The following is a 56,827-nucleotide window of genomic DNA, read 5'->3' as shown; positions in this document are numbered from 1 at the left end:
TCGGGCGCATTTCACCTGTCCCGTCCTTCGGACCTGATCCCCGAATTGCAGGGCCGCTTCCCCATCCGGGTAGAGCTCGATTCGCTGAACACCGCCGACTTCGTCCGCATTCTGTCAGACACCGATGCGTCCCTGACCAAGCAGTACACCGCGTTGATGGCCACCGAAGACGTAGCACTGGATTTTACTGACGAAGGCATCCATCGCCTGGCGGAACTGGCTTTTGACGTCAACGAGCGCACCGAAAACATCGGTGCACGTCGACTTTATACCGTCATGGAAAAACTGTTGGAAGATCTGTCATTCGATGCGACCACCAGCAGCGGCAAAGTCGTCAAAATCGACGCCGCCTATGTCAACAGCAAGCTGGAAGAAGCCGCCAGCAGCCAGGATCTGGCACGCTACGTACTGTAAGCAATTGCAGTCGGCAATACGGCTGAAAACGAAAAGGTGCAGGCACTCATATGAGTCCTGCACCTTTTTTTGCATCAGCCACTGGCTCGCGTACATTGGCCCGATGATCTGCACATCACGCAGGACTCGCGGCAGACTGGAAAATGAACAGGGTGGTTATTGCAGAATACGCCGATAGAGGATTTTACCGGGGTCTGCGGGCACAAGCACACGCGCTCACACCCAAAGCACTTTCGCTCTTCTGTGCCTGCCCTGCGCTGCCTGCACCGCTTTAAACTGCGGCGTCTGTCTGGATACTGCACTGGCGTACAACGAGCCATTGCCACGACCAACGCCCCCGGCAAGGTCTTCAGGCTAGTTGCTGATTTCCTTGATGACGTAGTCCTTGCCGACCCGTTCGGCAGTAAAACTGACCGAATCACCAGGCTTGATATCCTTGAGCAGCGCGGCATCGATCTTGTAGGACAGCGTCATGGCCGGCAACTTCAGATCGCTGATGGCGTCCTGCTTGATGGCAATCTTGCCCTGTTCAGGTTGAATGCGGCGCACTTCTCCGCTGCCCCGCCCCGTTTCCTGGGCGTGAGCGACGCTGGTGACAGCCATGGCTGCGGCCAGCCCCAACATCACAGTTGCAATTGACTTTTTCATGCGCATCTCCGGTGTTTGCATTTCAACCTTCATTTTAGGGCAAAAGACCGTGTCCGACGAAAAGGGTACGTTTCAGTCGTTACATGGCGCTTCAGGCTGCGAGGCACTTAGCCTGCATCGCAATACAGATCCACGACAGGGCAAAATTTCCCAATTGCATAACTGCATAATATACGCCAAACTTGTTGGTTCTGAAACTTGTGCCGTGATTATGATTACGACACAATAAAAATATCTTCGTAAACCCACATGTTCGTCTTATTCAAACATAAAGGACGGCAAATCCTGTACAAAACAGGCTCCGCCAAAGAAGCGCTGGCTTCTCACACGAACAGGCCGCATCCGTTGCTGGCTTACCGTGATGCAGCAGATTCGCCACAATGTCTGAGCCTGCCAGGACTGAGACTACATCCATTCTAAAGCCAATGGCAGAGCTATTTTGCGATCACCGTTAGCGCAAACTGGCGCGTTATCTTCCGATTTATTGGGACTGATGTGCAGCTGATCAATTCTGTGGATTACCACTGAAAAGGGATTCTTTATGATGAAAAAACACCCTCATCCAGGCCAGTTGATTCGAACAGATGTCATCGAACCTTCAGGCCTGGATATCACCGAGGCGGCCGCCCGGCTTGGCGTGTCCCGATTAACGTTATCGCGGCTGCTCAACGGCCATCATGGCGTGAGTCCTGATATGGCGCCGCGTCTGGAAAAAGCCGGCGCAGGCACAGCGCAATTGTGGATGCAGCTGCAGATGAACTACGAACTGCCCAGGTTGCGCGATAAGGATATAGGCAATGTGTCTTCACTCATCAAAAGGAGCTTCTGAGCACCATGAACGACCGACTAACTTCAATCATTACCAAAACCGGCGACGATGGCACCACCGGCCTGGGTGACGGTTCGCGTATCTCCAAAAACAGTATCCGCATTCAGGCTATCGGCGATGTAGACGAACTCAACAGCCAGCTTGGGCTGCTCCTGGCTGAACCGTCCCTGCAGCAAGACATTATCCAATTGCTGCAACAGGTGCAGCACCGACTGTTTGATCTGGGCGCAGAGCTTAGCGTGCCGGGCTATACCGCGCTGGCCGAAGATCACGTCACGATGCTGGAGCAGGCGGTGCAAACGTATCATACGACCCTACCCCCATTGCGCGAATTCATCCTGCCCGGCGGCTGCGTGGCGGCTGCGCAGGCACATGTATGCCGCAGCGTCTGTCGGCGCGCCGAACGCAGCGTGGTCGCCGTCAATGCTGCCGAACCTGTCAGCGACGCGGCCCGACATTATCTGAACCGGCTATCCGATTGCCTGTTCGTGATCGCCCGGGTTCTGAATCAGTGTGCAGGACGAAGCGATATCTTCTGGCAGGCCGCCGATAAAATAAAACCTTAGCCCACAAAGCACCCGTTTTTGGCTGGCCAAAACAAAAGCCCCGCAATCAACATACCAAGGGCATGACTGAAGACGGGGCGTTTGAAATTCTGGTGCCGGTTAAAGGAGTTGAACCCTCGACCTTCTGATTACAAATCAGCTGCTCTACCAACTGAGCTAAACCGGCGAAAGAAAGATTATATGTGAAGCTGGCGGGAAAAGTCCAGTTTTACGACATACAGGGTCAAAAAAGTCACATTCATGTCTTGTTTTAGCTGCAAAAACGCCATCCGGACCGTTGCCTGCACAGTTTGCACGGGCCTGGCCATGGCATGGCGCCAGCACTGGCCACTGCCGACCAGGGCGACCTGGTTACTTGACTACCTTAAGCCAGGGCGCCTTTTCTTTCGGTGTGGGCGACGGTGGAGGATCGTCGTCTGGCGATGACGGATCATGCGCATCGGAACCCATGTCGGTCAAATCGTACTCTTCGACCTCGAACTGCATCCCTTCCTGTGTCTCGCGTGCATAAATCGCTTCGACGCGCGCCACGGGGACGGAAATTTGCCGCGAAGACCCGCCAAATCTTGCCTGAAACTCGATCCAGTCATTGCCCATGATCAGGCGATTGGTTGCCATGGCGCCCACATTCAAAGTAATGCGTTCATCACGGATAAACTCCCTGGGTACCTGGCAGGCCGCATCGACATGGACCACCAGATGAGGGGTGTAGCCGGCATCGGTACACCACTCATGCCAGGCACGCAACAGATATGGTTTGGTAGATGGTTTTTCCATTCACTTTCCTTTTGTCTGCGGCTGTGTTAACTGTCCCGGAATGGATCAGCGACGCATCACCTTTTCTGACGGCGTCAAGGCCTCGATATATGCCGGGCGCGAGAAAATCCGCTCAGCGTATTTCTGGATCGGCGCTGCATTTTTGGGCAACTCGATACCGTAATGGTCCAGACGCCACAGCAGCGGCGCCATGGTCACATCCAGCATGGAGAACTCTTCACCCAGCATGTAGCGATTTTTGATCAGCAATGGCGCTAACTGAGACAGACGGTCGCGGATCATGCGGCGGGCATTTTCCAGCTTCTTCTCGTCGGAACGGGCAGAACGATCTTCCAGCACCCCAACGTGAACAAACAGCTCTTTTTCAAAATTATGCAGGAACAAGCGGGTACGCGCGCGCATGACCGGGTCAGCAGGCATCAGTTGAGGATGCGGAAAACGCTCGTCAATGTACTCATTGATAATATTGGATTCGTACAGAATCAGGTCGCGCTCTACCAGGATGGGCACGCGACCGTAGGGGTTCATGACCGAGATATCCTCGGGCTTGTTGAACAGGTCAATATCACGAACCTCAAAGTCCATGCCTTTTTCGTATAGGACGAAACGGCAGCGTTGAGAAAATGGACACGTGGTTCCAGAATATAGCACCATCATGGTGTGCAGTCTCCCGCAAAAAATAAAAAAAAGAAAAGGTCAGTGCCATCATACAACAAGCACTGACCCGAATCACAGTGGTTCTGACATCGGCAACAAAGGGAGGGTTTTGCACTCCCCCCGACTGCCACCGACAACGCTTACTTAACGTGTTTCCAGTAAGACGCGTTCAGCCTCCAGACAACGATAAAGAACAGTCCGAGGAACAACAGCACCCATACGCCCACCTTCTTGCGCAGCAGTTGTTCCGGCTCGGACATCCAGCCCAGAAATGCGGTCAGGTCAGCAACGTCGTTATCAAACTGCGCCTGTTTGGATGGATCCAGATACTTCAGTGTCGAGTGTGACGATGCACTGCCATGATACTCAGGCAGGGGCTCGTCGCTCACGACAGACTTGAAGCCTTCGGAGTCCACTTTCGTGATGATCTTGCGCCATTCCTGCTTGCCGTCTTTTTCCACAGGATGGATGTCGACAGTTTCCAGTTCGCGCGGCCCTTGCAGGTTCCACATGGCATGCGGCATACCTACGTTCGGGAACAGCAGGTTGTTCCAGCCCAAAGGACGGGACGCATCGCGGTAGAACGTACGCAGGTAGGTGTAGATGTAGTCAGTACCGTCCTGGCCCATATTGGCAGCCTTGGCGCGCGCCATGACCGACAGGTCAGGCGGAGCTGCACCAAACCAGGCTTTGGCGTCAGCCGGGCTCATGGCAACGTGCATGAGTTCACCGACCTTATCGCCGGTAAACAGCAAGTTTTCCTTGATCTGCTCTTCGGTCAGGCCAAGTTCCGTGAGCTTGTTGTAGCGCATGGCATTGGCACTGTGACAATTCAGACAGTAGTTGACGAAAAGCTTCGCGCCATTTTGCAAAGAAGGCAGATGATTGACACGGTTGGGGGCACGATCCCACTCCATGCCGCCTTCGGCGGCCAGGACAGGAGTGGCAAAAGTGACGACCAATAACAATGCGCCTATTAACTTTTTAAACATGTTCATTCCTGTATTTTTCAACTTAGTGGGGATGGAAGGTCACACGATCAGGGACTTTCTTGAACGTGCCCAGCCGGCTCCAGATTGGCATGAACAGGAAGAAAACCAGGTAAATCAGTGTACCCACTTGAGAAATAATATTCAGGACAGGACCTGGCGCCTTCGTACCAATGATGCCCAGGATCACGAAGTTGATCAGGAATACCGCATACACCAGCTTGTGCCAGCCTGGACGGTAGCGGATTGATTTGACCGGGGAATGATCAAGCCAAGGCATGAAACCCAGGATGACCACGGTGCCACCCATAATAACCACACCCCAGAATTTCGCATCGTAGACACGCAGGGCAACCGCAACCAGCACCAGAATAACCGGGAAAATGATTTTCCAGACACCCTTGAGATTTTTGCTAAACAGCAGGCCTACGGCAAAGATCAGCGCCAGGGCAACCAGCACCCAGGTAAATTCATCTGTTGTTGCACGCAGCATGGAGTAGAACGGCGTGAAATACCAGACAGGCGCAATATGCGGCGGTGTCTTGAATGCATCGGCCGGCAGGAAGTTATTGGCTTCCAGGAAGTAACCACCCATGGTTGGCGCAAAGAACATGATTGCGGCAAAAACAATGAGAAAACCGACAACGCCCATCAGATCGTGTACGGAATAGTACGGATGAAAGGGAATGCCGTCCAGCGGACGACCGCTGGCATCTTTCTTCTCTTTGATTTCAATGCCGTCCGGGTTGTTCGAGCCAACTTCATGCAGGGCGATAAGGTGGGCAGCGACCAGACCAATGAGCACCAGCGGAATGGCAATCACGTGGAAAGCAAAGAAGCGGTTGAGTGTGGCATCGGATACGACGAAGTCGCCACGAATCCAGATGGACAGGTCAGGACCGACATAAGGAATAGCGGAGAACAGATTCACAATCACCTGGGCGCCCCAGAATGACATTTGACCCCATGGCAGCAGATAACCGAAGAAGGCTTCCGCCATCAGACAGAGGAAAATGGCCACGCCGAAGATCCAGACCAGTTCGCGCGGTTTACGATAAGAGCCGTAGAACAGGCCACGCAACATGTGCAGATACACGACCACAAAGAACATGGAAGCGCCGGTAGAGTGCATATAGCGGATGATCCAGCCATACGGCACTTCGCGCATGATGTATTCCACCGATGTGAACGCCAGGGCGGCATCGGGTTTGTAGTGCATGACCATGAAAATACCGGTCACGATCTGGATAACCAGAACCAGCAGAGCCAGTGATCCGAAGAAATACCAGAAATTGAAGTTTTTGGGTGCGTAATACTCGGACAGATGGGCTTTCCACAGACTTGTCAGTGGGAAACGCCGATCAACCCAACCCAACAATCCTGTCGTTTCGACAACTTTTTCGCCAGCCATTTTACAGGGCTCCTTTTCTAACTAGGCAAGAGATCAGACGGATCATTGGGATCAGCCTTCCGCTTTTTCTAAACCGACCATAATGGTGTTATCGTCGATAAAGTAATAAGGGGGAATGAGAAGATTGTCAGGCGCGGGCTGATTTTTGAAAACCCGGCCGGCCAGATCAAAATGGGAACCATGGCAAGGGCAAAGAAAGCCGCCTTCCCAGTCGGCACCCATACCCTCGGAACCGCCGATGGCGAAACGGGGTGAAGGAGAACAGCCCAGGTGTGTGCAGATACCAACGCAAATAAACCATTCCGGCTTGCGTGAACGGCCTTCGTTCTTGGCAAAATCGGGGGTGTAGTCAGGACGCTCGGACTTTGGATCGGCAAGGTGCGAATCGTTTTTGGTCAGCCCGTCAATCATGGCCTGCGTACGGCGGATGACCCACACCGGCTTGCCCTGCCATTCGGCGGTGATCATGCCGCCTGGGGCAATGCCGCCCAACGCGATTTCCACTGGCGCACCAGCTGCTTTGGCCCGATCGGACGGGTTCATTGATGCTACAAAGGGAACGGCCGTTGCCACTCCTGCCACACCACCGACCGCACAGGCTGTACCCAGCCAGAAGCGTCTTTGCGGATCAGAGGGAAGCACCGCTGGCGTAGCGGGCCCCTGATTATCATACTGCTGTATAGAATCCTGACTCATTATCCATCCTTGTTGATACACTCAAGGTACTAAAATTTACTATATTTTATGTGTACATAATTTGGCAACCGTTTATTATATACCGGTGCCCGTGCCGGGCGTGGGAAAAAGGACATAATCATGAGTAAAGGTTTTATAAACGAGTTCAAAGAGTTTGCAGTCAAAGGCAACATGATTGATCTGGCGGTTGGTGTGATTATCGGCGCCGCTTTCGGAAAGATCATTGACTCTTTAGTGAAAGACGTCATCATGCCCTTGATCAATTTCATCCTCGGTGGGTCTGTTGATTTTGCCAATAAATTCATTGTCTTATCCGAGCCTGCTGGCTATGCTGGAGCACGCACCTACGAAGCCATGAGCAAAGCCGGCGCCATCTTGCTGGGCTATGGCAATTTTCTCACAATCTTCCTTAATTTCATCTTATTGGCACTGGTTGTCTTCTGCCTGGTCAAAGCCGTTGCCAAAGCGCGCGCCACCTTTGAACGAGAAAAAGAGGCCGAAGCTGCCGCCGATCCGGCCGATGTCGCCCTGCTCAAAGAGATCCGCGATCTGCTGCGTCAGAAACCTACGGTCTGACCTGCTACGCTCATTGTCACCGCAGGCCTCGGCTCCTGAGGCCTGACCCTAACGGCAAGACCTGCAGTAAAAAAACAACATCTGTGATCAATCGCAGATGTTGTTTTTTTATCCGGCAGCATTTCATTCGGATTGCCATGGCAGGCAAAGGGACAAGCTGCACGGCGGCATCTGTCACTGTGACCACGGAGAATATGCGTGTCCCAGCCATCACTGACGCGCTGCGCTACACGGGGTTGGGCAGATCCACGAACTCTACATCCAGGCCGAAGCGCGCTGCTACAGCCTGCCCCAGCGCCTGAACACCATAGCGCTCGGTCGCATGATGGCCGGCGCCAATATAGGCCACGCCCGATTCCATCGCCTGATGATAGACCTGTTCCGACGCCTCTCCGGTCAGATAGACATCCACCCCGCGCGCAATCGCCTCTTCGAACATGCCCTGGGCGCCACCGGTGCACCAGGCAATACGCTGCAACGGCTGCTCACTGTTGCCTATAAGCAACGGATGCCGCTCCAGGGCCGATTCAATTTGCGCACCCAGATCGCCCAGCGTACGCAGACCGGGCGGCAATGTGCCCGACCAGATCAAACCGCCTCTGCCAAATACGACCGGCTGTCCGCTGCCGTCCTCGGCCCGATCGGGAATAAGGCCCAGAATCCTTGCCAATTGCGCATTGTTGCCCCATTCCGGGTGCGCATCCAGCGGCAAATGGTAGCCAATGATGTTCAAGCCATGCCTTATCGCCAATTGCATGCGATGATATTTACTGCCGACCACACAGGGATTCTCGCCTTTCCAGAACCATCCGTGATGAACAAGAACGGCATCGGCGCCTTTGTCTGCAGCAATTTGCAACAGTCTCGCCGAGGCAGTAACGCCCGTAATCACCTTTTTTATTTCGGCCTTACCCTGCACCTGCAGCCCGTTTGGTGCATAATCTTGAAAGAGGGCTGGTTGTAGTTGCTGGTCCAGCCAGCCCAGCAAATCCTGCACGAAAATTTTATTCACGACGTTTTCCTATGTATCGTTTTTGGTTACTGTTATCTCAGGCGATCACCGTCTGCCTGGCGTTGGTATTCACCATTACAACATTGCGCCCGGGCTGGCTGACGCCTGGCGCCAGCGACAGTCCACGCGTTCCGCCCGCCACGGTGCTTACATCAGCCGACGAGAGCCTGAGCTTTACCTCGGCCGTTGCCGCTGCCACGCCTTCCGTTGTGAATATCTATACCACAAAGAACATCGAATCGCCTTTCAAAAACTTGCCGGATGTTCCTGCGCTCAAACCCTTTATCAAGGATAACAAGGATCTGAACACAATGGGGCCCACCAATCTGGGTTCTGGTGTTATCGCCTCGGACAAGGGCTATATTCTGACCAACTATCACGTGATCGAAGCGGCCGATTCCATTGAAGTGGGCCTGGCAGACGGGCGCAAGGCCCCTGCCAAACTGATCGGCACCGACCCCGATACGGATCTGGCTGTGCTCAAGGCCGATCTTCCCGACCTGCCGGTCATCCACTACAACGCCGGCAATACGCCACGGATCGGCGATGTGGTCCTGGCAATCGGCAACCCGTTCGGCGTGGGCCAGACAACCACCATGGGTATTGTATCGGCGCTGGGTCGTACCGGCCTGGGAATCAATACCTATGAAAATTTCATTCAAACCGATGCCGCCATCAATCCGGGCAACTCCGGCGGAGCACTGATCAATACACGCGGCGATCTGATCGGCATAAACACGGCCATCTATACCGAATCGGCTGCCGGTGGCTCGCTGGGCATCGGCTTTGCCACGCCGGCCGATACCGCCATGCGCATCATGTACGAAATCATCAAGACCGGCAGCGTTTCGCGCGGCTGGCTTGGCATAGAGCCACAGGACATCACCACCGATCTGGCCAGGGCGTTCAATCTGAAAAACACCAATGGGGTGATTATTGCCACACTGGCCCCGAATGGTCCGGCCGGACAGGCTGGCCTGCTGGTTGGCGACATCCTGCTGGCGGCCAATGGCGAAGACATTCCCGGCACCGATCATTTGCTGAACAAAATCGCCGAATTTGCGCCCCAATCCAAAGTCACCTTCACCGTTTTGCGCGGCGGCAAAAAGCACGACTTCATCGTAACGCTGGGTAAACGGCCGCAGGTAAGCACCACCAACTGATCGCGACCGATACGGCAGACAGGCGGTCCGGCCGTATCCTTCTGCCGCACACTTCCTGTCACGTCACCTTCATCCTGCCGGCCGCATCAAAACAATACCAACGCGCGAATCGCAGCCGCTGGCCATCATCCATGAGCTCCACCGTGCTCGCTTGCCGCACCCGTGACACCACTGCGTCTGCCGCGCACCAACGCAGCAATGAGGATCGCATTGCACGCAGAAAATTCAATAGTCTGAAATGGATGACAGCGGGATGACTGAATGCTAGGGATGATACGCACAGCGGGTGAACAGCTGCCCGGACAAAGCCGTAGCGTGGAAACGACAGAGACCGCAGGAGGGAAAGCGAAAGTAAGAAAGAAGAATAAGAGAAAGTAGAAACGACCAAGAGAGGCGCGACAGCATCAACAGGAGCGATCTGCGCCACGCCGTTATCGCGCCAGAAAACTGCAATACCCCGCTGTAATACGACGGCTGCCGCAGGTCCTCTGCCTGCACCGCCGCTGCGCACGGCCGGCACCGCCTATGCGGCTTCGACCACGACCGGTGTACCGCTAGGGGCCATCGCGCCCGTACAGGCAGATCGCCCTACTCTTCAGATTCTGATTCCTGCTGATCCAATTTGCTGATTTTGACAAAGCGCGCGGCAAACAGCCCCAGCTCAAACAACAGGCACAAGGGAACCGCCAGCAGAAATTGCGACATGATATCGGGCGGCGTCACCACCGCCGCCACCACAAAGGCCCCGACAACGACATAGCCGCGCATTGCCTTGAGCTTGTCCACTGAAATCATGCCGGTACTGACCAGCACGACAACGACAATAGGCACTTCAAACGTGACGCCAAAAGCCAGGAACATGGTCATCACAAAGCCAAGATACGCCTCGATATCAGGCGCGAAATTGATAGACTCGGGCGAGACCATGGCGATGAAATGAAAGACGGTATGGAAAACAATGTAGTAGCAGAATGCCATCCCGAAAAAGAACAGCATCGTGCTGGAGACAACCAGCGGCATGGCCAACTGTTTCTCATGGCGATACAGGCCCGGCGCGATAAAAGCCCAGGCCTGGTGCAGCACGTAAGGCAGGGCAATCATGAACGCAAGCAGCAGCGTTACTTTAAGCGGAACCAGAAACGGCGTGATCACGCCGGTGGCGATCATCCGGTTGCCGGCCGGCCACGACGCAATCATGGGCTGGGCAATGAAATCGTAGACCGCGCCCGTACCAGGATAGATACACAGAATGGCAAAGAGTCCGATCACGGCCAGTAGCGCCCTGATCAAGCGCGTACGCAATTCGATCAGATGGGAAAAAAAGCTGTCTTCAGGCAGACTTTCCTGCGCGTTGTCGGGAGGAAGAATTGGATTGGCCATCAGGAATGCTTATCGGAACGGGTAACGGCAGAAGCAGGTGCATCGGCTTCTGTGGATTTGACATCGGGCCGATCAGCCGCGGCAGGCAAGGGTGAAGCAGTCTTCTGCGCAGCCTGGGGGGCAGACTTGTCAACAGACGAGGGGCCGACAGCTGCGGTCGCTGTTTTGCCTGCGGCCGTCGCATCGGCGCCAACAGCAGGCTCGACAGGAGGCTCTGCCAGCGGCGCCATCAGGTCTGCAACCCCTGCTGTAGTCGATTGCGGACCGGCCACCGTGGACGCGGCGGCTGGCGCAACCCTTTTCGATGAATCGGCGTCGGCCCCGGTGGCATCAGCCTGTGTATCAGCCGCAAGATTGCCTGCGGCTGTGGTGTCTGATTCGCTTTGTTGTGTTGCCGTGGTGTTCGGACTAACGCTATCGCGTAGCGAATTGCCTGTACGCTCCAGGTCATCCCGCAGGGCATTGACCGGGTTGCGCAAGGCGCTCGCAGTATCTTCGACCGACGATTTGACGTCGCTGACCGCAGACTGCATTTCTTCTTTGATTTTAGCAATTTCCTGGATATCCACTTCCCGCTGAATATCGCTTTTGACATCGCTCACGTAGCGCTGCGCACGACCCACCAGATGGCCCAACGTACGGGCGACCGTAGGCAGGCGTTCGGGGCCGATCACAATGAGCCCCACAACACCGATAACGAACAGCTCTCCGAAACTTAAACCAAACATACTTGCTACTTTTCAAGAAGATCGGCGGGGTATGCCGCAGCTGATGCCGACCGTCGGCACGACGTATTTACTCAGACTTGTCGCGAGCCTGCACGTCGATCGCATCCGGGTTGGAGCGCGCAGCCGTGTCGGGCCGTGCAGGATCCTGCGTGTCGGCTACCTTGCGATTGAGCCCATCGTCTTTGGACGAATCGGCTTCTTCGTTGGCATCCTTGACGCCTTTTTTGAATCCCTTGACTGCACCGCCCAGATCTTCGCCTACGTTGCGCAGCTTTTTGGTACCGAAAATGAGGGCGACAATGACCAGTACGATCAACCAGTGCCAGATACTTAGACTGCCCATGTTTTACTCCTGAAATCAGATTGCGTGAATACGCATACTATACCAATTAATTGGCGAATCAATAGGGAAATATCATGACCGTAATCGCAGTTATGCACTGCGGTCCGGCGCGCTATCGGCGCCTTCATGACTACGCGCTGCCTTTTCCTCAAGCCCGGACAGGCCTTCGCGGCGTGCCAGCTCGGCCAGTACATCTTCAGGTCGAAGCCCATAATGGGTTAGCGCGACCAGACAGTGAAACCACAAATCAGCCGTTTCAGACACAATCCGCTCGGGTACGCCGTCTTTGGCGGCCATCACCAGTTCGGTTGCTTCCTCTCCGATTTTCTTGAGAAAAGCGTCGGGCCCACGCGCCAGCAATTTGGCGGTATATGACGATTGTGAATCACCGCCGGCCTGTGGCCTGCGCGTTTCCAACACATCGGCCAAACGAACCAGAATATCGGTAGTGGGTGCCGGAAGGGTATCTTGCGTCATTTGTACATACTCTGCGGATCCTTGAGCACCGCATCGGTTATCTGCCATTGCCGTGCATCCGCACTGCCGGTGAGTTCGCGAAAAAAACAACTCTCGCGGCCTGTATGGCAGGCCACGCCGCCCTGCTGCTCAACGGTAAGCAGTATGACGTCTCCATCGCAATCGAGACGCAGCGAACACACCCGCTGGGTATTGCCCGACTCTTCGCCCTTGCGCCAGAGCCGCTTGCGCGACCGCGACCAATAGACGGCTCTGCCGGTTTCCGCGGTTTCCTGAAGCGCCTCGCGAGTCATCCAGGCAACCATCAGAATCCGGCCACTTTGCCAGTCCTGCGCGATAGCAGGCACCAGGCCGTCCGCGTCGAATACTACGTCATCTATCCAGTTCATTGAGTGTTCCTGACCTGTATCCCGTGTTCGGCCATATACGCCTTGGCCTGCGCGATACTGTAATCGCCGTAATGGAATATGCTGGCGGCCAGCACCGCGCTGGCGCGGCCTTCGTTAACACCGTCGCAAAGATGTTGCAAATTGCCAACCCCGCCGGAGGCGATGACCGGCACCGCCACAGCATCGGAAATGGTTCGGGTCAGCTGCAGGTCAAACCCCGCTTGCGTGCCGTCCTGATCCATGCTGGTAATCAATAATTCACCGGCACCATAGCGGGCCATGCGTACGGCCCAGGCAACAGCGTCGATGCCCGTGGGCTTGCGCCCGCCATGGGTAAACACTTCCCAGCGCGGCGGCTCACCTGGCGCCGAGACCCGGCGCGCATCCACAGCCACCACAATGCACTGTGAACCGTAATAATCGGCGCAGGCACGCACCAACTCGGGTTCATTCACAGCCGCACTATTAATAGATACCTTGTCGGCGCCGGCATTGAGCAGGCGTTGCACGTCGGGCAGCGCCCGCACTCCACCACCGACCGTGAGCGGAATAAACACTTCCGATGCCACCTGCTCTATCATGGACAAGGTTAGATCCTTGCCATCACTGGTAGCCGTAATGTCCAGGAAAGTGAGTTCGTCGGCCCCCTGTTCATTGTAGCGCCTTGCGATTTCCACCGGGTCACCGGCATCACGCAACTGGACAAAATTCACGCCCTTGACGACGCGCCCGGCCGTTACATCAAGGCACGGTATGACGCGGGTGGTCAGGGTGTGCGCGGCAGCCGTAGAATGTGTCACTCCTGCTCGTCCCCGTTCAGCTCGTCAGCCATTTCCTGTGCCGCTTGAAAATCCAGCGTGCCTTCGTAGATGCTGCGGCCCAGAATAACGCCTTCGACGCCGTCCTGTTCGACCTCGCACAAAGCTTCGATATCTGTCAGGTCCGTGACGCCGCCCGAGGCAATGACCGGAATCCTGACATGCTGGGCCAGACGCACCGTGGCTTCGATATTGACGCCACTCAACATGCCGTCGCGGCCGATATCGGTGTAGATAATGGACTCAACGCCGTAGTCTTCGAACTTGCGGCCAAGATCGAGCACATCGTGCTTGGTCAGTTTGCTCCACCCATCGGTCGCAACCTTGCCATCCCTGGCATCGAGCCCCACAATGATGTTGCCCGGAAAAGCGCTGCAGGCATCCTGCAGAAAGCCAGGATCCTTCACCGCCGCCGTCCCGATAATGACATATTCGATGCCGAAATCCAGATACCGTTCAATGGTATCCAGATCGCGGATGCCACCGCCAATCTGCACCGGGATGTCGTCTCCGACGGCCCGCACGATGGCCCTGATCACATCTTCGTTTTTGGGCTTGCCAGCGACGGCCCCGTTCAGGTCGACCAGATGCAGGCGTCTTGCGCCCTGGTCATACCATTGTTCCGCGACGGTAACCGGGTCTTCGGAAAAAATGGTGGCATCCTGCAAGTCCCCCTGGCGCAGGCGGACACAACGTCCGTCCTTCAAATCAATGGCTGGTATGAGCAGCATAACAATCAGATTATCAAAATAAGAATAAAATTAAAATTATGAACGCATGATGCGGTTTCACAATTCACCCAACTGCCATGACCTTCATGGTCAGATATCCCAGTTTACAAAATTCCGATAAAGACGCAAGCCTAATTGCGCGCTTTTCTCGGGATGAAACTGTACTGCAAAGATATTGTCCCGCGCCACAGCGCAGGTAAAATGGTGTCCGTATACGGTTTCTCCCACCGAAATGGCGGTTTCTGCCGGATCGACATAATAACTGTGGACGAAATAAAAATAGCTATCATCCGGAATGCCTTCCCACAATGCATGCGGTTTTGCCTGCTTTACCCGGCTCCAGCCCATGTGCGGCACTTTGAGCAGGCGTGCCTCGTGCTGCACCAGCGCGGCAGACGTATCAGACTGTTCCTGCAAATTCACGGCAAATTGCGGTCCGGCAAACTTGCGCACAGTGCCGGGAAAAATACCCAAACATGGTACATCGCCTTCTTCACTGTGCTGCATCAGCATCTGCTCACCAACACAGACGCCCAGCAGGGGCTTGCTATCGGCGGCGCGTTGCACTGCCTCCATCAGCCCAGAACGCTGCAAGTTGCGCATGCAATCGGGCATGGCCCCCTGCCCAGGAAAAACAATCCGGTCTGCCTTCTCAAGCGCCGCCACGTCGGAGGCCAGATAGACATCCGCTTCGCTTGCCGCATGACGCAAGGCGCGCTCTACTGAATGCAGGTTTCCCATGCCATAGTCGACAATGGCAATTTTGCTGCTCATGAACGCATTCCCGCCATTACAGCACGCCCTTGGTCGACGGAATCATGCCTTCGCTGCGCGCATCGGGGGTCAGCGCCATGCGCAGCGCCCGTCCGAATGCCTTGAAAACGGTTTCGGCCTGATGATGCGAATTGGTGCCGCGCAAATTGTCGATATGCATTGTGACCAGCGCATGGTTGACAAAGCCCTGGAAAAATTCACGCATCAGATCGACGTCAAAGCGCCCGACGTGCGAGCGAGTAAACGGAATATGATATTCAAGGCCGGGGCGGCCGGAAAAATCAATGACCACGCGCGATAAGGCTTCATCCAGCGGCACATAGGAATGGCCGTAGCGGGTTATTCCCTTTTTGTCGCCCACCGCCCTGGCCACGGCCTGGCCCAGTGTAATGCCGACATCTTCCACAGTGTGGTGATCGTCGATATGCACATCGCCTTCACATTTGATGTCAAGGTCAATGAGGCCATGGCGCGCAATCTGGTCGATCATGTGATCAAGAAAAGGCACGCCGGTATTAATGGACTGTTTGCCTGTGCCATCCAGGTTCAGTGAAACCGCGATACGGGTTTCATTGGTATTTCGGGTAATGTCAGCGGTTCGCATAACTTATCGTCAGGTAGTAGTGTTCAGGCGGTAACGCGCACTCTGCGCGTGCGCAGCAAGGCCTTCGCCATCGGCCAGTTCGGCGGCAATCGCCCCTAGTGTAATCGCTCCTGCCTCGGACACCTGGATAATACTGCTGCGTTTCTGAAAATCATAGACGCCCAGCGGCGAGGAAAAGCGGGCGGTACGTGCAGTGGGCAGCACATGGTTGGGTCCGGCGCAATAGTCGCCCAGCGCTTCGGACGAAAACCGTCCCAGAAAAATCGCACCGGCATGGCGGATTTTCTCGGCAAGCGCAGGCGCATTTGCGGTGGAAATTTCCAGATGCTCGGGTGCAATTTCATTTGCAATAGACACTGCTTCGTCAAGATTCTGCACCAGAATCAATGCGCCGCGGTCAGACAGGCTTTTGGCAAGAATCTGGGCACGCGGCATGGTCGGCAACAGGCGCACGATCGCTTCCTGCACTTTTTCCAGGAAATCGGCATCGGGGCACAGCAAAATAGCTTGGGCCAATTCGTCATGTTCGGCCTGGGAAAACAGATCCATGGCGATCCAGTCTGCCGGCGTGGTGCCGTCACAGATAATCAGGATCTCGCTGGGGCCGGCAACCATATCAATGCCTACGGTACCGAAAACCCGGCGCTTGGCCGCAGCCACATAGGCATTGCCAGGACCGACAATTTTATCCACGGCGGCAATACTATCGGTGCCGTACGCTAGCGCCCCCACCGCCTGGGCGCCACCGATGGCAACCACGCGATCAACCCCGGCCACGGCGGCGGCAGCCAGCACCAGCGGGTTGCGCACGCCATCGGGCGTTGGCGTGACCATAATGATTTCGCCCACCCCAGCTACCTTGGCCGGAATCGCGTTCATCAGCACCGAAGAGGGATAAGCCGCCTTGCCTCCCGGGACGTAAAGACCGACGCGATCCATGGGCGTGATTTTCTGGCCCAGCACCGTACCGTCCTCTTCCTGGTACTGCCAGGATTCGGCTTTCTGCCGGTCATGATACATGCGCACGCGTTGCGCCGCCTGCTCCAGCGCCTTGCGACGTGCCGGCTCCAGCGCGTCCAGCGCAGCCTGGCACTCTGAGGGCGAAATGTCCAGATCTGCCATCTCGTTAACCGGCAAACGGTCGAATTTGGCCGTGTATTGCAGAACGGCAGCGTCGCCGCGCTGCCGGACGTCCTGCAAAATGCCGGCAACGGCCTGTTCGATATGGGCGTCTTCGCTGGCCTCAAAAGCCAGCAGCCGGCGCAGCTTACCCGCGAACCCATCGGCACGGGAGTCCAGTCGATTAATTACAGGTTTCATAGCTTCAGATCATCCCTGCGAGGGCGTTGCGTGTTCAAAGGCATCCAGAATGGGCTGCAAGACCGCGGCACGGGTTTTGAGCGCGGCCTGGTTGACGATCAGCCGGGAAGACACGGGCATGACATCTTCGACGGCGACCAGGCCATTGGCGCGCAGGGTGCCTCCGGTAGAGACAACGTCGACAATGGCGTCGGCCAGCCCGACCAGCGGCGCCAGCTCCATGGAGCCGTACAGCTTAATAATATCAACATACACGCCCTTGCGGGCAAAATGCTCCCGCGCCACGTTAACGTACTTGGTGGCCACGCGCAGGCGCGCGCCCTGGCGCACCGCTGCTTCATAGTCAAACCCATCGCGCACGGCAACGGCCAGACGACAGCGTGCGATATTCAGGTCAATAGGCTGATACAGCCCGCCCGGATGTTCTTTGCTGTATTCGTACAGCACGTCTTTGCCGGCGATGCCGAAGTCTGCCGCACCATATTGCACATAAGTGGGCACATCAGAGGCGCGCACAATCAAAATCCGCAGATCATCGCGGCTGGTAGGCAGTATCAGCTTGCGTGACTGGTCGGGATGCTCAGTCACGACGATGCCTGCCTGCTCCAGCAGCGGCAGCGTTTCTTCGAAGATACGCCCTTTTGACAGGGCCATGGTCAGTTGGGGATTCTGTGTCATGAGTATCAGCTCCGCAGTCGCTGGATGTCGGCGCCCACCGCTTGCAGCTTGTCTTCCATTTTTTCGTAACCACGATCCAGATGGTAGATGCGATCGATGATGGTTTCACCGGTCGCTGCCAGTCCGGCGATGACCAGGCTGGCAGAGGCCCGCAGATCGGTCGCCATGACCTGAGCGCCCATGAGTTGCTGCACGCCGTTGATGACGGCCGTGTGACCGTCCAGTTCAATATCGGCACCCATGCGCATCAGTTCGGGTACATGCATGTAACGGTTTTCGAATATGTTTTCGACAACGAATGCCGTACCGACTGCCACTGTATTGAGTGCCAGCAACTGGGCCTGCATGTCTGTTGGAAAGCCTGGATACTCACGGGTCCGAAAGCCCACGGCTTTGGGCCGTGTCTGCATAGAGGCGCGAATCCAGTCCGCGCCTGTTTGAATCGTCAGGCCGGCGTCGATAAGCTTGTCCAGCGTCGCGCCCATGGTGTCGGGCGCGGCATTGCGCAACATGATGTCGCCACCGGTTGCACCGACGGCGCACAGGAAAGAACCGGCTTCGATACGGTCGGGCACCACCGTGTAGTCTGTGCCGTGCAGGCGCTCAACGCCGTCAATCACGATCCGGTCCGTGCCATGCCCGGAAATGCGCGCGCCCATGGAGATCAGCATTTCAGCCAGGTCCACCACTTCCGGTTCGCGTGCGGCATTTTCCAGCACAGTCTGGCCTTCAGCCAGTGCCGCAGCCATCAGAAACTGTTCGGTACCGCCCACGGTCACCATATCGGTCACAATGGATGCGCCCTTCAGGCGCGTAGCGCTTGCCACGACAAAGCCATGTTCCACGGCAATGTCTGCGCCCAGCGCCGTCAGTCCCTTGATGTGCTGGTCTACCGGGCGCTGGCCAATGGAGCAGCCGCCAGGCAGACTGACCTTGGCCTGCCCAAACCGGGTCAGTAGCGGCCCAAGGACCAGGATAGAAGCACGCATGGTTTTCACCAACTCGTACGAGGCTTCCAGATTGGTGATCTGGTCGGCCTGCAGATGCACAATACCACCGGCTTCCTGGGTGATTTTAACGCCCAGGTCGGCCAGCAGACGCACTGTGGTGCTGATGTCATTGAGCTGCGGCACATTGCGCAGCGTCACGGGCTCTGCTGTGAGCAGCGCGGCGCACAGGATAGGCAAGGCCGCATTCTTGGCGCCAGAGATGGTGATTTCTCCGTCCAGGCGTCGCCCGCCGACAATTCTGAGTTTATCCATGCTTGCGGTACTCTTCGGGGGTCAGGGTTTTCATTGAAAGCGCGTGAATTTCGGCTTTCATTCTTTCGCCCAGCGCTGCGTACACCGCCTGGTGCCGTGCAATGGGGCGTTTTCCTTCAAAAACAGTGCTGACGATCAGCGCTTCGAAGTGCGAGCCATCGCCGCGCACTTCAATGTGCTCACAGGGCAGGTGCGATTCGATGTAGTGCTGAATCTGTTCGGGAGTAGGTAACATAGTTATGTCCGGAGTTTATATCCCTGCGCAAGCAGACGCAGGGCGTAGGCAGAGAGCAACACGAAAAAGGCCGCCACCACGGCCACACTGTGCCATGGTGAGACATCCGATACTGCGAAGAATCCGTAACGGAACCCGTCAATCATATAGAAAACCGGGTTCCAGTGCGATACCGATTGCCAGAATGGGGGCAGCGAGTGGATAGAATAAAATACACCCGATAAAAACGTAGCGGGCATGATCAGAAAATTCTGGAACGCCGCCAGCTGGTCGAATTTTTCCGACCACAGCCCCGCGACAATACCCAGTACAGCCAGAATACAACAGGAAAGCACCGCAAACACCAGCACCCACAGGATGCTGGCCGGCCATATGGGCACGAAGAACGACGCCATGATCCAGATGCCCAGGCCAACGACCAGGCCGCGCAGGACCGCGGCAATCACATAGGCGGAGAAAAACTCATAATGGGACAGTGGCGGCAGCAGCACGAAAACCAGGTTACCGGTAATCCGGCTCTGAATGAGCGAAGACGACGGGTTGGCAAAGGCGTTCTGTAGCATGCTCATCATCATGAGCCCGGGAATCAGGAAGGCCGTATAGGGAACCGAATCGTACATCCGGACCCGGTCCTCCAGCACATGGGCAAAGACCAACAAGTACAGCATCGCCGTCATGACCGGTGCTGCAACCGTCTGGAACGCAACTTTCCAGAAGCGCAGTAGCTCCTTGTAGAGCAGCGTCGGAAAACCCGAACCGAATTTGATGTCTTTCTGCAGGGGGTTCATGATGCAATCTCCTCCTGCAGGCCGTTATGCATGATGTGCACAAACGCTTCTTCAAGATCCCGGCCGCCCACGCGCGCCATCAGCGCCTGCGTGGTATCGAGCGCAACAATGTGCCCGCGCTTCAGGAGCGCAATGCGGTTGCACAAGGCCTCGGCCTCTTCCAGATAGTGCGTGGTAAGCATGATGGTGTGGCCGCTTTTGTTCAGGCGCACGATAAAATCCCACAGGCTGCGGCGCAGATCCACATCAACGCCGGCGGTGGGTTCGTCCAGAATAATCACGGGCGGGCGGTGCACCAGCGCCTGGGCCACCAGTACGCGCCGCTTCATGCCGCCCGATAGTGCGCGCATATTGGCATCAGCCTTGTCGGTCAGGCCCAGGTTATGCAAAATTTCGTCGATCCAGTCGTCATTCCGGTGAATACCGAAATACCCCGATTGCAAACGCAGGGTTTCGCGTACAGTAAAAAACGGATCGTACACCAGTTCCTGCGGCACCACTCCCAGCGAGCGACGGGCCTGTTTGTACTGCGCAGCAACGTCAAAACCGCAGATACTGGCAGTGCCGGCGGTGGGCTGGGACAGGCCGGCCAGCAGGGAAATCAGCGTGGTTTTGCCGGCTCCATTGGGACCCAGCAGGCCGAAAAACTCACCTTCTTCAACGGTGAAGCTCACATTATCGAGCGCACGAAACGGCGCACGCGCAGGGTCTACCCGGGACGGCAAAAAACGCCGCCAGCCCGCGTTGCGGGCACTGTTATAGACTTTGGAAAGATGTTGTACTTGGACGGCGGACATGAATATAAAAAAATGCTTGCTTCACCAATGAAGCAAGCATTTCATTATAGCTCATACGCCCGTAGAATCAGCGATTGAGTGCCTTAATCAGGCCATCAATGCCGCCTTGCGAGATCTGACCGGCAAACTGATTGCGGTAATTCTGGATAAGCCAGATGTTTTCCACGTTCAGGTCATAGATTTTCCAGCCACTGCCGGCCTTTTCCATACGATAATCCACCGAAATAGGCCCCTGGCCGGCCGTAATGGTAGAGCGCACGACCACATCGCTGGCGTTGGCATCACCACGGAACGGCTGCATGGTAATGGTGGTGCTTGGCGTCACATTGCGAAACGCGCCACTATAAGTCCGCAGCAATGTCTGCTTAAATCCGTTAACCAGCGCCGAACGCTGCTGCGCAGTGGCCTGGCGCCACGGTTGGCCCACCGCCAGACGGGTGGTCTTCTCCATATTGATGTGCGGCATCAGGTACTGAGTGACAATGCCATTGATGGCGCCAACATCGCCACCTTTGGCCGCTTCGTTCTGATTCACGGCCTGCAAGGTGTTATTGGCGATCTGCTCGACGAATTGATTCGGATCCTGGGCAGCCACAGCAGCCTGCATGGCACCTGCCGAAAGGAACCCGGCGATCATGGCGGCCTGGGTGGTCCTGAGAATACCTGCGAATTTCATACGTGATCTCCTTTCTGATCTGTGACGTGACAGTCCGGACTGGCCGGTACCTGCCCAATTGACTCATTGTATTTCCGAGGATACATGGGAAGTGTCAGCAAGAGTAAAAGAACCTGCCGAATGAAACAGCCTGAAAGGAATGGGTCGACAATCCCATTTCAGGCTGTTGTATTCATGCGCGCAATTACTTGCCTTCCGGGTCCGTATAGACGGGGACGGATGAGTCTGCATTGGCGGGACCGCCCGCAGGCGATCCTGCAGGTTGTTGCCGACTGGCTGCTGACGGCTGGGAGGCCGGCTTGGGTGCACTTTGGGCCGCGCCCCCTGCCGGAGCGGCTTCCGGATCATCGTACATCGGCAAATTGGGATTAGCAGCAGCGCCAGTTGCACCCGCGCTGCCCGCTTCAGGGTCATCGTATGACGGCAGGTTGCCGCTACCGGCCTTGCTCTGCCCGCCTGGCTGATCCAGCACGACAGGGCCCAGTTTCTGATTGAGCAATGCCTGGCGACGCTGCAAATAGGCATCACGCAGGAAGCTGTATCGATCCAGCGCGACATCGTTCATGAGATCGCTGGCGTTAAGCAGGTTGGCGCGGGAGTTGACAATGCTGACACCCCAGACCGTGTTGCGCACCGGTACATCGTTGATGGCGCCGGGCGAAGCATAGACTGCAGATCCGCCAACGCCGTCGCCCACCGTGCCGGCGGTATCGCGAAACGTTGACGGCCCCAGCAGCGGCAGCACAAAATAAGGGCCCTGGCCTATACCCCAGACTCCAAGGGTGGTGCCAAAATCGTTCTGGATGCGCGGCGCGCCTTTCATGGAAGCAACGTCGATACACCCGCCCAGGCCCATGGTGGAGTTAAACAGCACCCGGCCGAAGGTATTGACCGAATCAAGGCCACGGCCCTGCAAAAAGCTGTTCACCCCCGACCAGATATCGCCGAAGTTGTTGAAAATATTGGTAACGCAGGTGCGCACCGGACTTGGCACAACCGCCTGATAACCCTTGGCCACAGGCGTGAGCAGGTTGCGGTCAACCGCATCATTGAAAGAAAACATGCTGCGGTTGTAACTTTCCAGTGGATCGCCGGGCGTCGGATTTTTGACCGACGCACAACCGGCGAGCACCACCAAGGCGGAACCCAGACCAACCAGGCGTATTTGAGTTTGTTTCATAGGAGACTCGTTATTTTGTGTCGACAGGCCCGATCCAGACGGTAACTTGCCATCCGGACTGCAGCGCCTTGCATTAGCCTAAATATACCAGTATTTGAACAGTTATTGCACAGGCGCCGGTGCAGATGCAGGCGGCGTCAGCGCCGGCGCACTTTGCTGCTGGCCCGCACCGCCACTGCCCGAAGCACTGGATCCTTCCGATTCTGCCTTGGAAAACAGGAACTTGCTGATCAGCTCTTCGAGCACCACAGCGCTCTGCGTATAGATAATTTCACTGTTGTCAGCCAGATTTTTTTCTTCGGCGCCAGGCGTCAAGCCCACATACTGCTCACCGAGCAGCCCCGAGGTCATGATGGACGCCGAACTGTCTTCAGGAAACTGATAGCCGGCTTCAATATCCATACCCACAACCGCCTTGAACACTTTATTGTCAAAGTCGATGCTGCTGACCCGGCCAACCACCACGCCATTGCTTTTGACCGGAGAGCGCACTTTGAGCGCGCCGATATTCTCGAATTTACCGGTCACATGATAGGTTTGCCCGATAGAAAAGGTTCTGAGGTTGCCTGCCTGCAGCATCATGAACACCGCAGCCAGAATACCCAGCAACACGAACAACCCAACCAGAAAATCTGTTTTCTTACTCATTTGAATTTAACCTTTTTCGTGTGCACGTCACAAAACGCGACTAACCACCGAACATCACTGCAGTGAGCAGGAAATCGAGCGCAAGCACCAGTAGCGAACTGACCACCACCGTGCGTGTCGTGGCACGCGCTACGCCTTCCGGCGTGGGCCGCGACATCCAGCCCTCATAGACTGAAACCAGCATGACTGCCAGACCGAATACCACGCTTTTGATGAATCCTGCCAGAATATCGTCCCGAATATCGACAGCGCTTTGCATTTGCGACCAGAATGAACCACCATCCACGCCAATGAGCACCACCGCAACCAGCCAGCCGCCCATAATACCGACAGCCGAAAAAATCAGCGCGAGAATCGGCATGGCGATCACGCCGCCCCAAAAACGCGGAACCACAATGCGTCGCAACGGGTTAATGCCCATCACCTCAATGGCCGCGATCTGCTCGCCAGCCTTCATCAGGCCGATTTCCGCGGTAATGGAAGTACCGGCCCTGCCGGCAAACAACAGCGCGGTCACGACCGGCCCCAGCTCGCGCACCAGGCCCAGGGCCACCATGACGCCCAGCGCCTCTTCGGAACCATAACGGGTGAGCGTGTAATAGCCCTGCAAACCCAGCACAAAGCCAACAAACAGGCCCGATACCGCGATAATGATCAGCGAATAGTTGCCGATAAAATGAATTTGCTCAATGACCAGCCGGGGGCGCTTGAACACCACCCCGCTACGCGCCAGGACGTCAAGAAAAAACCGGAAACAGATTCCCAGCGTCAGAATGGGACGCGTAACGCGCGCGCCCAGCGCAGTAATAAAACTGACGATCATTTGACGCCCTCACGATGACGGCTGAGCCAGCGATCGAAATCGTCAGAGGGCGGATACTCAAACACCACGGGTCCGCTGGAGGCACCCTTGAGAAACTGCCGCGCCAGCGAATTGTCAGACTGGCGCACTTGGTCCGGCGTGCCCGATACCACCAGGCTGCCGTCACCTACCATATAAACCTGGTCGGCAATCAGGAAGGACTCTTCCAGATCATGCGTAATGAGTACGGTGGCGCAGCCGAGCTTGTCGGTCAGGCTGCGGATCAGACGAGCCGTCATGCCAAGCGAGATCGGATCCAGCCCGGCAAAGGGTTCGTCAAACAGAATAATCTCGGGTTCCAGCACAATGGCCCGGGCCAGCGCAACCCGGCGCGCCATGCCGCCCGAAATTTCGGAAACACTCAAATGCGCGGCGCGCTTGAGCCCGACCTGATCCAGTTTGTCCAGCACCTTTTCCAGGATAACGGCTTCGCTGTCCTTGCTCAGTTCGCGCAAGGGAAACGCCACGTTGCCAAATACGCTCAGGTCTGTAAACAAGGCGCCCTGCTGGAACAATACGCCCATGCGACGACGCACGGCGCCCAGTTGCTGGGGCGTCATGCGATTGACATCGTGGTCAAAGACCGTAACGGCCCCTTTCTGGGCGCGAATCTGGCCCGTTGCTGCGCGCAACAAGGTGGTCTTACCGGAACCGGAACCACCAATAAGTGCAACCACTTCGCCTTTGTATACTTCGAGATTCAGATCCCGCAAAATGACGCGTGTATCGTAACCAAGGGTGACATCCGCAAACCGAATAACCGGCGGGGAGGAGTGACGTGACTCTACTGTCATCAAAGAAATTTCTTGAAAAAGAGACCCTATTGTATCTGTTTAACGGGAGTTGGTAAAAACAAAACGCAAAAATGCGCAAGTGCCTGCTCAACATGAAAACAGGCACTTGCGCACGCTCAAGACAAACTACCGGGGAGATTGCGTAATGCAGCGTAACAATTGCTTCACACTGCCCGGCAGGGGAAATTAGCGCGGCAGCAGCGAGGCCCCCATCAGAAATTCATCTACCGCACGCGCGCATTGACGACCTTCGCGTATGGCCCAGACCACCAGCGACTGGCCACGTCGCATATCGCCTGCCGTGAACACTTTGTCCCGGGAGGAGCGATAGTTTTCAACGTTGGCTTTCACATTGCCGCGCTGGTCTTTCTCCACCCCGAACGCGTTCAGTACCGCAGCGACGGGAGAAACAAAGCCCATAGCCAGAAATACCAGATCCGCTTTCAGTTCAAATTCCGACCCTTCGATTTCCTGCATTTTCATCTGGCCAGTTGCCTCGTCCTTGATCCATTCCACACGTGTGCAGACCAGCTTTTTGAGCTTGCCCTTGTCACCCTTGAAGCATTTGGTGGTGATGGCCCAGTCACGCTCACACCCTTCGAGATGCGAAGACGAAGTACGCAGCTTGGCAGGCCAGTAGGGCCAGGTCAGTGCCTTGTTTTCGTGCTCCGGCGGCCGGGGCATCAGCTCAATCTGCGTAACCGATGCCGCACCCTGGCGGTTACTTGTACCCACACAGTCTGAACCGGTATCGCCGCCACCGATCACAATCACGTGCTTGCCTGCAGCCGAGATCTGATTGGCGATACGGTCGCCCGCATTGCGTTTGTTCTGCTGACGCAGAAAATCCATGGCAAAGTGAACACCACTCAGCTCACGTCCCGGCACTGGCAGATCGCGCGGCATCTCGGCGCCGCCAGCCATGATGACGGCGTCAAATTGCTTGTCCAGCTCTGCCGTCGTGATGACATTCAGGCCGTCTTCGGTAGCATCGCCAGCGGCGCCCACATAAGTGGATGCCTGAAACTCAACACCTTCGGCTTCCATTTGGGAAACGCGACGCTCGATCAGGCTCTTGTCCAGCTTGAAGTCGGGAATTCCGTAGCGCATCAACCCGCCAATACGATTGCTTTTTTCAAAAACCGTCACGCTGTGCCCTGCGCGCCCCAGTTGCTGCGCAGCAGCCAGCCCAGCGGGACCGGAGCCGACCACGGCGATTTTTTTGCCGGTTTTTTTCAACGGCGGCTGCGGTACCACCCAGCCTTCATTCCAGCCCTTATCGATAATGGCATGCTCAATGGACTTGATGCCAACCGGATCATTGTTGATATTGAGCGTACAGGCCTCTTCGCAAGGCGCGGGACAGATGCGGCCGGTAAACTCGGGAAAGTTGTTGGTCGAATGCAGAACCTCGAGCGCCTGTTTCCATTGCTGACGGTACACCAGATCATTCCAGTCGGGAATAATATTGTTGACCGGACAGCCGGTGTTGCAGAACGGGATGCCGCAATCCATGCAGCGCGCGCCTTGCACCTGCGCCTGCTTGTCCTCCAGCGACAGGACAAACTCTTTATAGTGTTTCAGGCGCGCACCGGGCGCCTCGTACGATTCGGCAACCCGCTCGAATTCGATAAAACCGGTAATTTTACCCATGATAGATCTTTCCTTAAGCTGCTTTGCGGGCGGTTTGTTCTGACTGCCAGATTTCTGCCAGAGCACGTTTATAGTCGGTCGGCATGACCTTGACAAATTGCTTGCGGGCCTTGTCCCAGTCACCCAGCAGATCGCGCGCACGGAAACTGCCGGTCAGGCGGAAATGATTTTCCACCAGCGTGTGCAGGATCGATTCGTCGGTCTGACGCTCTTGTCCGCGCTGGACACAATGCCAGCCGTCCTGCCGGTTTTCCTTGAGCTGATCGTCGTGTGCCGCGACCTCGCCCAGTTCTACCATTGCCATATTGCAACGCGATTTGAGCTCCCCTTCAGGATCCCACACATAGGCCACGCCGCCGGACATACCGGCAGCAAAGTTGCGGCCTGTTTCGCCCAGCACCACGACCGTACCGCCGGTCATGTATTCGCACCCATGATCTCCGGTGCCTTCCACGACCGTAGCGGCGCCGGAGTTGCGCACCGCAAACCGCTCGCCGACCACGCCATTGAAATAGGCATCACCGGCCAGCGCGCCATAAAGCAAGGTATTGCCTGCAATGATGTGATCCGGCCCGTAACCGCGGAAGTCATTGGGTGAGCGCACGATAATGCGACCGCCCGAGAGCCCCTTGCCCACGTAGTCATTGCCTTCACCAACCAGATCAAAAGTAATGCCGTGCGCCAGGAAGGCGCCAAAACTCTGGCCTGCCGTGCCGTTCAACTGAATGTGAATCGTATCGTCGGGCAGCCCTTCGTGGCCATATTTGCGGGCAACCGCGCCCGACAGCATGGAGCCGACCGTCCGGTTGCGGTTGCGAATCGGCACAATAAATGACACTTTTTCGCCGCGTTCGAGTGCTGCCTTGCTGCGCTCCAGCAGTTGAATATCCAACGCCTTGCCCAGCCCGTGATCCTGCTCTTCAGTGTGCCGCACAGAGGTGTCCACATCAGGCTGATGAAAAACATTGCTAAAGTCCAGCCCACGCGCTTTCCAGTGCTCGATGCCGGCACGCGTATCCAGCAGATCGGCGCGACCGATGAGTTCGTCGAACTTGCGGATGCCCAGTTGCGCCATGATTTCGCGAACCTCTTCGGCAATAAAGAAGAAGAAATTGACCACGTGCTCGGGCTTGCCCTGGAATTTCTTGCGCAGCACCGGATCCTGCGTTGCCACGCCTACCGGGCAGGTATTCAGATGGCATTTGCGCATCATGATACAGCCCTCGACCACCAGCGGCGCCGTTGCAAAGCCGAATTCATCGGCTCCCAGCAACGCACCAATGACCACGTCCCGCCCTGTTTTCATCTGGCCATCCGCCTGCACGCGTACGCGGCTGCGCAGCTTGTTCAGCACCAGCGTTTGCTGGGTTTCCGACAGGCCAAGTTCCCACGAGGTACCGGCGTGCTTAATGGAAGAAATGGGCGACGCTCCTGTGCCGCCGTCATGTCCGGCAATCACAATGTGATCGGACTTGGCTTTGGCCACCCCGGCGGCAACGGTCCCTACACCCACCTCGGAAACCAGTTTGGTGGAAATGGATGCCGTCGGATTGACGTTTTTCAGATCATGGATCAATTGCGCCAGATCTTCGATAGAGTAGATATCGTGATGCGGCGGCGGGGAAATCAGACCGACGCCGGGCACGGAGTAACGCAGCTTGGCAATGTACTCGGACACTTTGTGGCCGGGCAACTGGCCACCCTCGCCAGGCTTGGCGCCTTGCGCCATTTTGATCTGGATCTGATCTGCACTGGACAGATACTCTGCGCTCACGCCGAAACGGCCTGACGCAACCTGCTTGATCTTGGAACGCAATGAATCGCCTTGCTGCAGCGGGACATCGGCTTCAATGCGATCCGCGCCCAGCACCGAGGCCAGCGTATCGCCGTTTTTGATACCGCTGACGCCGTTGCGCAATTCGTTGCGATAGCGCAGTTCGTCTTCACCGCCCTCGCCGGTATTGGATTTGCCGCCAATACGGTTCATGGCCACGGCCAGCACCGAGTGCGCTTCGGTAGAGATCGATCCTAGCGACATGGCGCCGGTGGCAAAGCGCTTGACAATTTCCTTGGCGGGCTCAACCTCTTCCAGCGCAATGGCCTTGGCCGGATCGACGCGAAATTCGAACAGACCGCGGAAGGTCATGTGACGGCGTGACTGATCATTGATCAGCTGGGCGTATTCCTTGTAGGTGCGATAGTTATTGGCGCGGGTGGAATGTTGCAGCTTGGCGATGGAGTCCGGTGTCCACATGTGCTCTTCACCCCGAACACGAAACTCATACTCGCCGCCGGCGTCCAGGGCGTTTTTCAGGACAGGATCTTCGCTATATGCCGCCTGATGCAGACGCAGTGCTTCTTCTGCGACCTGGAAGACATCAATCCCTTCGATTTTGCTGGGCGTGCCGGAGAAATATTTTTCTACCAGCGCCGATTGCAGGCCGACCGCCTCGAAAATCTGCGCGCCTGTGTATGACATATAGGTGGAGATGCCCATTTTGGACATGACCTTGTTCAGGCCTTTGCCCACGGCTTTCACATAATTGTTGACTGCCTTTTCCGGTTCCGGAAAGCCAGCCAGGGTTTCCATGACCAGATTCGGATAAATCGCCTCTGCGCCAAACCCGCCAAGCAGCGCAAAGTGATGCACTTCACGCGCCGAGCCGGTTTCCACGACCAGACCGGTTGCAGTACGCAGGCCCTCGCGAATCAAATGCTGATGCACGGCCGAGGTGGCCAGCAAGGCCGGAATGGCCACCCGCTCGCCATCCATATTGCGATCGGACAGAATCAGAATATTGAGCCCGCTGCGAACCGCATCGGCGGCACTGGCACACAATGCGGCGACACAGGCCTCGATACCTTCGCTGCCCCAGCTTGCCGGATAGGTAATATCCAGCTCGGCACTGCGAAACTTGTTGTCGGTATATTTTTCGATATCGCGCAACACCGACATGCCGGCAAAGTCCAGGATGGGCTGGGACACTTCGATCCGCTGCGGCGGATTAACGTTATTGATATCCAGCAGATTGGGTTTGGGACCGATGAAGGACACCAGCGACATCACCAATTGCTCACGAATCGGATCGATAGGCGGATTGGTCACCTGCGCAAACAGCTGACGGAAATAGTTGTAGAACGACTTGGCTCGGGACGACAGTACAGCCAGTGGCGTGTCGTTACCCATGGAGCCGATGGCCTCTTCGCCGTTTTTGGACATGGGCTCGATAATGAACTTGAGATCTTCCTGATTCCAGCCAAAGGCCTGCTGGCGATCCAGCAGCGCCGCTGGCGAGCTGACCGCTTGCGGGTGATTTTTCTCATGCACAAGAATGTCATCGAGCTTGACGCGCAGGCGCTTGATCCACTGGCCATAGGGACGGTTGTTGGACAATTGCGATTTGATTTCATCATCGCCAATGATGCGACCCTGCTCCAGATCGATCAGCAGCATGCGACCGGGCTGCAGGCGCCATTTTTTGATAATGCGGTTTTCCGGAACGGTCAGCGTGCCGGCCTCGGAAGCCAGAATGACCATATCGTCATCGGTAATCAGATAGCGGGCGGGACGCAAGCCGTTACGGTCCAGTGTGGCGCCGATCTGGCGACCATCGGTAAACGCCACTGCCGCCGGACCATCCCAAGGCTCCATCTTGGCCGCGTTGTACTCGTAGAATGCACGACGGTTCTCGTCCATCGTGGCGTGCTGCTCCCAGGCTTCCGGGATCATCATCATCATGGCATGGGACAGCGAATAGCCGGACGTCACCAGCAGTTCCAGGCAGTTGTCGAACGTAGCCGTATCAGACTGACCCTCATACACAATCGGATAGAGCTTTTTCAGGTCATCGCCAAGCACGGCCGATTCCATCATGCCTTCACGTGCACGCAACCAGTTGAAGTTGCCCTTGACGGTATTGATCTCGCCGTTATGAGCGATCATGCGATAGGGGTGGGCCAGCGGCCAGGCCGGGAACGTATTGGTTGAAAACCGCTGGTGCACTAGCGCCAGCGCAGACACCGCCCGGGTATCGGCCAGGTCGCGATAGTAAATGCCAACCTGGTTGGCCAGCAGAAGCCCTTTGTAGACGACGGTGCGCACCGAGGCCGAAGGTACAAAATACTCCTGGCCATGGGCCAGGCGCATATTTTGAATCGCGTGGCTGGCGGTCTTGCGAATAACGTAAAGCTTGCGCTCCAGGGCATCGGGCACCATCACGTCCGGCCCGCGGCCGATAAAGAGCTGGCGAATAAGCGGCTCACAATCGCGTACGGTGGGCGACATTTCCATGTCATGATCGATGGGTACATCACGCCAGCCCAGCAAGACCTGGCCTTCATCGCGCACGGCGCGTTCCAGTTCTTTCTCACAGGCCAGACGGGAAGCCGTTTCCTTGGGCAGGAACACCATAGCCACACCGTATTCGCCCTCGGCAGGCAGGGTCACGCCCTGTTTGGCCATTTCCTCACGGTAAAGCGTATCGGGAATCTGAATCAGAATCCCGGCACCGTCGCCCATGAGCTTATCGGCGCCCACGGCACCCCGGTGATCCAGATTTTCAAGAATCTTCAGACCCTGCTGAATAATGGCATGGCTTTTACGGCCCTTGATATTGGCCACAAAGCCGACACCACAGGCGTCGTGTTCGTTGGCCGGGTCATACATGCCCTGCGCTTTGGGCATACGATGAGGGCGATGACCAATGGCAGAGGCGTCGACAACCGACACCTGACCATCGAAAGAAGATGAATGAACTGACATAGGAAAACTCCGCAGAGTGCTGCGTAAAAAAATGCGCCGCGATTGGACCGGGATACTGCTTAAACTACTTAAACGCTATCGTGCAGCGCAATAAGGGACAAGAAAGAATACTGCGATTACCCTAGTGTGGCAAGAAAAATAATAAGGGACGGACCCTAATATAACGTGCACTATTTTGGTTCGGTTTTAATTAGGGACAGATCAATGATTATGACGATTTAAGGTACAATAAGTCTTCGATTTCATTGCGCTTTTCCTATCGCGCTCATTTTTTAGCAAGGCCGCATTGCTTGCGCCTTCGTCACCATCAGGCCACCATGTCTTTTTCCACCCTTCCCCTTTCCGATGCCCAGCAGAAAAATCTGGCCGAACTCGGCTTTCAAACGATGACGCCGATCCAGTCTGCCAGCTTGCCGGCCGTCCTGGAGGGCCGGGATGTACTGGCTCAGGCAAAAACGGGAAGCGGCAAGACACTGGCCTTTGCACTGGGCCTGCTGCAACGATTGAACCCTGCCTATTTCGGTTGCCAGGCGCTGGTCCTGTGCCCGACCCGGGAACTGGCCGAACAGGTTGCACAGGAAGTGCGCAAGCTGGCACGCGCGCTGGGCAATATCAAAGTGCTTGCACTATACGGGGGCACGGCCCTGAAGCCGCAGGCAGAATCGCTCCAGCATGGTGCACATATTGTTGTCGGCACGCCCGGCCGGGTGTTGGATCTGGTCGACCGCGACGTCCTTAATTTGTCTGCAGTCAAGGTTTTGGTGCTGGATGAGGCTGATCGCATGATCGATATGGGCTTTTACGAAGACATCAGCGCGATCACCCAGGCCTGCCCGCTCAAGCGACAGAACTTGCTGTTCTCGGCAACCTTTCCGCCCGCCATCCTCAAAGCCAGCGAGGGGTTCCTGATGAATCCGGTGCATGTGCGCACAGACGACAAGCCCGACCATCCCGACACCGACTCCTGGTTCGTGGCTACCGAAGACGCCGACCGGTTTGAAACCACCGCCACACTGCTCAATGCCTATCGTCCCGTCTCTACGCTGGCCTTTTGCAACACCAAGGCCCAATGCGAGGCACTGACCGATTCTCTGCTGGAGCGCGGCATCGAAGCCCGTACATTACACGGCGATATGGACCAGCGAGACCGCGAAGATGTGCTGGTCGACTTTATCGGACAAAGCTGCTCGGTCCTGGTGGCCACCGACGTGGCCGCAAGGGGCCTGGATATTTCCACCCTTGATGCAGTGATCAATGTCGATATGTCGCCCAACGCGGAAACTCATATCCATCGTGTGGGACGCACTGGCCGGGTTGCCGGGCGAGGCGGACTGGCGCTCACTTTGTGCACACCCAAAGAAAAATTTCGCGCCGAACGCATCGAACAGGCGCTGGGCAAGCCACTGGCCTGGCTGGACATGAATACGCTCAAGCGCGCTCGCGGCGCCTTCACGCCCCCGATGCGCACGATCTGCATTCGGGGCGGCAAGAAGGACAAACTGCGGCCAGGCGATCTGCTGGGGGCGCTTACCAAAGACCTGGGCCTGCAAGCCGATCAGGTCGGTAAAATCAGTCTTTTTGATTTTGTGGCCTTCGTGGCCATTGACCGCAGCATTGCTGAAGATACACTGCAGCGCCTGAGCCAGCGCCCTATCAAGGGTCGATCATTCCAGATGCGCTTTCTGAGCTAAACGCGGCTGCGCGGGCTGGGTCGCCCAGTCATCAGGTGCCGCTAATCGTTTGCGCAACTGCCTTTTCCCACCGCTGCATGCACGCCTGCGCCTGGTCCCGGCTCATGGCAGGCTCAAAGGTTTTATCGATACGCCACAGCTGCTCGATCTGCTCAACGTCGGACCAGATGCCGCACTGCAGCCCGGCCAGATAAGCAGCGCCCAGCGCGGTCGTTTCCACCACTTGCGGACGTAACACCGGGATACCCAGCAGATCGGCCTGAAATTGCATCAGCGCATCATTGACACTGGCGCCGCCGTCTACCCGTAACTGCTCCAACCCCGCGCCGTCGCGCGCCATGGCCGACAGCAGTGCGGCGCTCTGATAGGCAATGCTCTCGACTGCAGCACGGGCAATGTGCGCAGCGGTCGTGGCGCGATTGATGCCGACCAGCGTCCCACGGGCGTCTGCGTTCCAGTACGGCGCGCCCAAACCGGTAAAAGCAGGGACGAACATGACGCCACCCGTATCGGGAACCGACTGGGCCAGCGCCTGCACATCCCGGCTTCTTTTAATGATCCCAAGACCGTCACGCAGCCACTGCACGGCCGCGCCCGCCACAAAGACGCTACCCTCCAGCGCGAACTCCGGCTGTTGCTGGCCATATTGCGCAACCCGGGTCGTGAGCAGTCCATTTTCAGAAGCGGTAAAGCGCGTGCCGGTGTGCAGCAGAGCAAAGCAACCTGTGCCGTAGGTATTTTTAGCCATCCCCGCCCGCGTGCACGCCTGGCCAAAAAGCGCACTATGCTGATCGCCCGCCACGCCGCAAATGGGCAGCGCATAACCCAGCAGATCGGCAGGGATATCGCCATAGTGAGCGCTGGAGGCCATCACCTGCGGCAGCAGGCTGGCGGGAATCTGGAACAGATCCAGCAACTGCGGGTCCCACCGTCCTGTATGCACATTAAACAGCATGGTGCGCGATGCATTGGTCACATCGGTGGCGTGCACGTTGCCGCCGGTCAGTTGCCAGATCAGCCAGCTGTCAATGGTGCCGAACAGGAGTTCGCCTTTTTCGGCACGCGCCCTGGCCTGCGGCAGATGCTCCAGCATCCAGACCAGCTTGGTCGCAGAAAAATACGCATCCAGGCGCAGGCCGGTTTTCTCCAGAATCATGGACTCATGCCCCTGATCGCGCAACTGGCGGCATAACGGTTCGCCCCGACGATCCTGCCATACGATTGCCGGCCCCAGGGGTTCGCCTGTCCGACGGTCCCATAACACCGTTGTCTCGCGCTGATTGGTAATGCCGACTGCGCGCACCCGGGCAATGTCCACCGCGGTCTGATGCAGCACCTTTTGCATGGTGACCAGCTGGGTACGCCAGATTTCAACCGCGTCGTGCTCGACCCAGCCCGATTGCGGATAATGCTGCGTAAACTCCTGCTGCGCAAGTCCCACAATTTGCCCGTTGCGATCAAATAAAATGCTGCGGGAACTGGACGTTCCCTGATCTAGCGCCAGCAGATAATCCATGGTTCGCTCTCCGAAAATGAGATCAGGCTGGCGCACCCCGACACAAGTGCACGTTACCTGCGATCAACGTTGTTTCGGCACAGTATAGCTTTTATCCCGGTAAACACTGAAGGGCCACAGTGCATGTGCGCGCGCGAGCCGAACCAGCGTCTCATCGGACGCCATGGGCTCAAACGACTCAGGCGCCGTGTAGCGAAACTGCTGTGGATCCAGATGAGGCTCCAGCACCGTCAGGCGGTCGCCTTGCAGGTAGCCGTAACGGTCACCATATTGCATGATGGCGCGGTCGGGCGTCTGCCGGGTCAAATCCTGGCCGATCATGGGGTGCTCGCATGCGGCACCGGCCAATGACAATAAGGTGGGTGCCAGGTCGATCTGGCTGATAAGGCGATCATCGCGACGCGGCGCGACCGTGCCGCCGAGAATGACGGCGGGAATATGAAAATGCTTCAGCGGGATCAACTCGGCGCCGAACACGCGCGAATCATGATCGGCCACCACCACAAACACCGTATTGTTCCAGTAGTCCCGCGTTTTGGCGGTCTCAAAAAACTGTCCCAAAGCATGGTCGGCATACCGAACGGTATTGTCCACCGTTGCCGGGTTGCCGGTGGTCTGTATGCGGCCCTCGGGATACTCCCAAGGCGAGTGATTGCTCACGCTGAAGGCCAGCGTCAGCACGGGCTCGCTACGCGTGGCATCCTCTTGCAACAGGCGATCCAGCTGATTGAACATATCATCGTCGCAATAGCCCCAGGTGCCCAGAAACGCCGGGTCCTTAAATTGCGGCCCGTCAATCACCTCGCGAAAGCCATTGCCCAGGAAGAAGCCTTTCATATTATCGAAATGGGCTTCGCCACCATACAGGAAGCGGGAATGATAGCCATGCTGCTGACCCAGCACGTCGGCGATCGTAAAGAATCCGCATTGCGCCCCCGGCAGTTTGAATACCGATTGGGTAATAGTGGGTGGAAAGCCCGCTGAAAGCGCCTCCAGCCCGCGTACGGAGCGGGTGCCGGTTGCATAGGCGCGGGTAAAGCCCCACCCCTGTTCGTACAGGGCATCCAGATTGGGCGTCAGCGACTGCCCGCCCAGCGTCTGGACATATTGCGCCCCCAGGCTTTCTTCAACGATAAGTACGATATTAAGTGGTTTGGCACTGCTGACCGATACCTCTTGTCGGTGCCGGGTTGCGGGGCCCGCGCCTGGATCAGTCGGTACTTCAATGCCCGCCGCCTCGCATACAATCCGGTTCATCTGCTCGGCCGGCATCTTGCCATAGACGTCTTCAGCCGACATCTCATACTTCATCGCATAGATGGCGTATTGCAGGCTATACATGGAGTTCAACGCCAGGCTGTTGACCATGCCATCGCCGGCAAATGCCACGGTAGACGGATTGATGGGGCGCTTTTTCAACGTACCGCGAATCATGAGAAAGCACAGGGCCGCGTAGACCAGCGATTCAATGGGTCTGAGCCACCATGGGCCCAGCGGCGCCGGCGTATAGCCTGAAAACAGATGCAGCGCCAGCGCAATCATCCCGGCAAAAACCAGCAACCCCAGCGCCAGCACTTTTTTGTATCCGCGCCACAGCATCCCGGACACCTCTTTGGGGTGTTTCAGATACTCAACGAACAGACGGTTCGGACGGGAATCGTATTCATCAATGAACTGCGGCGTGCAGATTTCCATGAACACGCAGCCCAGCCACCACACGCCGAACCAGATTGCAGTCACGGTAACAAACCACTGGCGATCCCCCAGCCAGGGCATCAGCACCGCGGGCAACGCAGCGTAGGTTGCGATCTGGTTCATGTCCATGCGCAATCCGCCCAGAAACACGCGGCCGATGCCGTGGGCCGCCTGAACGCGCCTGCGCTGCCATAGCACTAATAAAACACGACTGACAAAAAATACGAGAAACAGCGCCAGGACAAACGTAAGCAGTTGATATCGCAAAATAATTCCAGAAGCAGCAGGAAACAGTGGAGTATACGCAACTCTACTGGGCAGAGTGTAAAATTTTTGTAAAACCCTGACCGTTTGCTACGGCATTTTCACGCATTCTTTGCGTGTTGATACTGCACGCAAAGCGTCCCATGTACGCATATGCGCCTTGACCGGAAGGCCTTGTTCAGCCCTGGCCGAAGTTCAATCCTCAGACTTATTCTTCCAGAGGCTGGCCCTGATTCTGAACCGACCGGATTCGCGGACGCCCTCGCCTGCCCTGCATCGGACGCCGGCTGGCTACCGAGCAAAGCTGGTTGATGAATCCTGGCGAACCCAATGCCCATTGCCCATGCAGCGCCTGTGCAATCTGTTGCAATTGACCTGACGAGAGCCCCTCGGTATAGCGGTATTTGTATGCCGCCTGCCTGTCAAATGGCGTGTTGCCGGAAGACCAGTAATCGGCATGGTCATTCAGGACCGGGCAAGAGCCCATAAACGCCCCAGTGTGAAAACCGGCAGAAGACCACGGCCACAACTCGCTGTCACTGGCCCCCTTTTCCCGGGCCACCCAAGACTCGAGCCAGATCATTGAAGGGATGACCCATACACCAGGCTCAACCAGCGTGGAACGATAACGTCCGCTGAAAACGGGACCGCTGCGCAGCGTCGTTGCCAGATTACGGCCCAGCATCTGGATCAGGCGCGACAGGGACTTTTCATCGTCGGGCGTTGCCAACAACAGAATACCGTCGTCAGTCAGGGTCCAGGCATGCAACATGACCCCGTGCCGGGCAAGCCCATCAAAAAGCCATTTCTGCAGGGTGTCCAGGATCCGGCTGCCAGCCCGAGCGCGCAAGGCAAGCGGAAATAGAAACCGGGCGTGAACCAGTTGCGGAATGCCGGGGGCGTAAAGCCGGGGTAATCGGGCCATGGAATGTACTGTACACTGGATGCGAAGCCGTCATGGCCACGAAACCGGCAAAACCCGCAGGTTACCGGCGTTTTTTTTCATATATTGTAACAATGATTGAAACAATGCTATGGTAGAACATAGCCGTAAATTTGGCAAAAAATCGACAACAATCATCATATCAGGAGTAGGGGCCTTCCCATGAGCGACAAACTCGAACTTTTAAGTGAACATTATTGTTTTGATGGCTCGCAGCGCTTTTATCGCCATACCTCGCGCGAAATCGGCCTGCCCATGCAGTTTTCAGTCTACATTCCGCCGCAAGCGGCACGCGGCCCTGTGCCGGCCCTTATTTATCTGGCCGGTCTGACATGTACCGAAGAAACGTTCATGACCAAGGCCGGCGCGCAACGCATGGCTGCAGAGTTGGGTTTGCTGCTGGTGGCGCCGGACACCAGCCCGCGTGGCGCCAATGTGCCGGGCGAAGATGAGGGCTGGGATTTTGGCACCGGCGCCGGTTTTTATCTGGACGCCACCGAACCAGGCTGGAAAGACAACTACAAAATGTACAGCTACGTGACCAAAGAATTGCTGGAATTTATTCCGGAATTTGGCGGCGATCAAAGCCGTACAGGCATTTTCGGACACTCCATGGGCGGCCACGGAGCGCTGACCATTGCGCTGAAAAACCCGGAGCTGTTCCGCTCGGTGTCGGCATTTGCCCCCATCAGCGCCCCAATGAACTGCCCGTGGGGCGAAAAAGCCTTCAGCGGCTATCTGGGGCAGGATCGCACAAGCTGGGAAAACTACGATGCCAGCAAGCTGATGGAACAAGCCAAAACACCGTTCCCGGACGGGCTTTTGGTCGATCAGGGCCTGGCTGACAAATTCCTGGCTGATGGCCAGCTGTTGCCGGAATTGCTTGAGGCGGCCTGCGCCAAGGCCGGGCAGCCCCTGACGCTGCGGCGCCACGAGCACTATGACCACGGTTATTATTTCATTTCTACATTCATGGAAGATCACCTGCGCTTTCATGCAGAGCGCCTGAAGTAAGGGCTGAGCTGAACAGGCAACCGGCAGACCCACTGCGGTCTTATCCGGTTGCTGACCCACCCAGAACGACCAGTCATGGTGTGTTCCGTCACCCGGGCAAGTGAGATCTTTAATACAGCGTTGATATAGCGCTCTTTAAAATCGAAAAGCTCTCAGATGGAAATCGTCAAACAAGCACCTGACCATTAGCATCAGACCGTAGCACCGAGCCAACTGCCGCCTTCTCGCCATCGAGCGCCACCTTTTTGAAAAACCTTCTTTTCCAAAGGCACATGCTGCCCCACCCTTCCCCGTATTGCACAATGCATCGCAGTACACAAACGAACGGGGGAACGATTGGATGCAGCAGCGGTCTTATTAAGAGAAGAGCAGAATGTTATTAAAACAGAACATTAAAACGCATATTCAAACGAACGCATCAGCAGGAAAATGAAGTCTGGATACAGGTTTGCCGGCACGAAACAGGTTTTTGTTACGATTTTTTGCGTATTTCCCAAGCTCAGTGCTGCCTGCCCTGTCTGCAAAGACAGGTCGCCGTGTCTCAGCGCCTCAGGGCCGGCACAACAGCGAATAACTCGCCAAATAACCGTTTGAAACGGAACTTTTTAGCTTATGCCCACTCAATATTAGCACTCAGCGACAGAGAGTGCTAATATATAAGTACTTTGAATATTCCTTGTCAGGAGATATACAAAACCATGTCAAATCAAGCGCTTACACTGCAAAACTCGATTGCCTCGGCGATTACCAATCCTGGTGCGCTGGGTACAATTGAGTCTTACATTAGTGCTGTGAATCGCATCCCCATGCTCACACCCGAGCGTGAGCATGAATTGGGCGCGACCCTTCAGGAAAAGGGCGATCTGAACGCTGCGCGCGAACTGATCATGTCCCATCTGCGGCTAGTTGTGTCCATTTCCCGCCAGTATCTGGGCTATGGGTTGCCCCACGCCGACCTCATCCAGGAAGGCAATATCGGGCTTATGAAAGCGGTCAAACGCTTCGACGTGACCCGTGGTGTGCGCCTGGTATCCTTTGCCGTGCACTGGATCAAGGCCGAAATTCATGAATACATCATCCGCAACTGGCGGTTGGTCAAAATCGCGACCACCAAGGCGCAACGCAAGCTGTTTTTCAATTTGCGTAGCATGCGTCCCGATGGCCAGACGCTCACGCCAGAACATATCGAAGGCATTGCCTCCAAGCTCAACGTGCGCCCCGAAGACGTCAGTGAAATGGAAGTGCGCCTGACCGGCCGCGACATGTCGCTGGAATCGCAAGACGACGATAGCGATGATTTCGCGCCCATTTCCTATCTGTCCGACGAAGGCGAGCAGGAACCAGGTACGGTACTGGACCGCCGGGCCCATGACGATATGCAGGGCACGGGCGTATCCAACGCCCTGGCTGTCCTGGATCCCCGCTCCCGTCGCATTATCGAGGCGCGCTGGCTGCAGGACGAAGGCGGTAGCTCTACCCTGCATGAACTGGCCGATGAATTCGGCGTGTCGGCCGAACGTATCCGCCAGATTGAATCGGCCGCGCTCAAGAAAATGCGTGGCGCATTCGCCGCCTAACCCCATGAAGCCATAACGTCGCTTCGACAGGCCACAAAGCGCACCCCTGTGAACTGCCCTAATTTGGACGGTTGGAGATTACGGGTCAAGGCCTGAGTTCGGTACTATACCGGGCTCAGGCCTTTTAGTTTGGTTCTTGATGCGTTGACGATTGTAGTAGCGAATATAACGATGCAGGGCTAGCTGCCGTTGCTCGATAGAACCGAATTTGGCCAGATAAAAGCACTCTGATTTGAGTGTGCCGAAGACGCTTTCCATTGCGTCATGTCGGAAATACATTTTCTACCTGGCCTTTAACCCATCAACCAATGTTCGCGTCATCTGATCAGCCAATATTGCTCTTGATTCAGGTGTCTCATCCTTCTCCGGCCGGTACCAGATTAATGACCACTGGATACCACCTAGCATTGTTTTTACAGCTATTGAAACATCTACGTCACCCAATGTTTTATCGAGTTTCGCAGCAGTCAATTGCTTTTTGAAAAGCGCCTCAAAATCATCTCTGCACTTTATCAGTGTATCCAGCGTACGGCGCTCACTCGGCGTCGTGGCTCCAAACCGATGCATCTGTACCCCTTGAGCGACAACGCTTTCATAGGTGTGATGTTCAAGAACGGCCATCGCATGCGCTTTGAGCATGGCTTGCAGGACGTCAATGCCAGACCCGGTCATGGTCGAGGCAGGGACCACCGCCTCGAAAAGCAGTCTCATACCCTCGCGGTGAACGGCAAAAAAAAGGTCGATCTTGGAAGTGTAGTGGTGATAGAGCCGTCCCTTCGTCGATCCCATCTCCCGGGCAATGTCATCCATGCTGGTGGCGTGGTAGCCCTGCTGCATAAATATTGCAGCTGCAGTATCAAGAATTAACTGCTTGCTTAACGTCATTTTGGCCATCCGGCATCTTCCAATGAGGGCATATGAACGATTCATTCATAAACATCGATAGTAGCAATTTCATATAGCATCAGCAACGGTGCGTACCCGAAAATTAGAAGCGCCATCCCACCAAACCGGTGAGAGGCCAGATCATCAGATCTCATGAGTGAGATGAATCAACAGAACAATACGATAGTGCTCAAAACCCGGCTTTCGCTTGCCGGATATCAGAATACAGCTGCCTTGCGTATTTTTTTGCTTCCACTTCAAGCGTATATCTGGCTGAACCGATATAACGTTTTTCGATCCCTTTGCGGTGCTGTGTAATTTCAGATTGCATCTGTTCTTTGCCAGGTAAGGCTATTTCTCCGGCTAAGACCGAGGCCATCCACTTCGCCTGGATTTCCACGAGGGGAATCGTCGGGCCGACAGGTTGAATTAAACCCAACATATATAGTCCCGGCCGATCAGGCACGAGTATTCTTCGATATAGTGACGCCTTGCCATCCGGCACAGAAAATACATTTCCCTCCAAAAACGGAAATGTGGTTTTGTATCCGGTTGCATAAATAATCGCATCAATTTTCTCTTGGCTGCCGTCTTCAAAATCAACGTGGACGCCTCCAAGCGCCTTCACATTGGGTTTGATTTTTATCCAGCCGTGTCCACAGTAAGGGATTAACTCCTGGCTTAACGTTGCATGCTCGCGCCAGATGGGATGCTTAGGCTTTGGGATACCGAATCGTTCCTGATCGCCCGTAACCAGATAGGCAATTTTCTGGACAATTGCGCGGCTGCATGGTGTGGTAAGTTTCAGCTTCTTTGAGAAGAAGCCAATCCAGCGGTCAATGGGTTTGCCCATAATATATTTTGGCATGATCCATGCGCTACGCCTTGTAGACAAAAAAGTACGCCTGGCGCTTTTGCACACATCGACGGCAATATCTACAGCTGAGTTTCCAATACCGACAATCAGCACATTTTTATCTTCAAATCGATCTGCAGTACGATAATAGTGCGAATGGATGGCATCGCCCTCGAAGTGGCCCGGAAACTGCGCCACTCGAGGGTCCCAGAGATGTCCGTTGGCGACAATCACGGCGCGATAGCGGTGTGTTTCATTTGTGTCGAGGTCAACTTGCCAACTGCCATCAGGATTCGGGACGACCCGCAGCACTTTAGTGTTGAATGTAATGAGGGGTAAAATGCCAGCCTTTTGAGCATATGCCTCAAGATACTCAATCACTTCGGAATGAGAAAGAAAATCTGGATACCGATCAGAGATAGGAAAATCCGAATATCCCAGATTTTTTCTGCTTGTGTCCACATGAAGACTTCGATATGCCGATGACATGTCGTTGTCATTTTCGTATCTCCACATGCCGCCGATGTGAGAGCCTGCTTCGAAACAGTCGAACGGCACATTTTTTTCCTTTAAATGTTTTGCCGCTGTTACGCCTGAAGACCCGGCACCGATAATGCACACCGGGAGGTGACTGAGATCATGCATTTTCTTATCCTTCATCTTGCGCATCGCCACACCAAATGTACAGAAATAGTCAAAGGGGGGCTCTACGCGTCCGTTCTATCGTCGTTTACTGCAATCGTGATCGAGCGCATTTCAGTGAATGTTTGTAAGATAGTTTTTGATGATGTCATCAAACGATCCATCACTGCAAATTCCCAAGTTTGAGGCGACCGTTGACACAAATACGGTGGGCCAGCCATCGATAATTTGTTGCAGATTATTGTCGACTTCGTATCGAATTGTGCCAAGAGTACGTTTGCCGGCCAGTCGAATCGTCGCTACCTCCATTTCAGCCACACTGACCGTCAGTGAAGGAAGATTCATGACTCGCGATTGAGGCAATTGGCTTTCTGGCACATTCTGCAACTGAATCAATGCCCTGGCGACCGCTTGTGCCGAAGCAACAGGTATCCGGGTATCTGCGGTAATACCACAGACAACGTCCCGTCCGGAAAGTGGTTCGCGCACGATGGCCGCAATACGATCCGAGATGGTCGGCGAGCTAGCACCCGGTCTGATCAGGACGATTGGCAAACGTAGCGACCGTGCGTCGATAAACCCTTTTCTGGACGCGTCTGCCAATTTCAGCTCTACGATGGCCTTGTGTGTGCCGTAGGTCGTTTGCGGCATTGCTCGTACTTCATCGGTTACGACGTCTGGGATGTCGCCGCCAAATACGGCGATGGAGCTTGCAAAAATAAAACGAGTTGAGCGAGACGCCTTTGCTATCATTCGGCCGATTGCCTCGACATTCACGAGGTACGCCTGTTCTTCGTGATCTTCCGCGTCGAGTGTCAGCGAGGCAGCGAGATGAAAGATGCACTGCACGTCACCTTCATCCATCAATTCGTCGATAAAGGCTGAATCTGCCAGATCTCCGGTCTTGGTGATGATTGTTATGCCAGCGCACGATTTTAGTCCCAGACCGCTATCTACGGGGACCCTATCAACAAGCACCAATTCGGTAATCGCTTGAGGCTGGTTGTTTTGGTTAGCCAATTGGCCGGCATCCAGCAAGGCCGAGGCCAGCGCATGACCAATGAACCCGGCTGCGCCTGTAATTACGACACGCATGCTATCTCCTGTGCTCTAAGCAGGTGCCAGGCGCGCCTATTGCATGCCGTTGACCCTTGACGCTGACGTAACCGGTTTGAACAGGAATACGTCAATTTGCAAACATACTACTCGGTAGGTTTATTAAAGGCAAGTATTAATTTTTAATTTTCCGGTGCCTTTTTCTTTTTCAGCAGACAAATTCCGAATACGTAACCGTCTGAAATATTCGGGATGAAACTGCCGGAACTTCCCCATGAACTGTTTGACTAATTACTATGATTCGCGCATCCCTGTCCTTGACACATGTTCGGATCCGTCCGTTTCTGCTTCTCCTCTTTCCCCTCCCCTTTGAAACGGATGTTAAGGGTGCTTCTTGATGAGGCACCTTTTTTTTGCCCGCGCCAAAAATATCGGTCTGCACAAAAACATATCCGGGTATAGTTAATTTCCGTCGCACCTGAATATGTTCTCGCATGGAAATCCAATACGTCGTATTTGCACTGGCCGGGCTGCTGACGATCGCCTGTTTTATGCCCTCGCTGGCAAGCCGGCTGGGTTTGCCGCACACCGTCATGCTCGCGATTCTGGGCGGTGCGTTGGGACTGCTCGTTCAGGCCAATGGCATTCACCTGCCCTTTATCGGCGATTTCCTGCATGCCCTGCACGGGTTCTCCATTTCCTCCCAGACTTTTCTGATTGTCTTCCTTCCCATCCTGCTGTTTGAAACATCCATGGCGATGAATGTGCGTCGCATTATGGTCGACATCAGCCCGATACTGACCATGGCCATTGTGGCCGTTCTGGTCTGCACCGTCAGCGTCGGCATGATCATGGCCGAGTTCTCAGGCTATAGCCTGGCGGTGTGCCTGCTGCTTGGCGCCATTGTGGCCACCACCGACCCGGTGGCCGTGGTCGGCATATTCCGCGAAGTGGGCGCGCCCAAGCGCTTGACCACGCTGGTTGAAGGCGAATCCCTACTCAATGACGCTGCGGCCATTGCCCTGTACACCGTTTTCATATCGGTGATTACCCGTGACGCGACGCTCAGTATTGAAACTATCGCCAGTCACTTCCTCTACAGCTTCCTGATCGGCGGCTTCATCGGCTTCATATTCGGCCACATTACCTGCCGGCTTTTTCATTACATGCGCGGCTGGCCCACTGCCGAGATCAGCCTGACCATCTGCACGGCCTATTTGACCTTTTTCATTTCCGAACATTATTTCCATGTTTCCGGCGTCGTGGCTACCGTGGTGGCCGGACTGGTCGTGGGTTCGGCCGGCCGCACACGAATGTCGCCTTCCACCTTCGAGCAACTTGGACACGCATGGGAACAGTTCGGGTTCTGGGCCAATTCGCTGATTTTCATTCTGGCAGCCATGCTTATCCCGCGCCTGGTCGTTGACCTGGATTTCAAGCAGGTGCTGTTGCTCATCCTTTTGTTCATCACCACGCTTGCGGCACGTGCTGCTGTTGTCTTCGGCGTGATTCCCCTGTTGACGATGTTCAAAATGTCCACCTATGTGAGTCGCCCATTTCGCGCGGTCATGTGCTGGGGCGGTTTAAGAGGCGCCATCTCGCTGGCGCTGGCCCTGGCGGTGACGGAGCAAACGGCAATTGCCGCCGACGTACGCCATTTTGTCGCAGCGGCAACCACCTGCTACGTGCTGGCAACATTGCTGATCAACGGCCTTACCCTGCGGCTGCTTATTTCCAAACTGGGACTGGATCAGCTCAGCCCGGTGGAACAGGGGCTGCGCAACCAGGCATTGGTCATTGCCCTGGATGACGTCAAGGAACAGACCGACGAACTGGCCGGCCTGCTGAAAGTGGAGGCCAGCGCCAAACAACAGGTGGATGCCGTATTCGCCAAGGGGATGGCCGATATCCAAAAGGACGAAACCGATTACCTGAGCAAGGGCGATCGGCTCTCGGTCGCGCTGGCCATTATTTCCAACCGGGAAGAAGAGCTGTTTTTTGACTCTTTGAAGAAACAGCTGATTCCCTGGCAGGCGGCACAGACGCTGTTGTCCAACGCCGAGAACCTGGGCGATGCTGCCCGCGCCGGTGGGGCGCGGGCGTACACTCGCGCCCTGCGCCATGACATCCGTTATACCAGTGCGTTCAAGATTGCCCTGCGCATGCAGACCAACTTCAATTTCAGCCCCTGGCTGGCTCACGAACTGTCCCAGCGCATTATCAAACTGATCAGCAAGCACTCGGTGGTCAGCCAGCTGGTACGCTTTTGTCGCGACGACCTGACGCCCTTGCTGGGGCAGGAAATTGCCGGCAAGGCAGAACGTATCCTGGTCGCCAGGCTACACACTATCGATACCGCCTTGAGCGCCCTGAACCTGACCTATCCAGTTTATGCGCACTGGACCCAGGAAGATTATCTGGCGCGGATCGCCCGCTCGCTGGAAGTCACGCGCTACAACGAAATGCTTGAACAGTCGCTGATTACCAAGGAAGTCTATAACAACCTGATTGCCCAGGTTAATTTGCGTTGGGAGCCGCTGTTTCGCCATCCCAGCCTGGACGTGTCGCTCAGCGCCAAGGAACTGGTCAAGCGCGTGCCGCTATTTGAAGAAATGGACGATACCGCCCTGACGCAGTTGAGCAGGCTGCTGCGGCCCCGCCTGATGCTGCCCAATCAAACGGTCCCGCAAATTGACCGATACGGCCATAAATTGATGTTTTTTGTCGCCTCCGGGGCAGTCCTGATCACGCTGCCGGACTCCTCCCGCGTGGAACTGGGCTCAGGTGAAATGCTGGGTGAACTGAGCATGCTCACCGACAAGACTCTGACGCAAAGCGTGCGCTCCATGGGCTACTCCAAGCTGCTGTTCCTGCAGGCACGGGATTTTCATGCCTTGATGAAAAAATTTCCCGATATCAAGGAGAAAATTGACCAGGTGGTCAAACAACGGCTGCGGGCGCTGGAAGTTTGGGAGCAATATGCTACCAAATCGGCAAATGCAACCGACCGCATGGACGAATCGGAAACGGCGGCAGCACCAGGTGGCATCTCGACTCGCTCGGAAGAAGAACTGCAGGACTCGGCCGAGGAAAGCGGGGCTGTACAACCCGACACCAGTGGGTCTGGGCAACCCGACAGTGATAACCGCGTTATTAAACAAAACTGATCCGGCACCGGTCAGGCAATCCGGGGGCGCCAGGGCTGTCTGCCGGCACGACCCCAACGGTAGTCAAGGGAAGACAACACCGGGGCCGGCGCGGTTATAATGCTACCGCTGATGTAATACCGCAGCCGCTTCTGAAATGCTACAGCAGCTTCTGAATATCCGCTGCAATCGCTTCGGGGGCGGTATTGGGTTTGATCAGCAGCCTGGACTCCCCTTCTGTGTCCAGCACATACAAGCCGGAACTGTGCTCCATGGTGTAGCTTTGACCGCTATCGACCTTTTTGTAGTACGCCTTGAAAGACGATGCCACCTTGGCAATTTGTTCATCCGATCCGGTCAGACCCACAAATGAAGGATCAAAAGCGCTCACGTACTGCTTCATGACGGCTGGCGTATCGCGTTGCGGGTCGACGCTGATCATGATGACCTGCACCTGCTCGCGCTGTTCGGGCTCGAGTTTTTCCCTTACCTGTGCCAGTTCTGCCATGGTAGTAGGGCACACGTCAGGACATTGCGTAAAGCCAAAGAAGATCACCATGACCTTGCCGCGATAGGCCTGCTGTAACTGAATGGCGGTGCCATTCTGGTCGACCAGTTCAATATCCTTGCCGAACCCGGTTCCCGTGATGTCACTGCCGGTAAAGCTGCCAGCAGAAGCCGTTGCATTCGCTGAAACCGCATTGCCGGCACTATCGGATGCATTGTTATCACACGCAGCCAGCGCAGTAGCCATAGCCATTGCAAGGACAGTTCGGGTTGCAAATCGCAGGGACAGAAACGACTTCATGATTTACTCCAGGAGACAACAAAAAACCCGTTCATTACAGGCAGGGGCCAAGCGCGAGAAGCCGCTCGCGATGCCTGGCTGACAGCGAGCACAATCATCGTCGCCACGCCGCCGGGCACTGATCGGCTGCCAACTAACCAGCCACGACGCCCGACATCAAAATCCAATGATCGATCAGCAGCGCCATAAACAGCAGGGATAGATAAAGGATCGAATAGCGGAACGTCTTGCGGGCCAGTTCGTCACTGTATGCCTTGTAGAGCCTGTATGCATAACCGATGAAAATGGCGCCCAGTATCAGCGCGCTGGACAGATACATGTAGCCGCTCATGCGAATCACAAATGGCAATATGGTGATGACCAGCAGCATGAAGGTGTACAGCAGGATATGCAGGCGCGTAAAGTCTTTGCCATGCGTGACCGGCAGCATGGGCAGGCCCGCATTGCGATAATCGTGCTCGCGATACAGCGCCAGCGCCCAGAAATGCGGCGGGGTCCAGACAAAAATGATCAGCACCAGCAGCCACGCTTCTGCGGGCACGGCATTGGCCACCGCCGCCCAGCCCAACGCCGGCGGCATGGCGCCGGACAGGCCGCCGATCACGATATTCTGCGATGTACGCGGCTTGAGGATGATGGTATAGATCAGCGCATAACCGATAAAGGTGGCAAAGGTAAGCCACATTGTCAGCGGGTTCACCAGGTGATACAGAACCAGCATGCCGGCTCCGCCGACCACGCCCGATAGCGTGATCACCTGCAAGGGGGTAATCGTCCCCTTGGCCGTCGGCCTGCGAGCCGTACGCAACATGCGCGCATCAATCTCGAACTCGATCAGGCAATTGATGGCAAACGCAGCGGCAGCAAGCAGCCAGATTCCAATTGTCGCAGCAATCAGGATCTGCACCGGAGGCAGGCCTGGCGAGGCCAGGAACATACCGATGACCGCGCAAAACACGGCCAACTGGGTTACGCGCGGCTTGGTCAGGACAAGGTACTGTCGCAACAGCCCGGCATCAGGATGAATAGCAGTTGTCATAGTGGCAGAAACGACCCTTTACCGCCGCGGGACATACGCACCATCAGGGTCACGCAGGCTATGGTAAGCCCGGCAGCACCCCCTGTGTGCAGTACCGCGATAAGCAACGGCCATTGGAAGAAAATGGTTGTCAGGCCGGTCAGTACCTGAACAATAAGCAGCCCGATCAGCAAATGGGCTGGCCCTTTCAGACCGGCTTCCCGACGCGCCACAAAGGCCAGCGCAAACAGGAAAACAAAAACAAAAAAAGCAAAATTGCGATGCGTCCAGTGTATCGCGGTCAGCGCTTCCTGAGAAATAATTTCACCTGTCGGCAACTCGCCCAGCGCCCGTACCAGGGAAAAACCACCCTGATAGTCCATCTCGGGCACCCAGGCCCCATGACAGGTGGGAAAATCCATACAGGCAAGCGCCGCGTAATTGGTGCTGACCCAGCCCCCCAGAAACAACTGCACAACCAGCACAATGAACCCCAAAGCCATCCACGGCCGCCAGGCGCGCGCGCGCGCAGCAATGCCTACATGGGGTTTTTCGCGAGCGGCCAGCCAGGTCATCATGGCCAGCAGCAGCATGCCCAGCACCAGGTGCGTGGTCACGACTAGCGGCATCAGCTTGTGCGTCACGGTCCAGGCTCCGAAGGCGCCCTGCAGACAAACAGCGACCAGGGTGGCGGTGGCCAGCACCGGCGATCTGCCAAGCTCACGGCGATAGCGCCATGCCATGTACACAATCGCAATAATCATCATCCCCAGCAACGTCCCCCAGTAGCGGTGAATCATTTCGATCCAGGCCTTTGACATGGATACCGGGCCAAAAGGCTGCTGCTGCAGCGCATTTGCAATATGTTCAGAAGCGCCCAAAGGGCTTGCCTTGCCGTAACAGCCTGGCCAGTCGGGGCACCCCAGCCCTGAATCGGTCAGGCGCACAAATGCGCCGAACATAATCAGATCCAGCGTAAAAAACCAGGTCAGAAACACCAGCCTGCGATAGCGGCTGCGAATGCGTTCAGTTGCCGTGTTCATATACATCAGCCGATGGTCGAGGCATGCAGCAATTTGGCCAGATCACCGCGAAAACGCACGGGGTCAGACTCATTGCCCGGGTAATGCATAATCAGGTTGCCATTGGGATCAACAATCCACAGGTAAGAATCCATTTTCTTTTCGACCGCAACCGCATCCCCTGTACGATCGGCTTCGTCCAGCAGAAAATCGCTGAGCGCCTTGGGATCGGCCCGCAACATGATCGTGCCTTTGTAGGCTTCCAGCACTTTTTCTGGAATAGGCTGATCATCAGTCACAAACCAGACCCGCTGAATGCGGTTGACATTCTTGCCCTGGCTGGCGTGCCCGTTACGGGTAAAATGCAGTTTCTTTGCGCACGAATCCGGGCAGGCGCCACCATCGGACGTGACCAGCACCCATTTTCCTTTGAGGGTATTCAGATCGAAAGGCTTGCCGTCCAGCGTAGTCAGGCTGAGCGTATCAGACGAAGGCATGGGCCGTTGTGGCTGAACAAAATTGCCGTAATTGGTTGAGCCATCTGGTCTCAGCGAAGGCACGTAGTACAGCAGCGCAGCTGCAATCATGGGCACGATACAGCTCAGAATAATCAGGTACAGGGGCATGTTGGAGCGCTTTGCGCCCGACTGCGTGGGAGTCCCGGATGACGATGGACGGTTGGTATTCATGACGACGACATTTCCTTTGTACTTTTCAGACGCAGCCGGATCAGGCTGATCAACAAGGCCAGGGCGGCAATGGCGGCAAAACAGAACCATTGCAATGCATAGCCGATATTCTTATCCGCATCAATAGAAGGATGCGGCCAATCTCGCACCAGCCCCTGCTCGGAGGAACCGGTTTGCAGCACCACCAGTGGCAGCATATGCAAGCCACTGGCCTTGCCAAATTCGGCCAAATCCAAATTCTGCACCTGAGGCAGCGGTCCGCTGCTTTGGGGAATCTGTTCAGGCAACTGCGCCACGGCCTTGCCCAAACTCCATAGTTCGAACAGGCGCGGCACCCGCAGAGCGATCTCGCCGCTTACCGTCTGCCTGCCTTCAGGCAAGGCAAATTCAGGCATGGCGGACGGCGTCAGCACTTGAGGGAACCAGCCGCGCAATACCAATACCGCATCACGCGAATCATTGTCCAGCAACAGGGGGGTGGCAAGCCAATAGCCCGGGCGACCGTTCTGGTTGCGATTGACCAATACACTGAAGGCGCCTAGCCAATGGCCGGCGACTGTTGCAGGACGCCATGCCACAATATCGGAAGACGGAATATGCTTGTCAATGGTCAGTGGCGGCAGAGCCTGCCCGCTTTCAATCTGCTGCGCAGTCGCGCGGCGCTCGTCGGCGCGATGCAACTGCCATCGACCCAGAGAAACGAAAATCACAGTCAGCAATGCCAGCAGAATCAGCATCGTTACTGTTTTCCAGTTTATTAATTTCCGTTTCATTACTACAATATTCTATTCCAGTCAGGAGTTAACCCATGCGTATCTTTATCGGACTCGCCTTTCTTGCGATCATAGGCAGTCTGGCATCGGCCTTTTTCTACCTTATGCGCGACAAAGGCACAACCAATCGCACAGTCAACGCACTTACCCTGCGTATTGCACTGTCCATTGCGCTGTTTCTGTTCGTCCTGTTTGCCCATTACATGGGATGGATCGACAGCACGGGCATTGACCAGCCTACTCGTTAAAACCGCGTTCCGGAACACGGCCCGGTTACACGCTCAGGGGCTGGTCAGCGCGTTTTTACCCGCGTCAAACCAGCCTGAGCCAGCTTCAATGCAAGCCTGTTGTGGGCACCGCTATGCTATCAACACCACGTTAAACATCATACCGCCAATGACTGCGCTTTGCTGTAACAGCACCCGGTTGCGCTGAAACAGCAAAGGGTCGGTTTTCCGACCCTTTGCCTTTTATCGAACCGCTGGGTAAATCAGAACCAGTAAACGAACAGGTACAGACCCAGCCAGACCACGTCCACAAAGTGCCAGTACCAGGCAGCACCCTCAAAACCGAAGTGATGATCGGCAGTGAAGTGACCACGGATCAGGCGGATCAGAATGACAGTGAGCATGGTTGCACCGAGCAGCACGTGAAAGCCGTGAAAGCCGGTGAGCATATAGAACAGCGAACCGTAAATACCGGAATCAAAACGCAGATTCAGTTCGGAATAGGCGTGAATGTATTCTTCGGCCTGGAAAAACACGAAGGTGAAACCCAGAACAATGGTGACGAACAGCCACAAAATAGCGCTTTTGCGGTGATCGGCACGTAATGCATGGTGAGACAGGGTCAGTGTCAGGCCTGAAGACAACAGCAACAGCGTGTTGATCGTCGGCAGCCAGAAGGGACCTACTGTTTCAAAATGGGCGACGATGCCTGCAGGACCCAGATTGGGCCACTGGCCGGTAAAGCCGGGCCACAGCAGCAACTGATGATCCATGTCGCTCAACCAGGGCGTGGTCACTTCACGCGCATACCAGAGCGAGCCGAAGAACGCGGCAAAAAACATCACTTCAGAGAAGATGAACCAGCCCATACCCCAGCGGTAAGACAAGTCAATGCGCTTGCTGTTCATGCCCGCCTCTGACTCACGGATGGCATCGCCAAACCATTGATAGAGTACGAAAAACAGGGCAAGCAGCCCAAACAGTACGAGATACTGCCCGTAAGGCACTTTGTTAATCCAGGTCACCGCGCCGATCAAAATGATCAGCATTATGGCACTTGTCTTAACTGGATGGGCCGAATCGGCCGGCACGTAATAATACGGTGCTTCTTTTACCTGAACCGAGTGGCTCGCACTCATAATGTTCTCCCTCATGGAACGCTTTGACCAACTAGGTGAGGCTGGTTATCGCCCAGCGCGCCACCATCACCAATAAAATAATAAACAGGACTGTCGCTATGATGCCACCCAGGATCAGATGTACCGGATTCAACCGGGAAATGTCATCCTGATAGCCCGAGCCGCGGCGCACGCCGAACAGCCCCCACAGCACTGCTTTCATGGTCTGAAAGAAGTTGAGCTTTCTTTTGGACAAATCCCGTAAATCTTCACTCATTGCTACATCCTTCCCAAGTGTCAGCGGTGTTACGCCGCTGACAGTACATGACCGAAAATCGCCCACAGGAAGATTGCAACTACCAATCCGGCCAGGATCAAACCAACAATCCTGTTCCTACGTTTTTGCTCTGGTGTCATAACGCGATGTTACTTGACAACAGGCGGCGTTTCAAAGGTATGGAACGGCAGCGGAGATGGCAGTGTCCACTCCAGCCCTTCTGCACCTTCCCATACCTGGGCAGTCGCAGTCTCGCCAGCGCCACGATATGTTTTCAAAATGATGTACAAAAACAGCAATTGCGAGAATCCGAACCAGAAGGCACCGATAGTGGCGATCTGGTGGAAGTCCGTAAACTGCGGTGCGTAATCGACATAACGACGCGGCATGCCGGCCAGTCCCAGGAAGTGCATCGGGAAGAACGTCAAGTTGAAAGACAGCATGGTAGACCAGAAGTGGATTTTGCCCAGTTTCTCGTTATACATACGGCCTGTCCATTTTGGCAGCCAGTAATAGGTACCGGCAAAAAGGGCAAACAGCGATCCGGCTACCAGCACGTAGTGAAAGTGAGCCACAACATAATAGGTATCGTGTACGGCGATATCAATGGGCGCAACGGCCAGAATCAGACCGGTAAAGCCACCAAGGGTGAACACGAAAATAAAACCAACGGAGAACAGCATGGGCGTTTCGAAGGTAAGCGAACCGCGCCACATGGTGGCGACCCAGTTGAACACTTTCACGCCCGTAGGAATGGAAATGAGCATGGTTGCATACATGAAGTACAACTGCCCGGTGACCGGCATACCCGTTGCAAACATATGGTGGGCCCAGACGATGAACGACAGCACGGCAATCGCGGCAGTCGCATACACCATGGACGCATAACCAAACAGGCGCTTGCGTGAGAAGGTAGGAATGATGGCCGACACAATACCGAAGGCCGGCAGAATCATAATATACACTTCAGGGTGGCCGAAGAACCAGAATATGTGCTGATACAGAACCGGATCACCACCGGCAGCGGCGTTGAAAAAGCCTGTGCCAAAGTGACGGTCGGTCAGCAACATGGTGACGGCAGCAGCCAGAACCGGCATCACAGCGATTAGCAGGAATGCAGTGATCAACCATGTCCAGCAGAACAGCGGCATTTTCATCAATGTCATGCCAGGCGCGCGCATATTCAGGATGGTCACGATAATATTGATCGCACCCATAATGGACGAGGCACCCAGGATGTGCACGGCGAAAATGGCCATGTCCATGCCAGGACCCATTTGCAGCGACAACGGTGCGTAAAGTGTCCAGCCGGCAGCAGTGGCGCCGCCAGGAACAAAGAACGAGCCGGTCAGCAAAATGGCGCCGACAGGCAGCAGCCAGAAGCTAAAGTTATTCATCCGCGCAAAAGCCATATCGGACGCGCCGATCTGCAACGGAATCATATAGTTGGCAAATCCAACCAGCGCAGGCATGATCGCACCGAAAATCATAATCAGGCCGTGCATGGTGGTGAACTGGTTGAACAGATCAGGCTGGAAGAACTGTATCCCCGGTTCAAACAGCTCGGTACGAATCAGCAACGCCAGCGCGCCGCCCTCAAGCAGCATGATGAACGAGAATAACAGGTACATCGTACCGATATCCTTGTGATTGGTGGCGAACAGCCAGCGGCGCCAGCCCGTTGGGGCTGCGTGGTGATGGTCATCGTGTCCGTGATGATCAGGAGCGTGACCCACTACTGTACTACTCATTTTTGACTCCTTGCCTGCTGCGTGCCTGGCTTGCAGATATCACAGGCGCAATATTGCGAATATAAAGTTCCGAATGTCATTTTCATTGTGCTGCTACTTTCTGCTGCTCTGCAATCCACTTGTCATAATCCTCTGGAGAAACGACGCGGACTACGATTGGCATGAATGCATGGTTCTGGCCACACAGCTCGGCACACTGGCCGCGATACGTACCCACCTTGTCGGTGCGAAACCAGGCATCACGCAGGAAGCCGGGGATGGCATCCTGTTTCACACCCAGCTCTGGTACAAAAAATGAATGAATGACGTCGTCGGCAGTGATCACGACGCGGACTTTCTTACCTGCGGGAACAACCAACTCGTTATCCACTTCCATCAAGTAAGTATTGGATTTCTCGGCTTTGCCTTCGATCTGGTCGTAAGGCGTGGTCATATTGGAGACGAAATTGATACCCTTGGCCTTGCCATCCAGGTACTCATAACCCCATTTCCACTGATAGCCAGTTGCCTTGACGGTGATGTCAGCGCTGCTGGTATCTTTCATTGCCACCACGGTTTTCGTTGCAGGCAGGGCCATCGCAATCACGATAATGAACGGGACCACTGTCCAGGCCACTTCCACGCCCATGTGCTCATGGAATACGGAAGCCTTGAAACCCTTGGATTTGCGGTGCGCCCAGATTGAGTAGAACATGACGCCGAAGACGGCAATAAAAATGACAGTACAGATTATCAGCATCATGATGTGCAGACTGTACATGCTCTCGGCTATTTCGGTGACACCCTTATGCAGATTGACTTGCAATACCTTAGGACCACCTGGCATATCCTGGACCTGAGCCCACGCCGTACAGGCTGGCAGGAGCGCTCCAAGACCAAGTAAACCTTGCAACTTCTTCATGTTGACCTCATTTTTGTGCGCTTTTCCGTTTTTCGTATGAAACTGATCGGATCGCGCCTGATTATCGTAGCTGACGGCAACCGCATAAAAGCGTACCAATCATAACCCTTTGCGGTACAGGATTATACCCAAGACGCCTTAACCTGTGTCAAAGATAGTTCATTTAACCATATAAAACCTGCAGCGAACCTGCCTGCGAACTTTTTGCGAATACAATCGTTGCATGTTTGACACGACATCGATGCAACCTTGAACCGAATCCCCGCCCTTTACGCCGCCCTGTTGCAATCCATACAGGAAGTGCCGCCTGAATACTCGCTGCCGCTGACCATTGCCGGCAAACTGGCCGGCTTTATTACGCCGCAGGCGCTCAAGGCTATTGGTCATCTGCCGCAAGTGCGCACCACCGAGACCGCAGTACACTTTGCCGATCCTGGCACGCCCCGCTTCGAACTGGAGCCGCTACTGGCTGATATCGCCATTATTTTGCGCGACGCGGGCCTGCTCAAAACCTGGCGGGATGAGCTGCTCACAGTATATGCCGAAGGGGACGATCTTGCAAAAATGGAGCGCGCTGCCATGCGCCCATTGGGCCTGCTGACCCACGCCGTTCATTTGAACGCCTGGACCCCGGACCTGCAACTGTATATAGCAAAGCGCGCCATGACCAAAGCGAGCGATCCGGGCATGTGGGATACGCTGGCCGGCGGCCTGGCCAACGGTTCGGAAGACCTGGAACACGCGCTGTTGCGCGAAACCTTCGAAGAGGCCGGGCTGCAGGAAAACATCCTGACCTGCCGCACGCCACTGCGCACGCTATTGCGCATGCACCGTCGCCTGCCTGAAGGCTACCAGGTCGAGGACATTCTGGTCAGCGACTGCATCCTCCCGCCCCACGCCACACCCCGGAACATGGACGGCGAGGTATCGGAGATTCGCATCGTCAGCCAGCAGCAGGCCGTGCAAATGATTGCCGACAGACAGATCACGCTGGAAGCTGCACTTGTTATACTGGAAGGCATGCTGAGCCGTACATCCGAAACATTGCTCGCGCGGTTTCGCGCGCAGCCGCAAAATCAGGGAGAACCTCATGACAAGCAGCAACCCGTTTGATCGGCCCGGCCTGGGGCCTGACAGCGCCAGCAATCCCATCATGCAAAGCCTGGACATGATGAGCAAGGCCTGGCAGCAGTTTGCACAAGTCCAGCAGGCAAGCAATCCGGCCTTTGCCATGCCCCCTGCCCTGAACCCGGAAGATCTGGACAAGCGCATCCAGGAACTCAAAAGCATAGAAAGCTGGCTGACCATGAACCTGTCCATG

General features: G+C 55.7%; 56 protein-coding genes, 1 tRNA gene and 2 pseudogenes (1 of these 59 cut by a window edge). 12 read left to right on the top strand and 47 right to left on the bottom strand.

Going from position 1 to position 56,827, the window contains the following annotated elements; genetic code table 11:
* A protein-coding gene (hslU, locus tag ACTIKR_RS02680) for an ATP-dependent protease ATPase subunit HslU (RefSeq protein ID WP_193090213.1) crosses the window boundary here: on the top strand, positions 1 to 414 show its 3' portion. Its footprint begins 918 nt before the window's first position; the window shows 414 of its 1,332 coding nt (coding positions 919-1,332); the start codon falls outside the window, past its left edge; the stop codon is at positions 412 to 414.
* Positions 415 to 768: 354 nt separating this feature from the next.
* On the opposite strand, the gene ACTIKR_RS02675 is transcribed toward hslU, so the two are convergent.
* Entirely contained in the window at positions 769 to 1,062 is a 294-nt protein-coding gene (locus ACTIKR_RS02675; RefSeq protein ID WP_193090212.1) for a copper-binding protein, read from the bottom strand.
* A gap of 541 nt (positions 1,063 to 1,603) precedes the next feature.
* Between ACTIKR_RS02675 and ACTIKR_RS02670 the strand changes: the two genes are divergently transcribed.
* Positions 1,604 to 1,891, top strand: coding sequence for a HigA family addiction module antitoxin (locus ACTIKR_RS02670; protein ID WP_442327085.1), 288 nt, complete (start codon positions 1,604 to 1,606; stop codon positions 1,889 to 1,891).
* Between the two features lie 5 nt (positions 1,892 to 1,896).
* Positions 1,897 to 2,457: a cob(I)yrinic acid a,c-diamide adenosyltransferase gene (locus ACTIKR_RS02665; protein WP_193090210.1), complete on the top strand. Its 561-nt coding sequence runs from the start codon at positions 1,897 to 1,899 to the stop codon at positions 2,455 to 2,457.
* Positions 2,458 to 2,547: 90 nt separating this feature from the next.
* Here ACTIKR_RS02665 and ACTIKR_RS02660 read toward each other — a convergent pair.
* The 6 genes from ACTIKR_RS02660 to petA form a co-directional block, all read right to left on the bottom strand.
* Positions 2,548 to 2,623 (bottom strand) — tRNA-Thr (locus ACTIKR_RS02660).
* Between the two features lie 185 nt (positions 2,624 to 2,808).
* Positions 2,809 to 3,234 carry a ClpXP protease specificity-enhancing factor gene (locus ACTIKR_RS02655; protein WP_193090209.1) on the bottom strand — a complete coding sequence of 142 codons (426 nt, stop codon included), beginning with the start codon at positions 3,232 to 3,234 and terminating at the stop codon, positions 2,809 to 2,811.
* A gap of 45 nt (positions 3,235 to 3,279) precedes the next feature.
* Positions 3,280 to 3,891 (bottom strand): glutathione S-transferase N-terminal domain-containing protein, encoded by a 612-nt coding sequence (locus ACTIKR_RS02650; protein ID WP_014749335.1) that lies wholly within the window; start codon positions 3,889 to 3,891, stop codon positions 3,280 to 3,282.
* Positions 3,892 to 4,031: 140 nt separating this feature from the next.
* Positions 4,032 to 4,883 carry a cytochrome c1 gene (locus ACTIKR_RS02645; RefSeq protein WP_193090208.1) on the bottom strand — a complete coding sequence of 284 codons (852 nt, stop codon included), beginning with the start codon at positions 4,881 to 4,883 and terminating at the stop codon, positions 4,032 to 4,034.
* 22 nt (positions 4,884 to 4,905) lie between these two features.
* Entirely contained in the window at positions 4,906 to 6,291 is a 1,386-nt protein-coding gene (locus ACTIKR_RS02640; protein ID WP_193090207.1) for a cytochrome b, read from the bottom strand.
* 51 nt (positions 6,292 to 6,342) lie between these two features.
* A complete protein-coding gene (gene petA, locus ACTIKR_RS02635; protein WP_193090206.1) occupies positions 6,343 to 6,987 on the bottom strand; it encodes a ubiquinol-cytochrome c reductase iron-sulfur subunit in 645 nt (214 codons plus the stop codon).
* A gap of 120 nt (positions 6,988 to 7,107) precedes the next feature.
* Here petA and mscL point away from each other — a divergent pair, with 120 nt between their 5' ends.
* Positions 7,108 to 7,563, top strand: a complete 456-nt coding sequence (mscL, locus tag ACTIKR_RS02630) for a large conductance mechanosensitive channel protein MscL (protein ID WP_193090205.1) — start codon at positions 7,108 to 7,110, stop codon at positions 7,561 to 7,563.
* Between the two features lie 226 nt (positions 7,564 to 7,789).
* Here mscL and ACTIKR_RS02625 read toward each other — a convergent pair whose 3' ends face one another.
* A complete protein-coding gene (locus ACTIKR_RS02625) occupies positions 7,790 to 8,575 on the bottom strand; it encodes a Nif3-like dinuclear metal center hexameric protein (protein ID WP_370540257.1) in 786 nt (261 codons plus the stop codon).
* Positions 8,576 to 8,586: 11 nt separating this feature from the next.
* On the opposite strand from ACTIKR_RS02625, the gene ACTIKR_RS02620 reads away from it, so the two are divergent.
* Positions 8,587 to 9,738: a S1C family serine protease gene (locus tag ACTIKR_RS02620; protein WP_193090204.1), complete on the top strand. Its 1,152-nt coding sequence runs from the start codon at positions 8,587 to 8,589 to the stop codon at positions 9,736 to 9,738.
* Between the two features lie 588 nt (positions 9,739 to 10,326).
* Here the strand turns inward: ACTIKR_RS02620 and tatC are convergent.
* The 22 genes from tatC to ACTIKR_RS02510 all read right to left on the bottom strand — a co-directional run bounded on the left by tatC (position 10,327) and on the right by ACTIKR_RS02510 (position 31,637).
* Positions 10,327 to 11,118: a twin-arginine translocase subunit TatC gene (gene tatC, locus ACTIKR_RS02615; protein WP_442327084.1), complete on the bottom strand. Its 792-nt coding sequence runs from the start codon at positions 11,116 to 11,118 to the stop codon at positions 10,327 to 10,329.
* On the bottom strand, positions 11,118 to 11,846 hold the full coding sequence (gene tatB / locus ACTIKR_RS02610; protein ID WP_193090202.1) for a Sec-independent protein translocase protein TatB: 729 nt from the start codon (positions 11,844 to 11,846) through the stop codon (positions 11,118 to 11,120). The genes tatC and tatB overlap by 1 nt, the downstream gene beginning before the upstream one ends.
* A gap of 67 nt (positions 11,847 to 11,913) precedes the next feature.
* Entirely contained in the window at positions 11,914 to 12,189 is a 276-nt protein-coding gene (tatA, locus tag ACTIKR_RS02605; protein ID WP_193090201.1) for a Sec-independent protein translocase subunit TatA, read from the bottom strand.
* Between the two features lie 90 nt (positions 12,190 to 12,279).
* A complete protein-coding gene (locus ACTIKR_RS02600; RefSeq protein ID WP_442327083.1) occupies positions 12,280 to 12,666 on the bottom strand; it encodes a phosphoribosyl-ATP diphosphatase in 387 nt (128 codons plus the stop codon).
* The gene (gene hisI / locus ACTIKR_RS02595; protein ID WP_193090199.1) at positions 12,663 to 13,055 is read right to left on the bottom strand and encodes a phosphoribosyl-AMP cyclohydrolase; all 393 of its coding nucleotides are present in this window, start codon (positions 13,053 to 13,055) and stop codon (positions 12,663 to 12,665) included. The genes ACTIKR_RS02600 and hisI overlap by 4 nt, the downstream gene beginning before the upstream one ends.
* On the bottom strand, positions 13,052 to 13,855 hold the full coding sequence (gene hisF / locus ACTIKR_RS02590) for an imidazole glycerol phosphate synthase subunit HisF (RefSeq protein WP_193090198.1): 804 nt from the start codon (positions 13,853 to 13,855) through the stop codon (positions 13,052 to 13,054). The genes hisI and hisF overlap by 4 nt, the downstream gene beginning before the upstream one ends.
* On the bottom strand, positions 13,852 to 14,604 hold the full coding sequence (gene hisA / locus ACTIKR_RS02585) for a 1-(5-phosphoribosyl)-5-[(5-phosphoribosylamino)methylideneamino]imidazole-4-carboxamide isomerase (protein ID WP_193090197.1): 753 nt from the start codon (positions 14,602 to 14,604) through the stop codon (positions 13,852 to 13,854). The genes hisF and hisA overlap by 4 nt, the downstream gene beginning before the upstream one ends.
* Positions 14,605 to 14,694: 90 nt before the next feature.
* Complete coding sequence (gene hisH, locus ACTIKR_RS02580; protein ID WP_193090196.1) at positions 14,695 to 15,378, bottom strand: imidazole glycerol phosphate synthase subunit HisH; 684 nt, start codon at positions 15,376 to 15,378, stop codon at positions 14,695 to 14,697.
* Between the two features lie 16 nt (positions 15,379 to 15,394).
* A complete protein-coding gene (gene hisB / locus ACTIKR_RS02575) occupies positions 15,395 to 15,982 on the bottom strand; it encodes an imidazoleglycerol-phosphate dehydratase HisB (RefSeq protein ID WP_193090195.1) in 588 nt (195 codons plus the stop codon).
* A gap of 9 nt (positions 15,983 to 15,991) precedes the next feature.
* The gene (gene hisD / locus ACTIKR_RS02570; RefSeq protein WP_193090194.1) at positions 15,992 to 17,302 is read right to left on the bottom strand and encodes a histidinol dehydrogenase; all 1,311 of its coding nucleotides are present in this window, start codon (positions 17,300 to 17,302) and stop codon (positions 15,992 to 15,994) included.
* A 9-nt stretch (positions 17,303 to 17,311) separates the two neighbouring features.
* Positions 17,312 to 17,980, bottom strand: a complete 669-nt coding sequence (gene hisG / locus ACTIKR_RS02565) for an ATP phosphoribosyltransferase (protein ID WP_193090193.1) — start codon at positions 17,978 to 17,980, stop codon at positions 17,312 to 17,314.
* Positions 17,981 to 17,985: 5 nt separating this feature from the next.
* On the bottom strand, positions 17,986 to 19,242 hold the full coding sequence (gene murA, locus ACTIKR_RS02560; protein ID WP_193090192.1) for a UDP-N-acetylglucosamine 1-carboxyvinyltransferase: 1,257 nt from the start codon (positions 19,240 to 19,242) through the stop codon (positions 17,986 to 17,988).
* On the bottom strand, positions 19,235 to 19,477 hold the full coding sequence (locus ACTIKR_RS02555; RefSeq protein WP_193090191.1) for a BolA family protein: 243 nt from the start codon (positions 19,475 to 19,477) through the stop codon (positions 19,235 to 19,237). Before ACTIKR_RS02555 ends, murA begins: the two co-directional genes overlap by 8 nt.
* Positions 19,478 to 19,479: 2 nt before the next feature.
* Positions 19,480 to 20,265 carry an ABC transporter permease gene (locus tag ACTIKR_RS02550; RefSeq protein WP_193090190.1) on the bottom strand — a complete coding sequence of 262 codons (786 nt, stop codon included), beginning with the start codon at positions 20,263 to 20,265 and terminating at the stop codon, positions 19,480 to 19,482.
* Positions 20,262 to 21,062 carry an ABC transporter ATP-binding protein gene (locus ACTIKR_RS02545; protein ID WP_193090189.1) on the bottom strand — a complete coding sequence of 267 codons (801 nt, stop codon included), beginning with the start codon at positions 21,060 to 21,062 and terminating at the stop codon, positions 20,262 to 20,264. Before ACTIKR_RS02545 ends, ACTIKR_RS02550 begins: the two co-directional genes overlap by 4 nt.
* Positions 21,063 to 21,129: 67 nt before the next feature.
* Entirely contained in the window at positions 21,130 to 21,738 is a 609-nt protein-coding gene (locus tag ACTIKR_RS02540; protein ID WP_193090188.1) for an MlaC/ttg2D family ABC transporter substrate-binding protein, read from the bottom strand.
* 184 nt (positions 21,739 to 21,922) lie between these two features.
* On the bottom strand, positions 21,923 to 22,918 hold the full coding sequence (locus tag ACTIKR_RS02535) for an MlaA family lipoprotein (RefSeq protein ID WP_193090187.1): 996 nt from the start codon (positions 22,916 to 22,918) through the stop codon (positions 21,923 to 21,925).
* Between the two features lie 102 nt (positions 22,919 to 23,020).
* Positions 23,021 to 23,566 (bottom strand): outer membrane lipid asymmetry maintenance protein MlaD, encoded by a 546-nt coding sequence (gene mlaD, locus ACTIKR_RS02530; RefSeq protein ID WP_193090186.1) that lies wholly within the window; start codon positions 23,564 to 23,566, stop codon positions 23,021 to 23,023.
* 40 nt (positions 23,567 to 23,606) lie between these two features.
* Complete coding sequence (mlaE, locus tag ACTIKR_RS02525; protein ID WP_442327082.1) at positions 23,607 to 24,389, bottom strand: lipid asymmetry maintenance ABC transporter permease subunit MlaE; 783 nt, start codon at positions 24,387 to 24,389, stop codon at positions 23,607 to 23,609.
* Positions 24,386 to 25,222, bottom strand: coding sequence for an ABC transporter ATP-binding protein (locus ACTIKR_RS02520; RefSeq protein ID WP_193090184.1), 837 nt, complete (start codon positions 25,220 to 25,222; stop codon positions 24,386 to 24,388). The genes mlaE and ACTIKR_RS02520 overlap by 4 nt, the downstream gene beginning before the upstream one ends.
* Before the next feature lie 186 nt (positions 25,223 to 25,408).
* Positions 25,409 to 26,875, bottom strand: a complete 1,467-nt coding sequence (locus tag ACTIKR_RS02515; RefSeq protein ID WP_442327081.1) for a glutamate synthase subunit beta — start codon at positions 26,873 to 26,875, stop codon at positions 25,409 to 25,411.
* A 13-nt stretch (positions 26,876 to 26,888) separates the two neighbouring features.
* Complete coding sequence (locus tag ACTIKR_RS02510; protein ID WP_442327080.1) at positions 26,889 to 31,637, bottom strand: glutamate synthase-related protein; 4,749 nt, start codon at positions 31,635 to 31,637, stop codon at positions 26,889 to 26,891.
* 317 nt (positions 31,638 to 31,954) lie between these two features.
* Here ACTIKR_RS02510 and dbpA point away from each other — a divergent pair, with 317 nt between their 5' ends.
* Positions 31,955 to 33,328, top strand: coding sequence for an ATP-dependent RNA helicase DbpA (dbpA, locus tag ACTIKR_RS02505; RefSeq protein ID WP_193090181.1), 1,374 nt, complete (start codon positions 31,955 to 31,957; stop codon positions 33,326 to 33,328).
* A gap of 31 nt (positions 33,329 to 33,359) precedes the next feature.
* On the opposite strand, the gene glpK is transcribed toward dbpA, so the two are convergent.
* The 3 genes from glpK to ACTIKR_RS02490 form a co-directional block, all read right to left on the bottom strand.
* The gene (gene glpK, locus ACTIKR_RS02500) at positions 33,360 to 34,844 is read right to left on the bottom strand and encodes a glycerol kinase GlpK (RefSeq protein WP_193090180.1); all 1,485 of its coding nucleotides are present in this window, start codon (positions 34,842 to 34,844) and stop codon (positions 33,360 to 33,362) included.
* Between the two features lie 63 nt (positions 34,845 to 34,907).
* Complete coding sequence (locus ACTIKR_RS02495; protein WP_193090179.1) at positions 34,908 to 36,806, bottom strand: LTA synthase family protein; 1,899 nt, start codon at positions 36,804 to 36,806, stop codon at positions 34,908 to 34,910.
* Positions 36,807 to 37,011: 205 nt separating this feature from the next.
* Positions 37,012 to 37,728, bottom strand: coding sequence for a hypothetical protein (locus ACTIKR_RS02490; protein ID WP_193090178.1), 717 nt, complete (start codon positions 37,726 to 37,728; stop codon positions 37,012 to 37,014).
* A gap of 180 nt (positions 37,729 to 37,908) precedes the next feature.
* Here ACTIKR_RS02490 and fghA point away from each other — a divergent pair, with 180 nt between their 5' ends.
* Both fghA and rpoH read left to right on the top strand, forming a co-directional pair.
* Complete coding sequence (gene fghA, locus ACTIKR_RS02485) at positions 37,909 to 38,760, top strand: S-formylglutathione hydrolase (protein WP_442327079.1); 852 nt, start codon at positions 37,909 to 37,911, stop codon at positions 38,758 to 38,760.
* Positions 38,761 to 39,458: 698 nt separating this feature from the next.
* Entirely contained in the window at positions 39,459 to 40,337 is an 879-nt protein-coding gene (gene rpoH / locus ACTIKR_RS02480; protein ID WP_193090176.1) for an RNA polymerase sigma factor RpoH, read from the top strand.
* Between the two features lie 104 nt (positions 40,338 to 40,441).
* Here the strand turns inward: rpoH and ACTIKR_RS02475 are convergent.
* The 4 genes and pseudogenes from ACTIKR_RS02475 to ACTIKR_RS02460 form a co-directional block, all read right to left on the bottom strand.
* Positions 40,442 to 40,598 (bottom strand): annotated as a pseudogene (locus ACTIKR_RS02475) (IS3 family transposase); the annotation flags it as partial.
* Positions 40,599 to 40,619: 21 nt separating this feature from the next.
* A complete protein-coding gene (locus tag ACTIKR_RS02470) occupies positions 40,620 to 41,231 on the bottom strand; it encodes a TetR/AcrR family transcriptional regulator (RefSeq protein ID WP_193090175.1) in 612 nt (203 codons plus the stop codon).
* 181 nt (positions 41,232 to 41,412) lie between these two features.
* The gene (locus ACTIKR_RS02465) at positions 41,413 to 42,738 is read right to left on the bottom strand and encodes a flavin-containing monooxygenase (RefSeq protein ID WP_226817275.1); all 1,326 of its coding nucleotides are present in this window, start codon (positions 42,736 to 42,738) and stop codon (positions 41,413 to 41,415) included.
* 96 nt (positions 42,739 to 42,834) lie between these two features.
* Complete coding sequence (locus ACTIKR_RS02460) at positions 42,835 to 43,815, bottom strand: NAD-dependent epimerase/dehydratase family protein (protein ID WP_193089969.1); 981 nt, start codon at positions 43,813 to 43,815, stop codon at positions 42,835 to 42,837.
* Positions 43,816 to 44,270: 455 nt separating this feature from the next.
* Here ACTIKR_RS02460 and ACTIKR_RS02455 point away from each other — a divergent pair, with 455 nt between their 5' ends.
* The gene (locus tag ACTIKR_RS02455) at positions 44,271 to 46,943 is read left to right on the top strand and encodes a cation:proton antiporter (RefSeq protein ID WP_193089968.1); all 2,673 of its coding nucleotides are present in this window, start codon (positions 44,271 to 44,273) and stop codon (positions 46,941 to 46,943) included.
* Between the two features lie 139 nt (positions 46,944 to 47,082).
* Here the strand turns inward: ACTIKR_RS02455 and ACTIKR_RS02450 are convergent, their stop codons facing one another.
* From ACTIKR_RS02450 to ACTIKR_RS02430, 5 genes are all read right to left on the bottom strand, one after another.
* The gene (locus tag ACTIKR_RS02450) at positions 47,083 to 47,730 is read right to left on the bottom strand and encodes an SCO family protein (RefSeq protein ID WP_193089967.1); all 648 of its coding nucleotides are present in this window, start codon (positions 47,728 to 47,730) and stop codon (positions 47,083 to 47,085) included.
* A 133-nt stretch (positions 47,731 to 47,863) separates the two neighbouring features.
* Positions 47,864 to 48,769 carry a heme o synthase gene (gene cyoE / locus ACTIKR_RS02445; RefSeq protein WP_193089966.1) on the bottom strand — a complete coding sequence of 302 codons (906 nt, stop codon included), beginning with the start codon at positions 48,767 to 48,769 and terminating at the stop codon, positions 47,864 to 47,866.
* The gene (locus ACTIKR_RS02440) at positions 48,766 to 49,797 is read right to left on the bottom strand and encodes a COX15/CtaA family protein (protein ID WP_193089965.1); all 1,032 of its coding nucleotides are present in this window, start codon (positions 49,795 to 49,797) and stop codon (positions 48,766 to 48,768) included. Before ACTIKR_RS02440 ends, cyoE begins: the two co-directional genes overlap by 4 nt.
* Complete coding sequence (locus ACTIKR_RS02435) at positions 49,797 to 50,459, bottom strand: SCO family protein (RefSeq protein WP_193089964.1); 663 nt, start codon at positions 50,457 to 50,459, stop codon at positions 49,797 to 49,799. Before ACTIKR_RS02435 ends, ACTIKR_RS02440 begins: the two co-directional genes overlap by 1 nt.
* Positions 50,456 to 51,232, bottom strand: a complete 777-nt coding sequence (locus ACTIKR_RS02430) for an SURF1 family protein (protein ID WP_304519111.1) — start codon at positions 51,230 to 51,232, stop codon at positions 50,456 to 50,458. The genes ACTIKR_RS02435 and ACTIKR_RS02430 overlap by 4 nt, the downstream gene beginning before the upstream one ends.
* Positions 51,233 to 51,267: 35 nt before the next feature.
* Between ACTIKR_RS02430 and ACTIKR_RS02425 the strand changes: the two genes are divergently transcribed.
* Positions 51,268 to 51,480, top strand: coding sequence for a twin transmembrane helix small protein (locus ACTIKR_RS02425; RefSeq protein WP_128393863.1), 213 nt, complete (start codon positions 51,268 to 51,270; stop codon positions 51,478 to 51,480).
* 242 nt (positions 51,481 to 51,722) lie between these two features.
* Here the strand turns inward: ACTIKR_RS02425 and ACTIKR_RS02420 are convergent, their stop codons facing one another.
* From ACTIKR_RS02420 to coxB, 5 genes and pseudogenes are all read right to left on the bottom strand, one after another.
* Entirely contained in the window at positions 51,723 to 52,598 is an 876-nt protein-coding gene (locus ACTIKR_RS02420) for a cytochrome c oxidase subunit 3 (protein ID WP_193089963.1), read from the bottom strand.
* Between the two features lie 31 nt (positions 52,599 to 52,629).
* Positions 52,630 to 52,854, bottom strand: a complete 225-nt coding sequence (locus tag ACTIKR_RS02415) for a DUF2970 domain-containing protein (RefSeq protein WP_014749294.1) — start codon at positions 52,852 to 52,854, stop codon at positions 52,630 to 52,632.
* 29 nt (positions 52,855 to 52,883) lie between these two features.
* Positions 52,884 to 52,994 (bottom strand): cytochrome oxidase small assembly protein, encoded by a 111-nt coding sequence (locus ACTIKR_RS02410; protein ID WP_226817222.1) that lies wholly within the window; start codon positions 52,992 to 52,994, stop codon positions 52,884 to 52,886.
* 9 nt (positions 52,995 to 53,003) lie between these two features.
* Positions 53,004 to 54,605, bottom strand: a complete 1,602-nt coding sequence (ctaD, locus tag ACTIKR_RS02405) for a cytochrome c oxidase subunit I (protein WP_128393861.1) — start codon at positions 54,603 to 54,605, stop codon at positions 53,004 to 53,006.
* 88 nt (positions 54,606 to 54,693) lie between these two features.
* Positions 54,694 to 55,506: pseudogene (gene coxB, locus ACTIKR_RS02400) on the bottom strand (cytochrome c oxidase subunit II); the annotation flags it as partial.
* Positions 55,507 to 55,755: 249 nt separating this feature from the next.
* On the opposite strand from coxB, the gene ACTIKR_RS02395 reads away from it, so the two are divergent.
* Entirely contained in the window at positions 55,756 to 56,619 is an 864-nt protein-coding gene (locus ACTIKR_RS02395) for an NUDIX hydrolase (RefSeq protein WP_193089960.1), read from the top strand.
* On the top strand, positions 56,597 to 56,827 hold a 231-nt coding region (locus ACTIKR_RS02390; RefSeq protein WP_442327078.1), incomplete at its 3' end, for a PhaM family polyhydroxyalkanoate granule multifunctional regulatory protein. The genes ACTIKR_RS02395 and ACTIKR_RS02390, both read left to right, overlap by 23 nt.

The sequence above is a fragment of the Advenella sp. genome, assembly GCF_052108595.1.
Classification (GTDB): domain Bacteria; phylum Pseudomonadota; class Gammaproteobacteria; order Burkholderiales; family Burkholderiaceae_B; genus Advenella.
Note: the sequence above shows the minus strand (reverse complement) of the source record. Positions and strands in the feature narration are given on the sequence as shown.

Excerpts from the sequence above, each read along its gene's own strand:
- ACTIKR_RS02465 (WP_226817275.1), bottom strand. The coding sequence starts at position 42,738 with ATGAAGGATAAGAAAATGCATGATCTCAGTCACCTCCCGGTGTGCATT.
- ACTIKR_RS02650 (WP_014749335.1), bottom strand. The coding sequence starts at position 3,891 with ATGATGGTGCTATATTCTGGAACCACGTGTCCATTTTCTCAACGCTGC.
- ACTIKR_RS02665 (WP_193090210.1), top strand. The coding sequence starts at position 1,897 with ATGAACGACCGACTAACTTCAATCATTACCAAAACCGGCGACGATGGC.
- cyoE (WP_193089966.1), bottom strand. The coding sequence starts at position 48,769 with ATGACAACTGCTATTCATCCTGATGCCGGGCTGTTGCGACAGTACCTT.
- ACTIKR_RS02420 (WP_193089963.1), bottom strand. The coding sequence starts at position 52,598 with ATGAGTGCGAGCCACTCGGTTCAGGTAAAAGAAGCACCGTATTATTAC.
- ACTIKR_RS02540 (WP_193090188.1), bottom strand. The coding sequence starts at position 21,738 with ATGAAATTCGCAGGTATTCTCAGGACCACCCAGGCCGCCATGATCGCC.
- hisI (WP_193090199.1), bottom strand. The coding sequence starts at position 13,055 with ATGAACTGGATAGATGACGTAGTATTCGACGCGGACGGCCTGGTGCCT.
- dbpA (WP_193090181.1), top strand. The coding sequence starts at position 31,955 with ATGTCTTTTTCCACCCTTCCCCTTTCCGATGCCCAGCAGAAAAATCTG.
- ACTIKR_RS02415 (WP_014749294.1), bottom strand. The coding sequence starts at position 52,854 with ATGAGTGAAGATTTACGGGATTTGTCCAAAAGAAAGCTCAACTTCTTT.
- hisB (WP_193090195.1), bottom strand. The coding sequence starts at position 15,982 with ATGCGAACCGCTGACATTACCCGAAATACCAATGAAACCCGTATCGCG.
- ACTIKR_RS02670 (WP_442327085.1), top strand. The coding sequence starts at position 1,604 with ATGATGAAAAAACACCCTCATCCAGGCCAGTTGATTCGAACAGATGTC.
- rpoH (WP_193090176.1), top strand. The coding sequence starts at position 39,459 with ATGTCAAATCAAGCGCTTACACTGCAAAACTCGATTGCCTCGGCGATT.
- ACTIKR_RS02515 (WP_442327081.1), bottom strand. The coding sequence starts at position 26,875 with ATGGGTAAAATTACCGGTTTTATCGAATTCGAGCGGGTTGCCGAATCG.
- tatC (WP_442327084.1), bottom strand. The coding sequence starts at position 11,118 with ATGGCCAATCCAATTCTTCCTCCCGACAACGCGCAGGAAAGTCTGCCT.
- ACTIKR_RS02535 (WP_193090187.1), bottom strand. The coding sequence starts at position 22,918 with ATGAAACAAACTCAAATACGCCTGGTTGGTCTGGGTTCCGCCTTGGTG.
- ACTIKR_RS02600 (WP_442327083.1), bottom strand. The coding sequence starts at position 12,666 with ATGACGCAAGATACCCTTCCGGCACCCACTACCGATATTCTGGTTCGT.
- tatB (WP_193090202.1), bottom strand. The coding sequence starts at position 11,846 with ATGTTTGGTTTAAGTTTCGGAGAGCTGTTCGTTATCGGTGTTGTGGGG.
- ACTIKR_RS02675 (WP_193090212.1), bottom strand. The coding sequence starts at position 1,062 with ATGAAAAAGTCAATTGCAACTGTGATGTTGGGGCTGGCCGCAGCCATG.
- fghA (WP_442327079.1), top strand. The coding sequence starts at position 37,909 with ATGAGCGACAAACTCGAACTTTTAAGTGAACATTATTGTTTTGATGGC.
- ctaD (WP_128393861.1), bottom strand. The coding sequence starts at position 54,605 with ATGAGTAGTACAGTAGTGGGTCACGCTCCTGATCATCACGGACACGAT.
- ACTIKR_RS02555 (WP_193090191.1), bottom strand. The coding sequence starts at position 19,477 with ATGTTACCTACTCCCGAACAGATTCAGCACTACATCGAATCGCACCTG.
- hisD (WP_193090194.1), bottom strand. The coding sequence starts at position 17,302 with ATGAAACCTGTAATTAATCGACTGGACTCCCGTGCCGATGGGTTCGCG.
- ACTIKR_RS02440 (WP_193089965.1), bottom strand. The coding sequence starts at position 49,797 with ATGTATATGAACACGGCAACTGAACGCATTCGCAGCCGCTATCGCAGG.
- ACTIKR_RS02425 (WP_128393863.1), top strand. The coding sequence starts at position 51,268 with ATGCGTATCTTTATCGGACTCGCCTTTCTTGCGATCATAGGCAGTCTG.
- hisH (WP_193090196.1), bottom strand. The coding sequence starts at position 15,378 with ATGAGCAGCAAAATTGCCATTGTCGACTATGGCATGGGAAACCTGCAT.
- glpK (WP_193090180.1), bottom strand. The coding sequence starts at position 34,844 with ATGGATTATCTGCTGGCGCTAGATCAGGGAACGTCCAGTTCCCGCAGC.
- mlaD (WP_193090186.1), bottom strand. The coding sequence starts at position 23,566 with ATGAGTAAGAAAACAGATTTTCTGGTTGGGTTGTTCGTGTTGCTGGGT.
- ACTIKR_RS02550 (WP_193090190.1), bottom strand. The coding sequence starts at position 20,265 with ATGAACCCCCTGCAGAAAGACATCAAATTCGGTTCGGGTTTTCCGACG.
- hisA (WP_193090197.1), bottom strand. The coding sequence starts at position 14,604 with ATGCTGCTCATACCAGCCATTGATTTGAAGGACGGACGTTGTGTCCGC.
- ACTIKR_RS02470 (WP_193090175.1), bottom strand. The coding sequence starts at position 41,231 with ATGGCCAAAATGACGTTAAGCAAGCAGTTAATTCTTGATACTGCAGCT.
- ACTIKR_RS02510 (WP_442327080.1), bottom strand. The coding sequence starts at position 31,637 with ATGTCAGTTCATTCATCTTCTTTCGATGGTCAGGTGTCGGTTGTCGAC.
- hisG (WP_193090193.1), bottom strand. The coding sequence starts at position 17,980 with ATGACACAGAATCCCCAACTGACCATGGCCCTGTCAAAAGGGCGTATC.
- ACTIKR_RS02545 (WP_193090189.1), bottom strand. The coding sequence starts at position 21,062 with ATGTCCGCCGTCCAAGTACAACATCTTTCCAAAGTCTATAACAGTGCC.
- ACTIKR_RS02455 (WP_193089968.1), top strand. The coding sequence starts at position 44,271 with ATGGAAATCCAATACGTCGTATTTGCACTGGCCGGGCTGCTGACGATC.
- mscL (WP_193090205.1), top strand. The coding sequence starts at position 7,108 with ATGAGTAAAGGTTTTATAAACGAGTTCAAAGAGTTTGCAGTCAAAGGC.
- ACTIKR_RS02620 (WP_193090204.1), top strand. The coding sequence starts at position 8,587 with ATGTATCGTTTTTGGTTACTGTTATCTCAGGCGATCACCGTCTGCCTG.
- murA (WP_193090192.1), bottom strand. The coding sequence starts at position 19,242 with ATGGATAAACTCAGAATTGTCGGCGGGCGACGCCTGGACGGAGAAATC.
- petA (WP_193090206.1), bottom strand. The coding sequence starts at position 6,987 with ATGAGTCAGGATTCTATACAGCAGTATGATAATCAGGGGCCCGCTACG.
- ACTIKR_RS02520 (WP_193090184.1), bottom strand. The coding sequence starts at position 25,222 with ATGACAGTAGAGTCACGTCACTCCTCCCCGCCGGTTATTCGGTTTGCG.
- ACTIKR_RS02460 (WP_193089969.1), bottom strand. The coding sequence starts at position 43,815 with ATGCGTGTCGTAATTACAGGCGCAGCCGGGTTCATTGGTCATGCGCTG.
- mlaE (WP_442327082.1), bottom strand. The coding sequence starts at position 24,389 with ATGATCGTCAGTTTTATTACTGCGCTGGGCGCGCGCGTTACGCGTCCC.
- ACTIKR_RS02655 (WP_193090209.1), bottom strand. The coding sequence starts at position 3,234 with ATGGAAAAACCATCTACCAAACCATATCTGTTGCGTGCCTGGCATGAG.
- ACTIKR_RS02640 (WP_193090207.1), bottom strand. The coding sequence starts at position 6,291 with ATGGCTGGCGAAAAAGTTGTCGAAACGACAGGATTGTTGGGTTGGGTT.
- tatA (WP_193090201.1), bottom strand. The coding sequence starts at position 12,189 with ATGGGCAGTCTAAGTATCTGGCACTGGTTGATCGTACTGGTCATTGTC.
- ACTIKR_RS02435 (WP_193089964.1), bottom strand. The coding sequence starts at position 50,459 with ATGAATACCAACCGTCCATCGTCATCCGGGACTCCCACGCAGTCGGGC.
- ACTIKR_RS02450 (WP_193089967.1), bottom strand. The coding sequence starts at position 47,730 with ATGAAGTCGTTTCTGTCCCTGCGATTTGCAACCCGAACTGTCCTTGCA.
- ACTIKR_RS02490 (WP_193090178.1), bottom strand. The coding sequence starts at position 37,728 with ATGGCCCGATTACCCCGGCTTTACGCCCCCGGCATTCCGCAACTGGTT.
- ACTIKR_RS02430 (WP_304519111.1), bottom strand. The coding sequence starts at position 51,232 with ATGAAACGGAAATTAATAAACTGGAAAACAGTAACGATGCTGATTCTG.
- ACTIKR_RS02645 (WP_193090208.1), bottom strand. The coding sequence starts at position 4,883 with ATGTTTAAAAAGTTAATAGGCGCATTGTTATTGGTCGTCACTTTTGCC.
- ACTIKR_RS02410 (WP_226817222.1), bottom strand. The coding sequence starts at position 52,994 with ATGACACCAGAGCAAAAACGTAGGAACAGGATTGTTGGTTTGATCCTG.